The organism is Desulforegula conservatrix Mb1Pa (assembly GCF_000426225.1).
GTDB lineage: Bacteria > Desulfobacterota > Desulfobacteria > Desulfobacterales > Desulforegulaceae > Desulforegula > Desulforegula conservatrix.
On the sequence record NZ_AUEY01000024.1, the window covers coordinates 1 to 50838 of the forward strand.

General features: G+C 44.2%; 36 protein-coding genes. 10 read left to right on the forward strand and 26 right to left on the reverse strand.

The window, feature by feature from the left end; all coding sequences use genetic code 11:
• Positions 1-299 precede the first annotated feature (299 nt).
• The 3 genes from K245_RS0110390 to K245_RS27230 form a co-directional block, all read right to left on the reverse strand.
• The gene (locus K245_RS0110390; protein ID WP_027359239.1) at positions 300-1076 is read right to left on the reverse strand and encodes an HAD-IIA family hydrolase; all 777 of its coding nucleotides are present in this window, start codon (positions 1074-1076) and stop codon (positions 300-302) included.
• 295 nt (positions 1077-1371) lie between these two features.
• A complete protein-coding gene (locus tag K245_RS0110395; protein ID WP_027359240.1) occupies positions 1372-2172 on the reverse strand; it encodes an MYG1 family protein in 801 nt (266 codons plus the stop codon).
• Positions 2173-2337: 165 nt separating this feature from the next.
• Positions 2338-3669: a (Fe-S)-binding protein gene (locus tag K245_RS27230; RefSeq protein WP_084156211.1), complete on the reverse strand. Its 1332-nt coding sequence runs from the start codon at positions 3667-3669 to the stop codon at positions 2338-2340.
• 540 nt (positions 3670-4209) lie between these two features.
• Here K245_RS27230 and K245_RS0110410 point away from each other — a divergent pair.
• Both K245_RS0110410 and K245_RS0110415 read left to right on the forward strand, forming a co-directional pair.
• Entirely contained in the window at positions 4210-5436 is a 1227-nt protein-coding gene (locus K245_RS0110410) for an LL-diaminopimelate aminotransferase (RefSeq protein ID WP_027359243.1), read from the forward strand.
• Positions 5437-5777: 341 nt separating this feature from the next.
• Positions 5778-6239: a Crp/Fnr family transcriptional regulator gene (locus K245_RS0110415; protein ID WP_027359244.1), complete on the forward strand. Its 462-nt coding sequence runs from the start codon at positions 5778-5780 to the stop codon at positions 6237-6239.
• 99 nt (positions 6240-6338) lie between these two features.
• Here the strand turns inward: K245_RS0110415 and K245_RS0110420 are convergent, their stop codons facing one another.
• The 14 genes from K245_RS0110420 to K245_RS0110485 form a co-directional block, all read right to left on the reverse strand.
• The gene (locus tag K245_RS0110420; RefSeq protein ID WP_027359245.1) at positions 6339-9779 is read right to left on the reverse strand and encodes a flagellin N-terminal helical domain-containing protein; all 3441 of its coding nucleotides are present in this window, start codon (positions 9777-9779) and stop codon (positions 6339-6341) included.
• Between the two features lie 500 nt (positions 9780-10279).
• A complete protein-coding gene (locus K245_RS0110425; RefSeq protein WP_027359246.1) occupies positions 10280-13162 on the reverse strand; it encodes a 6-hydroxymethylpterin diphosphokinase MptE-like protein in 2883 nt (960 codons plus the stop codon).
• 29 nt (positions 13163-13191) lie between these two features.
• Positions 13192-13887 carry an acylneuraminate cytidylyltransferase family protein gene (locus K245_RS0110430; RefSeq protein ID WP_027359247.1) on the reverse strand — a complete coding sequence of 232 codons (696 nt, stop codon included), beginning with the start codon at positions 13885-13887 and terminating at the stop codon, positions 13192-13194.
• Between the two features lie 40 nt (positions 13888-13927).
• The gene (locus K245_RS0110435) at positions 13928-14980 is read right to left on the reverse strand and encodes a nucleotidyltransferase family protein (RefSeq protein WP_027359248.1); all 1053 of its coding nucleotides are present in this window, start codon (positions 14978-14980) and stop codon (positions 13928-13930) included.
• 54 nt (positions 14981-15034) lie between these two features.
• Positions 15035-16207 (reverse strand): UDP-N-acetylglucosamine 2-epimerase, encoded by a 1173-nt coding sequence (neuC, locus tag K245_RS0110440; RefSeq protein ID WP_027359249.1) that lies wholly within the window; start codon positions 16205-16207, stop codon positions 15035-15037.
• A 1-nt stretch (position 16208) separates the two neighbouring features.
• Complete coding sequence (gene neuB / locus K245_RS0110445) at positions 16209-17219, reverse strand: N-acetylneuraminate synthase (RefSeq protein ID WP_027359250.1); 1011 nt, start codon at positions 17217-17219, stop codon at positions 16209-16211.
• Between the two features lie 24 nt (positions 17220-17243).
• Positions 17244-17945 (reverse strand): SDR family NAD(P)-dependent oxidoreductase, encoded by a 702-nt coding sequence (locus tag K245_RS0110450; RefSeq protein ID WP_198013872.1) that lies wholly within the window; start codon positions 17943-17945, stop codon positions 17244-17246.
• Between the two features lie 110 nt (positions 17946-18055).
• Positions 18056-18685: an acetyltransferase gene (locus K245_RS0110455; protein ID WP_027359252.1), complete on the reverse strand. Its 630-nt coding sequence runs from the start codon at positions 18683-18685 to the stop codon at positions 18056-18058.
• Entirely contained in the window at positions 18682-19821 is a 1140-nt protein-coding gene (locus tag K245_RS0110460) for a LegC family aminotransferase (protein WP_027359253.1), read from the reverse strand. The genes K245_RS0110455 and K245_RS0110460 overlap by 4 nt, the downstream gene beginning before the upstream one ends.
• Positions 19814-20791, reverse strand: a complete 978-nt coding sequence (locus tag K245_RS0110465; protein ID WP_027359254.1) for an NAD-dependent 4,6-dehydratase LegB — start codon at positions 20789-20791, stop codon at positions 19814-19816. The genes K245_RS0110460 and K245_RS0110465 overlap by 8 nt, the downstream gene beginning before the upstream one ends.
• Before the next feature lie 32 nt (positions 20792-20823).
• Positions 20824-23460 carry a flagellar hook-associated protein FlgL gene (gene flgL / locus K245_RS0110470; RefSeq protein ID WP_027359255.1) on the reverse strand — a complete coding sequence of 879 codons (2637 nt, stop codon included), beginning with the start codon at positions 23458-23460 and terminating at the stop codon, positions 20824-20826.
• An 11-nt stretch (positions 23461-23471) separates the two neighbouring features.
• Positions 23472-26846: a flagellar hook-associated protein FlgK gene (gene flgK, locus K245_RS0110475; RefSeq protein ID WP_027359256.1), complete on the reverse strand. Its 3375-nt coding sequence runs from the start codon at positions 26844-26846 to the stop codon at positions 23472-23474.
• A 2-nt stretch (positions 26847-26848) separates the two neighbouring features.
• Positions 26849-27343, reverse strand: a complete 495-nt coding sequence (gene flgN / locus K245_RS0110480; protein WP_027359257.1) for a flagellar export chaperone FlgN — start codon at positions 27341-27343, stop codon at positions 26849-26851.
• Positions 27344-27831: 488 nt separating this feature from the next.
• Positions 27832-29406 carry a sigma-54 interaction domain-containing protein gene (locus tag K245_RS0110485; RefSeq protein ID WP_027359258.1) on the reverse strand — a complete coding sequence of 525 codons (1575 nt, stop codon included), beginning with the start codon at positions 29404-29406 and terminating at the stop codon, positions 27832-27834.
• 239 nt (positions 29407-29645) lie between these two features.
• Here K245_RS0110485 and K245_RS0110490 point away from each other — a divergent pair, with 239 nt between their 5' ends.
• From K245_RS0110490 to K245_RS0110520, 6 genes are all read left to right on the forward strand, one after another.
• Complete coding sequence (locus tag K245_RS0110490) at positions 29646-30404, forward strand: SDR family oxidoreductase (protein ID WP_027359259.1); 759 nt, start codon at positions 29646-29648, stop codon at positions 30402-30404.
• Between the two features lie 190 nt (positions 30405-30594).
• Entirely contained in the window at positions 30595-32400 is a 1806-nt protein-coding gene (locus tag K245_RS0110495; protein ID WP_027359260.1) for an acyl-CoA dehydrogenase, read from the forward strand.
• 270 nt (positions 32401-32670) lie between these two features.
• Positions 32671-33417, forward strand: coding sequence for an enoyl-CoA hydratase/isomerase family protein (locus K245_RS0110500; RefSeq protein WP_027359261.1), 747 nt, complete (start codon positions 32671-32673; stop codon positions 33415-33417).
• Positions 33418-33584: 167 nt separating this feature from the next.
• Positions 33585-34424, forward strand: a complete 840-nt coding sequence (locus tag K245_RS0110505; RefSeq protein ID WP_027359262.1) for a sulfide/dihydroorotate dehydrogenase-like FAD/NAD-binding protein — start codon at positions 33585-33587, stop codon at positions 34422-34424.
• Positions 34425-34540: 116 nt separating this feature from the next.
• A complete protein-coding gene (gene gltA, locus K245_RS0110510) occupies positions 34541-35950 on the forward strand; it encodes an NADPH-dependent glutamate synthase (RefSeq protein ID WP_027359263.1) in 1410 nt (469 codons plus the stop codon).
• Between the two features lie 291 nt (positions 35951-36241).
• A complete protein-coding gene (locus K245_RS0110520; protein ID WP_027359265.1) occupies positions 36242-37144 on the forward strand; it encodes a 3-hydroxyacyl-CoA dehydrogenase in 903 nt (300 codons plus the stop codon).
• 186 nt (positions 37145-37330) lie between these two features.
• Here the strand turns inward: K245_RS0110520 and K245_RS0110525 are convergent, their stop codons facing one another.
• The 4 genes from K245_RS0110525 to K245_RS0110540 form a co-directional block, all read right to left on the reverse strand.
• Positions 37331-38962: an aldehyde dehydrogenase family protein gene (locus K245_RS0110525; protein ID WP_084156213.1), complete on the reverse strand. Its 1632-nt coding sequence runs from the start codon at positions 38960-38962 to the stop codon at positions 37331-37333.
• A 245-nt stretch (positions 38963-39207) separates the two neighbouring features.
• Positions 39208-39873 carry an ATP-binding cassette domain-containing protein gene (locus K245_RS0110530; RefSeq protein WP_156906767.1) on the reverse strand — a complete coding sequence of 222 codons (666 nt, stop codon included), beginning with the start codon at positions 39871-39873 and terminating at the stop codon, positions 39208-39210.
• Positions 39870-40559, reverse strand: coding sequence for an ABC transporter permease (locus tag K245_RS0110535; RefSeq protein WP_027359268.1), 690 nt, complete (start codon positions 40557-40559; stop codon positions 39870-39872). The genes K245_RS0110530 and K245_RS0110535 overlap by 4 nt, the downstream gene beginning before the upstream one ends.
• Before the next feature lie 541 nt (positions 40560-41100).
• Positions 41101-41940, reverse strand: a complete 840-nt coding sequence (locus K245_RS0110540) for a substrate-binding domain-containing protein (protein ID WP_027359269.1) — start codon at positions 41938-41940, stop codon at positions 41101-41103.
• Between the two features lie 169 nt (positions 41941-42109).
• Between K245_RS0110540 and K245_RS0110545 the strand changes: the two genes are divergently transcribed.
• Both K245_RS0110545 and K245_RS0110555 read left to right on the forward strand, forming a co-directional pair.
• Positions 42110-43345, forward strand: coding sequence for a molybdopterin molybdotransferase MoeA (locus tag K245_RS0110545; protein ID WP_027359270.1), 1236 nt, complete (start codon positions 42110-42112; stop codon positions 43343-43345).
• Between the two features lie 198 nt (positions 43346-43543).
• Positions 43544-45460, forward strand: a complete 1917-nt coding sequence (locus K245_RS0110555; RefSeq protein WP_027359272.1) for a molybdopterin biosynthesis protein — start codon at positions 43544-43546, stop codon at positions 45458-45460.
• A 337-nt stretch (positions 45461-45797) separates the two neighbouring features.
• Here K245_RS0110555 and K245_RS0110560 read toward each other — a convergent pair whose 3' ends face one another.
• The 5 genes from K245_RS0110560 to K245_RS0110580 all read right to left on the reverse strand — a co-directional run.
• Positions 45798-47669 carry an aldehyde ferredoxin oxidoreductase family protein gene (locus tag K245_RS0110560; RefSeq protein ID WP_035276977.1) on the reverse strand — a complete coding sequence of 624 codons (1872 nt, stop codon included), beginning with the start codon at positions 47667-47669 and terminating at the stop codon, positions 45798-45800.
• Positions 47670-47679: 10 nt separating this feature from the next.
• Positions 47680-48864, reverse strand: coding sequence for an iron-containing alcohol dehydrogenase (locus K245_RS0110565; protein WP_027359274.1), 1185 nt, complete (start codon positions 48862-48864; stop codon positions 47680-47682).
• 24 nt (positions 48865-48888) lie between these two features.
• Positions 48889-49416, reverse strand: coding sequence for an SCP2 sterol-binding domain-containing protein (locus tag K245_RS0110570; RefSeq protein ID WP_198013873.1), 528 nt, complete (start codon positions 49414-49416; stop codon positions 48889-48891).
• Positions 49417-49503: 87 nt separating this feature from the next.
• Complete coding sequence (locus tag K245_RS0110575; protein ID WP_051284030.1) at positions 49504-50079, reverse strand: TetR/AcrR family transcriptional regulator; 576 nt, start codon at positions 50077-50079, stop codon at positions 49504-49506.
• A 550-nt stretch (positions 50080-50629) separates the two neighbouring features.
• Positions 50630-50838, reverse strand: a 209-nt coding sequence (locus K245_RS0110580) for a transposase (protein WP_027359277.1), incomplete at its 5' end; no start/stop codon positions are given.

Sequence of the window (50838 nt, forward strand, 5' to 3'; positions counted from 1 at the left end):
ACTTATCTTCGGTCCCATATTCGGACAGGAATTCGTGAATACTCTTTCCTTTTTGAAATTGGATCATATTTTTTGCCATGCTACACCTCCATCATATCTGGATAATCTTTCACATGCCTTAAGATAAGCATGGCGGAGTAAAAATGGTAATCAAATATACTAATCAGTGATAAAAAAAGCATATTACACTAAGAAATCTCGTCTGCATGGATAATATAAAACCGGGCCATGACTATAAAATACTCTGATGCAGGGATTTTGTGAAAAAATGAAAATGTCAAATTTGTTTGTTTTCGGTTCTACGAATTAACCACATCCCCTATTCCGTTAAGAATATAATTCGGCCTGTAAGCAAATTTAGGAAGATCAGCCATTGCAGTGACGCCGCTTAAAACAAGCACGGTCGTAAGCTCAGATTCGACTCCCGCAATTATATCCGTATCCATCCTGTCACCAATAATTGCGACAGCCTCTGCCCTTACGCCAAGCTTTTTCATTGCATTTCTCATAATTAGAGGATTAGGCTTTCCGACAAAATATGCTTTTGATCCTGTTGAAAGCTCTATGGGCGCGATTAGGGCTCCTGTTGCAGGAGCTATACCATTTTCAATCGGCCCAGTAAGATCCGAATTAGTTCCTATAAGCCGAGATCCATTCATGACAAGCTTAACTGCATGCTCTATCTGATGATAGCTGTACTTGCGCGTATCACCCACCACCACGTAGTCAGGGTTCATGTCGTTCATTGAATATCCGGCCTCGTAAAGGGCATTTATTATACCTGCTTCACCAATAACATAGGCGCTTCCAGCCGGAGTCTGGGTCGCAAGAAAATCAGCGGTTGCAAGTGCGCTTGTGTAAAAAGATTTTTCAGAAACCTCAACGCCAAGCCTGATAAGCTTTTCACGCAGCTCGCGCGGAGTTCTTTCGCTGCTGTTTGTAAGGAACAGGAATTTTTTGCCTGTTTCTTCTATCCAGTTAAGAAATTCGATGGCTCCAGGAAGAAGCTGATTACCATGATATATTACTCCGTCCATATCGCAGATGAACGCTTCCTTTTCTCTTAAAGATTCCATAAATCCCCTTAAGCTTAAAATGCTAATTTTTATCGGCCTCTGGCGGGTCGCTTTTTTGTAAAAAACCTCCGCAAAAAACTTTTTGAACTTCTGGTGTTCGAGTTTTGTTTTTTAATTCAAAACTGATGGTATCGCAAAAAGTCAAAAATGGGCGGTATCGTCATGCCAGACTTGATCAGGCATCCAGTAATTTAAAATACTTCTGAATTCCGGCCTGCGCAGGAATGACGGTAATCGGACTTTTTGCGACCCTGTCAAAACTATTTAGAGGCCATAAACTCGTTTTGCAATTATCCTAAAACGATAATTCAACAAGCGCAAGTATCTGATCAACCGGAAGTTTTTCATATGTTTTGGCCACAAACCCGCCTTTGTGCGCAAATTTAACGGAGGGATGCTTTTCTATCTTTGAAAAATTGACTCCAGGGAAGTCGCCAAAGCGATACAGTTTCCAGCCGTTCCCCCTGCTGTCCCACGAAATGCATGCAGCGGCCTTTTGGCCGTCAATCGTCTTCCAGTAGGCATCCATGCCTGTGCTGTCATCTGTGAGGCCGATTATAACTTCTTTGCCCTTTATGACTTTTCTTTCGCATGACGCCCAAAAATCAAAACTTGCTTTGAGTTCCTTGGCTTCATTAATAATTTCGATTCCAAATTTTCTCATGATAGGAGTAACAGAGTTCGGATCATCCTCAAACCATTTAACAATCCATGATTCGAGTGGGCTGTATGCAGGCTCAAGATCCTCTACGCCCATAAGTCTTGAAACCCTTATCGGGCCAAGGCGATCCATCTTTTCCTTGAAATCCCACCAGGGTTTTATCTTCATGGTTTCGGACAAACCAAGATAATCACCCACAATACAAAAACTGGCCAGAATTGTCAGATCCTGATGATGATCAAAATTTTTCATTTCAGGTTCATGGCGTCCGCCAACATCCACAACCCATATTTCAGGATCATCAAGCTCGGCCTCTTCAGGTTCTTTTCTGAAAACATCAAACTCGGTTTCAGGATAAGAAGCAAGAATAAGTGACAAAGCAAGAAACTCGTCGAAATGGGCCTTTCCAGGATGTGTGATTATTGTTTTTTTCATATGATCTGTCCCATAAGGATATTTATATAATTATAGTGAGCTGGGTATGAAGATAATGTCAATTTTAGATTCTTTAAATAGCAGACTTTTTAATGTGCGCAAAAAATAAAAAACCCGGAGGCAAAGCCTCCGGGTTTAAAATTCAATAATAATAATTGAATCTATTTATTCTTCAGCATCTTCCGCTTTTGGTGGAAGATTTACTTCCTGGAGTTCTTCTCCGAGATACTGTCTTTCGCTTTCTCCAAGAATACCAAGGGCAAGACCAAGAACTGTCCAGATATGAACAACATGGTAATGACTTCCATAATGTTCTGAAAGCTCATGAATCTGGGCATGGCAGTTATGGCAGCCAGCAACTACATAGGTAGCCTTGGTAGCCTTTATCTGCTCGTCCTTGATTTTTCCGTAAAGAAGTCTTTCTTCTTTAAGACCGGACTGGAGATATCCGCCGCCGCCGCCGCAGCAGAAGTTATTGCTCTTGTTTGGATAAGTATCCACAAAATTCTCTTCGCCCACGCATGACTTAATGACGTAACGGATGTCATCAGCTGCTGCGTCGCCAAAGGTCTTACGGATAATATTGCATGGGTCCTGAATGGTGAATTTAATCTGGAGATCCTTGTTCCACTCGGAACTAGGCTTGAGTCTGCCTTCGCGGATCCACTGTGCGTAGTACTGATAGATGGTGCCGACTTCGAAGTTGTGCGGAATGTTGTACTTTTTCAGTCCTGCCAGGACTGAGAATGTTATATGCCCTCACTCGGTATTGAGAAAGACCTTGCACCCGAGTTCATTCGCCTCCTCGGCAGCAGTACGGGTAACATAATCCCATCCTTCGTCATCAGCAAGGAACATACAGTAGTTTTCACCAGCCCAGCCTTTACGGCCATAAGTCCAGTCAACACCTGCAAGATTAAGAATTTTCCACAGAGGAAGAAGTTCTTCAGGCTCTGTCATTGGCTCGCGAGAGTTCTGATTAAGAAAAAATTCAGCGCCGAATTTTCCGATAGGCGCCTGAAGATCCCTTTCTTCCCATTCAGGATACTCAGCTTTATGTTCTTCGAGAATATCACCAACAACGAATTCAAAGTCTTCCTGGGAACAACCCATGGCGCTGCATGTGTCCATTTTCATGGCCATGTCGCATGATCCAAGAATACCTTTTGGTCTTTCCTCACGAGGAATCATCTGTCTTGCGTTGAATACCAGCTGGGGAATGTTGATTTTCATCGGGCATGCATACACGCAACGCGTACACATACTGCACATCCACATCCAGTTGGATTTCATTATTTCTTCGTCCAGTCCCAACGCGGCCATACGCAGGAACTTCCTGGGGTCCATACCAGCAAAACCGCTGGCCGGGCACCCGGAAGAGCAAAGACCGCAGGTCAGACAGGAATTGAGATTCCCGCCTTCAGGAAGAATGGCCTTTACCTTGTCGATAAAGGCGCTCTTCTTCTTCCCGCCGATTTTGATTGCTTCTTGAGCCATTTTACAAACTCCTCCGTCTTGATTTGCAAAGCATCCGGGGCTCTTCCCGTCTGCCCAAAACCATCTGGATACCGCCGCAAAAACGGCAGAATCCCACACCTATCAGGTAAATCACCGAACCCTTAAAATAAGGGAAAACTAATCTGCCACACTGAGATGCAGTTCTCGCTTAAACCATAAAAGATGTCAATAGGAAACCACGGAACAGAAAAAAATCTCTTCCAAAAGCAGCGAAAAACCTGAAATAACAGAACAAATCCATCTAAATTCAATCATATTCGCTCTTAAAAAATTATTATTAGAGATTTCTAACCTCGTAAAAGAAAACAAACATCTTTAGCAAATCAAAAACTTTCAGAACCTCTATACATTCACAGAGCTCCATTGATTCTTAAAAAACAGCCCGAAAGATAAGGTTCTTTGATTCAATGAATTTGACTTAAGCCCGATATTTTTATAATGAAATCAAAAACAATGCCTAAAAAAATAACAACCCGAATTCCAAAGATTATATACTAAAGCTTATATAAGGATAAACCAATGATAAGAATAAATGAAAATTATCTTAAACTTAACGCCTCCTATCTTTTTTCTGAAATCGCCAAAAGAGTGTCAGCGTTCCAGGCCGCAAATCCTGACAGGGAAATTATAAGGCTTGGCATAGGAGACGTTACAAGGGCTCTTCCCCAGGCATGCGTAGACGCGTTCCATAAGGCAATAGATGAAATGGCTTCAGATTCCACTTTTAAAGGCTATGGCCCTGAGCAGGGCTATGCCTTTCTGAGGGAAGCGATTGCAGAGCATGATTTCAAGGCAAACGGAGCTGATATAAGCGCGGATGAAATATTTGTAAGTGACGGGGCAAAATGCGACACGGCAAATATACAGGAGCTTTTTAGCGAAGATATTATAATAGCAATCCCTGACCCTGTTTACCCTGTCTACCTTGATACAAACGTAATGGCTGGCCGCACAGGGAAATTTGCCGACGGCAGGTACGAAGGCATTGTATATCTTGAATGCACAAGGGAAAACGGATTTGTTCCGGCGCTTCCTGAAAAGCCGGTTGACCTTATTTATCTCTGCTTCCCCAATAACCCGACCGGAAGCACAATAACAAAAGACCAGCTGGCAAAATGGGTCGATTATGCGAAAAAGAACAAGGCCTTGATTCTTTTTGATGCTGCATATGAGGCATTTATAACTGATCCGGCACTTCCGAAATCAATATATGAGATTGAAGGAGCACGGGAGGTTGCCATAGAATTCCGGAGTCTTTCAAAAACCGCAGGATTCACAGGAACAAGATGCGCTTACACCGTCGTTCCTAAAAACTGCGTGGCCTATGATTCCGAAGGAAACGCCCACAACCTTTATGCAATGTGGAACAGACGCCAGACAACCAAGTTTAATGGAGTATCATACCCTGTCCAGAAATCCGCAGCAGCAATTTACAGCGAGCCTGGCAGAACCCAGGTTAAGGAGCTTGCTGCATATTATCTGAAGAATGCGGCGCTCATCAGGGAATCAATGATGGCCCTCGGCTATGAGTGCACAGGAGGAGTCGACTCTCCTTATATATGGATATACGGCAAGGGAACAGGCTCGTGGGATTTCTTCAACCTGTTGCTTGAAAAGGCTGGGGTTGTTTGTACTCCTGGTGCTGGTTTCGGAAGATGCGGTGAAGGATATATCCGTATAAGCGCTTTCAATAGTTATGAAAATGTTCAGAAGGCCATGGCCAAAATCAAAGAAGCCCTGAAATAATAAAAGGACAGCCTGCCTTGACCAAACAAGGCAGGCTTCTTTCCCTTACATATTATATTGGGGCCATTCAGGCATGACGCTGACGCCTTATTCCGACTTTTTGAGAGGCCGCCTTACCTAAACTCCCTGAAATTTCTTCTAAAAACTTGCATAAAACCTTTATTCAAAATAAATTGAACTGAACTTGAGTCTGGCATGTCTGAGATAGAGATATATTCAGTTATTGCAACTCTAAAAAACTGTTACAAGACCATTGAATCAACAGCCCGATTATCGCCTTGGGCAAAATGGCATTTTTAGATGCACCTCATCATAATAATAAAATCCTTCCAGGGGTGAAAATGCAGAAAGTTGAATATATCACCAAGGAAAAGGTCACAGAGATAATGAAGCGCCTTGATTTTTTCAAGGATTTCAACACTTCCGAAATCACCAAACTTTCAGAATTCCATACAAATTTTTTTGTGTATGAAAAAGACGAAAGAATCATTGAAGAAGGTCACCACAGCAATGCCTTTTACATAATTCTTTCAGGCGGAGTAATTGTTATAAAGGAGAATTCAAAAATCCCCCTGGCAAGACTTGAGCCCGGAGACTTTTTCGGTGAAATCGCCTTTATCACCGGAAATCCAAGAACCTCCAATATCGTGTCTGATGAAACCACCATAGCAATAAGAATAAACAGGTCAATGCTTGATAAGCTTACTTCTGAAATCCGTGAAAAAATAAAGGATCAGATACTGAACAAGCTTATTCAGCGAATAGGGAGAATGAACGACGTAATAGTAAGCCTGACAGAATAAAATCTATCCTTCCCCTCACAAAAAGCGAGGGGCGCATCCAGCATCCGTGCCGATATGCGCCCTACCTATGGACTTCGCCCATCCGCTTTTATTTATTTTTTACTGAAGAAGTCTCATTACATTCTGGGCAGATGCGTTTGCCTGGGACTGGGCATAGGTGCCAGCCTGCATCAGAACCTGCATCTTTGAGAACACCGAGCTTTCCTGAGCAAAATCCACGTCGCGGATGGTACTTTCCGTGGACTGAACGTTAATCTTGGTTACTGAAAGGTTTGCAACCGTGCTTGTAAGCTGATTCTGAACAGAACCCAAACCAGACCTAATTGAATCGAGACGTTTTATTGCAAAGTCGGCCGATCTGATTACCATTTCAGCTCCCTGCTGGGTTGTCACGTCTGCGGTTGATATTGCAGTATCATAATTGATACCGGCAATAAGGGTTCCGTCGCCCCTAAGGTCGCTGGTCGCCTCTGTTTTTGTTCCGCCGCCTGCAAGTCCCATTCTCATAAGACTGAGTTCCCTGCCTGAAGCGCTGCTGCCGGCCCCGTCAACCTGGAAAAGTGTATCTGCCACAAGTCTTATCTCGCCCATATAGACAGAATCCTGAGCTACGCCTTTTCCCGGGCCAAAATCTGCTTCAAATTTTATATATTTGTTTCCTGCTGCGGTTGATTCCACATGAATATTTCTTCCATCAAGAGCCGATAGTACAAGCTTACCATCATTGTCTATGCTTGCTATTACCTTTGTCTGATCTTTGTATTCGTTTATCGCGTTCATGAGAGCGTGATCAGCGTCTCCGGCAAGAACCTGCATACCCTTACCGCCTGTGTTGTCACGAACTATATCTATGCCGTTTATTTTGAAGTCGCCCTGGGTAAGAACGCCTTCAACAACAGAGCCTGCGCCGGTAACATTGGCCTTGATAATATCGGCTTCGACACCTGTCTCATCCTTGACAAGATTGATTGCTGCAGCCCACGCAGCTGCACTCTTGTCTCCGAGGGCATGGGAAATGCCGTCATCCACAGGCTGGCCTATCTTGTAGCCATTTATGCTTACATCACCGCTCTTATAGGAAAAGGTATCCACGCCAAAGAAGAGAAGGTCGTTTCCTGGGGTATTGTCTATTCCTGTTTCCTCTGATGCTCCGTAATGGATTCCACCAAGACCAAGCATTTCAAGATAATTGTCTGAAGTTGGAGAAGAGTCAACAAGGGCTCCTGAAAGTTTTATCTGGCTGGATCTTGTTCCTTCGGCAACACCGGGCAGCATTTTTGCCACCTTTGAAGGGTCATTCCCGCCAACTGTCAAAGGATCTCTTTCAGATATGATTCTAAGCCTGAAATCCGTATCTCCAGCTGACTTGTAAAGCTCGGCCCTTATTCCCATTTTCTGGAGATCACCATTGTTGTTGATTGCATTCACAAGGGTTCGATCTGCATCGCCTGCCTTTATTGAAAGACTGCCGCCCCGGGCTATGTCTATACCATTTATAATAAGCTCGCCTTCATTTATTGAACCTGCCTGGATACCCACTTCCCCGTTAACCATAGCCCTCGCGTTGGTCAATGAGAGAGCACCCCTTGCGACATAGGAAAGGCCTGCCATAGCCTGTCCATTAAGAGTAACACCAGTCGCTCCGGCGCCGGCCAAAGACAGATTGCGGCCATCATCCCCAACGATCCTAACCTCGCTGCCAATAAGCTCTGCCCTTATCCCCATTGCCTGGAGACTTGTGTTGGTATTTATATTGCTCACAACCATGGCTGCCGTTGCGCCAGCCGCAACGCCAATTGATATGCCATTGAGGTTAAGACCCGCTGCCACAGGCCCAACTCCAATCACAAGCTCTGTGGTTGCCTTGGCTGCGACACCGGTGAGATTGATTTTCTCGTTTATGGCCGCAGCCTTTGCCCATGCAGTATTTGCACTGCCAAAAACCGTGAATTGGGAAACGGTTGCCCCAAGCGCAATACCGTTAACAAAAAGATCTCCGGCGACTATGGCAGCCTTACTGACCTGGGTTCCGGTAAGATATGATTTGCTTACAACAGCGACATCATTCCCGCCTGAATTTGAAGCTCCATTAAGTTCCCTTGAACCAAATCTTGCTCCGTCAAAGCCTATCTTCTGGATAAAATTGTCAGTAGGAACCGAGTCCGTAGCCGCGCCTTCCATAACAACGCCAGTTGTTTTGACACCTTCACGTGTTCCACTGATGAGTTGAGCTACCTTATGCGGATCTGCCCCACTTATTGTGACAGGCTCCTTCTCGGAAATAATTCTGAGCCTGAAATTTACATCGCCGGTTTCCTTGTAAAGTTCGGCCCTTATTCCAAGCGCCTGTAAATCCCTGTTGTTATTTATCGAAGTTACGAGGGTTCTGTCACCGTCTCCGGCAAGTATGGCAAGAGCTCCGCCTGCAGCCACATCCACACCATTTATCAGAAGATCTCCGGTACTTACTGAACCAGCTGCTATTCCGGCCTCGCTGTTAACCATTGCCCTTGCATTTGAAAGAGTTAGGGATCCACGCTGTGTGATCGTGGTTATTGCCATTCCGTTCATGGAAGCGCCGCCTGCGGCACCAGCAAGAACAAGATTTCTGCCATCATTAGCAACTAACCTGACTTGGCCGTCAAAATGCTCGGCAGCAATGCCCATAGCCTTGAAACTTGCATTATTATTAATAACACTCACAAGTGCATTGTCAGTTACCGCGCCTGTAAGGGCAACTCCATTAAGGGTTGCAGCTCCAATGCCCGTGCCAACATTTATAATCAACTCTGTGGTGGCCTTTGCCTGGACACCGCTTTCATTGACTTTACCGTTAATAGCCGCTGCCTTGGCCCAAGCAGAATCTGTGCTACCATATGTTGCAAGCATGTTTACAGATGAGCCAATATTTATGCTGTTTGCCCTTATATCACCTTTAATGAGGGCCTCACTTGTTACAGTGCCGCCCTTGAGGAACGGGTCAGAAACAGCAGCCACAGAGTTACGATTTGTTTTGGCATATGCCATCGCACCTATTTTTGTAGCTCTTGCGTCATCGACATTTACGCTTACGGTTTCATCCTTGTATGCTCCGACATGAAAGACCTTGTTGATGAAAGTACCGTCAAGAAGGGCAAGGCCGTTATAGGCAGTTGTTTCCCCAATCATCTGGAGTTCTTCCAGAAGCTTGTTAACGTCTGCCTGAATGGCCTTTCTGGACGAAAGATTCTGGGCATCAGAAGCAGCCTGGATGGCTTTTGATCTGATTGTGGTTACGATGTTGAGGGATTCCTCAAGTGCTCCGTCAGCAATCTGAATAATATTAACCCCATCATTGGCATTCGATATTGCCTGGGCAATACCAGTATGCTGGGCACGAAGGTTATCAGCAATCGCAAGACCTGAAGCGTCGTCTGCCGCTTTGTTGATTCTTAATCCACTGGAGAGACGCTCCAGTGACTGACTTAAACCTGCGTCGGTCTTTGTCAGGTTCTTGTGCGCTGTAAGCGCCTGTAAGTTTGTATTAATTCGAAGTCCCATAGGTATATCCTCCTTAACATCCTTGTTTGCGGAATATTTATTTGCAAACAAGGATAGCAAGAAGGATGCCAAAATATAACACATTGAAATAACTATATTTAGCCCATAAAACAATAAAAATAGCGGAAAATTCATCCCATCTACAGATTGGAGCAACAACATAAAAAGCTGCAAAAGCAGGATGTTATATTGAGCAGCAGAAATGGCCACCAGGACATGATACGAATGAAATGCTGAATAAATGACGGAGATGGCGTCAAAATACCATCATAATTGATCAACGGCTTATTTCCACAGCAAGATTTTCCCATGGGAAGTAATTGCCATTATTAAAACATTGGTGGAGGTTGAGCAAAAAAAGGAGAATAATGCAGGGTCTTATCAGGTATCAAGTATTGTCTGTGGTATGTGACCCACGATCTTAATCTGGGGGAGATTTCGCCGGACTAATTGAAATCCGGCGTTCTTTAGCCTTTTCACAAAACACTGCGGCTATTTGTTCAAGAAGTTTTACCCGAAAGCTCCCAGGCACAGCTGGCAGCTTCATCCAGACCAAGCTCAGAATAACAGTTTCCTATTTTAGTAAGAATATCCTTTCTTTCCGGAAAAGATATGAAAAATTTTTCGTAATTGGACAGGGCCGAAGTGAAATTAGCTGCCTCAAACTGGAGATCCGCTATTGATTCAAGCAGAAAAACCGCTATGTTTTCGGGAGCTGAAACATAGGCCTGCTCAAGATGAATCAATGCTTCAGCATAATTCCCCTCCTGGGACAAGACGCCTGCCAGATGAATCTTTGGAGCATAAGCATCCGGGTCAAGGGAGCGGGCCTGGATAAAGCATCTTTTTGCCTTGGGAAGATCTTCTTCCCCAAGGTAGATAAGACCAAGATTTAACAGTATGCGGGGGTTTTCAGGATGGTGTTTGCGCAGAATCTCAAACACCTTTTTTGCAAGCTCTGGTTTTTCGGAAGAAATAATTTCAGCTTTTTCTATGGCGACCTCATAATGTTCCATCAAAAAAGGCAGCAGTTCCTCCTGTTTTCTTTTACCACTTGCGACTTTTTCCTGCGCTTCTTTTTTAATTAAAGCGGCGCGCTCATTTTCAGGATACAGGCCAAGAATTTCATCACAAAAACGAATAGCCCAATTTTCCCTGACGTTTCCCATTATTCCAGGATCACGGCCATTCATATATCTTTCGGCCTGATCAAGGATATTGTCAGGATATTTTTTTTCATCATCCAGATTTTTAACTGCTACCAAAGCCCCATGGCTTATTTTAACCGCAGCATTATGGCATTCCAAGGCCTCTTTATGCCTTTTCAAAGCACTCAGGGTTTTACCAAGGCCAGTCCAGGCAGAAGCATTTTGCCTGTCTTCGTCAATCGCCTGTCTGAAAGTTTTTTCTGCATCGACAAAATCCGTATACTCAAGAAATGACTCTCCGAGGGAAACAAGAATTTCAGATCTTTTCTTTCCTGAACTTTTTTTATCAAGCTCCACAAAAAGTTTCTTCTCAGCCGACAGCCTGCTATGAAGAGACTTAAAAATTTTGGAAAGCCTATCCAGGGCATCTTTTCTCGCCTTAAAAGCCTTATGAACAAAGTCCATCTCCGATGCGACTTTCATGACACCGGTCAACTCCTTATCGTCGAGCGCGAGCTGGCTTTCTTCAACTTTTAACCTCATGTCTGTTCCCTGGAAAAACATGACTGCATTATCATAAACTTCAGATCTTTTTATTGCTTCATCATAAAGATCAAGCGCCTTCTCAACAAGGGGGCTGTAAACAAGAAGCATGGCCTTTTCATTTTTCTCAAGCTCTTTCGAAGCCTTTCTGGAAACAACCATTCCTTTTTCACATTTCTTTTCTGAAGTTTTAATATCCTTGAGGTTTTTTTTCAGATAATCAAGAACCACATCAATGGTTGGCTTTGGGGCCTCCTCCCATGTTTTCCATAGAACATCAGAAAACCCTTCATCCAGATCAGGCTGAATATCAAGTAAGGCTTCCAAATCAACAGGTTCAGCGCCTTTGATTGCAACGCCTCTGCTGACGTTATAAAATTTCACCGAACTCTCCGTTATCTGTTTTTCCATGATCGTCCGCTGTCCGTACATCTGGATATCTGTCGGAACCGGGACTCCATTCTGGTCAGGTACCCATACCATGGTTTCCGCATTTATGTTAAGCGTGAGAGAAGTCCCGTCTGCGTATGAGCGAAGGCCAAGGTAAGCAAGGTCAAAACCGACAAAGATTATCGGATCAGCCCCTGAAATTCTTGCGGAAAGCAGCGCCAGATGAGACACAGCCTCGATATCACCAAAATTTACCCAGTATTTCCAATCCTTCATAAAGCTGCCTATAATACCAAAGGATTCGGCTATGAAAAATTTGGCCGGGCAGCGATAAGGCTTGAGAGTCATTGTCGCGCCCTTGGAGGCAAAGACAAGAGGTATATCTTCTGTTTTGTCTATTACATCCCTGTATTTTTCAAAAGAAATGTAATGAAAGTCAACGGTCGCTACAAGATCAGGCTTTATGCCATTTTTAAGAAGAACAGGCAGGGCCGTATCAACCACAATTATGGCAAACCTGTTTCTGTATTTTTTCAGTGTCTCAAGATTATCTGAAAGCGATGGGCCTGCACCGATAACTATTGCAGCCTTGCCTTTCCATCGATCCAGAACAGTTCCAAGATTTGCTGATTTGAGGGTAGTTGTAAAATTCCTCATCTGATTTTCAAAAAACATCGGGCCTATGTTTCTTGAGGTATTCAAGCCTACAAGGACATGGTGTACCTGGTTATGGATTTCTTTCCCTGCATAGGCAAAATATTCAGGAAAAATTTCACGTTCAGGCTCAAAATAAGTTACGCGGGATCCTTTGAACATAAGGCTGACATCTGCCTGGGCGGCATAAATTAAAGACCTGATATCGCCAATATCACTCATTATGAAATAGACGTCTTCGGCCTCAAAAAGAGCTGAAAGATCCAGATTATTAATTGCTTCCAAAAAAAGCTTAAAGCTCTTCTCAACGATGAAAAGCTTAAGAAGAGGAATCTCTCTTTTTACAATCTCAAGCGGCAGATAACCAAGCCCCATGCCCATCAGAAAAAGGACTTCGCCGGGATTTATTTCAATTGAATCAACAATTGCAGACGCTTCCGCATATGGATCATCTGCGTCATGGATGATGACAGATCTGCCATTGGCCCTGTTATGAAGCGAAGCAAATGGGAAACCAGCCTTGTTCCTGAATATTTGAATATCCAGAGATTCATCAGAATGATCCTTCTCAGTAAGAGCAGTATAAAGAGATGGGTATTTTTCCTGAATTACAGATATATTTTTTTCGTAAATAGCGTTGTTGTCCATTTGCTGTCCTTGTATTCTGTTCAGAAAATTTAATTTGGGGATCTGTTTTTGAGCAGGGCTTCAAGAATGATGAAATCCATCTCTGTATCAATATCAATGGATCTTTGCTCTGGCATGACATGGCAGGCCGTTTCTTTCCCGTAAAATGACCTTGACAGTCCGAGCCACTCGATAAAAGCTACATAGACGGCACCATTAGGAATAAAAACAGCAGGAAGATCCTGCCTTCTCTTATTCAGAAAGCCTTCATCCATGAGTGGAACAATAAAACCCCCTGCATCAAGAGTAAACATCCAGTAGGGACTTTTGCCGGGCTCTGTCATGGAAACGCATGATTTTGCCGAAGATTCCACCATTTTTTTAATGCAGGCATCTATATCAAATGCTTCGACAAGTGGAGATGTTGGCTGGAGCACAACAACAATATCATATCCGGGAACACTGCCGACAGCATGAAGAATGGCATCTATCGTACTGCTGCTATCTCCTGCAAGTTCGTAAGGTCTTTTGAAAGGAGCCTCACAGCCATATTCGAGTGCTTTTCGTATTATTTGTTCATCATCTGATGAAAGAATCAGCCTGTCTATATAGGAAGATTTTTTTGCGGCCTCAATTACCCAGGCTATCAGAGGCTTCCCTCCAACTTCTTTAATATTTTTAAAAGGAACACCTTTTGAGCCACCCCTTGCAGGAATAACAGCAAGTACCTTTTTGCCATCAATCAAAACAAAACCTCCGATATCTCAACACTAAGCAATATAAAAATCATGAAGAAAAGAACTTGCCGAACTCCACATTGGCCATTTCAAAATCCTTCATTCTTCCTATGTCGATCCAGTATTCTTTTATCTGATAAACGGATGTATGCCAGTTGAGTTCAATCATCTGATTAAAAAGCTCGGTCATGTCAAAATACTGATTTTCAGGAATGAGGCGCAGAGCCTCTGGAGAAAGCACATAAATACCTGCATTCACAAGTATTTTCTGAACAGGTTTTTCCTGAAGTTCTATGAGTCTTGCGGACTCGGCACGAACAACACCGTATGGAATACTTACTTCATGTTCTCTGACACACATTGTTGCAGATGCCCTGCTGTCCTTATGGAAATTAAGCAAGGCATTAAAACTTATTTTTGTAAGAAGATCACCATTCATAACTATCACAGGCTCATCAGGAAGCTCGGAAAAAAGAGAAAGCCCGCCGGCAGTGCCGAGTCTCTGATTTTCTTCAAGATACTCTATGGATACATCCCATCTTGAGCCATCTCCGAAATATTTCCTGATGGAATCTCCCATATAATTTATGGATATAAAGAAATTCTGAAAACCTTCATCAACAAATTTTTCAAGAATTATTTCAAGTATGGGCTTTCCGCCTACTTTAAGAAGAGGTTTTGGACAATCATCTGTAAGCGGCCTTAACCTGCTGCCAAGTCCTCCCGCCATAAGAACGACAGGGCTTTTTTTCGGGTCTTTCGAAAGAATATTCTTAAGGATCTCAAGGGATACTATTCTTCCGTCAGAATCGACCACAGGCAAGTGTTTGAGGTAATAACGCTTCATCCTTGAATGGATATGTTCCATGGGAGTATCGGCAGAAGCTGTCATGGGTTGACGGTGATATACCGTCTCAATCGAATCAGAAAGCTCACATCCCCTCAAAAGGCCTCTTCTTATGTCCCCATCTGTAACAGTGCCGAGTAAACGATCCTCAGAATCCACAACAAGGGCGATCTGAAGAGCTGTTCTGTCTATTACATCAATGGTTTTTTTTATTGTAATATCAGGACTTACCGCAACTTTTTTCCACTCTTTCATAACAGCCCCTCACTTTCTTCTTAAAGCAGCAGTTTATCATGAATCCAAAAGGGATCAGCCAATGTCATGGAATTTTTTTACTATCCTGACTGGCCACTTAATGTTTTCCAGTATGGAAATTATTTCCCTTGCTGTATCGCCCTTGTCAAAGGGATTGACCATAGATTCAAGCCCTGCCCTGAAATCTTTGGAAACAGCCATAGCAACCGCTTTTTTTATGTTATCGGCAGAATATCCTGTATCTATAATATTTTGCGCCTTGATTCTGCCTTCCTGCCTCTTTCCGATATTCACGCATGGAACTTTAAAAAATGGCGTTTCAATGATTCCGCTTGATGAGTTCCCTATAACAGCCTCAGCATACTTCATGCCAGAGAGATAAAAACGCCTGCCCATGCTTGAATACATCCGGGCTTTTTCTTTTTTTTCAGAAACCCAGTCCGAAATCATTTTTTTGATTACGCCTGATTCCGCGTCTGCCCCCGGACTTGTGAATATAAAATATCTGTCTTCAAAATGATTAAGGGATTCAAGCAGTGCTTTTGTCTGCATTTCAGCCATTCCCCTTGATCGGGTTTCAGGATGAAAAGTAATGAGAAAAAAAGGATTATCCGCCGAAAATCCGAGTCTCTGGCTGAGCTCTTCCTTTGGCATGAAATCGAGGGAACGCATGGAATCAACTCCAAGTGCTCCGGTATTAAAGACAGTTTCAGGAAATTCACCAAGCTGGATTACCCTTTTTCTGTATTCTTCAGCACAGGTAAAATGGATATGCGACATTTTGGTGATTGCGTGCCTGAAGGCGTCATCAACAGCGCCGAGAGTAATTTCACCGCCATGAATATGTGCTATCGGAATACCTTCCATTGTGGCTGCGCAAGCTGCTGCAAGAGCTTCGTATCTGTCTCCGAGAATCAGCAGAAGGTCAGGCCCAAGCCTTTCGAATGCCGAAGCAAAACCCATTAGTCCAAGCCCCATTGACTTTGATACGGCGGAAGGAGTGTCGGAGCTTAAAAGCATCTCGACTTTTTCATCTATCAAAAAGCCGTCTCCTTCTATTTCAGCGCAGGTGTATCCGAACTCCCTTGAAAGATGTGCGCCTGTAACAAGTAGCTGGAGGTTAAAAAACTGATGGCCTGCAATCCTTGACATCAATGGCTTAAGAAGTCCGTAGTCGGCACGGGTTCCAGTAAATACGCAGATTTTTTTTGAAGGAGTTGAAGTCATATCAGAACTCTATTTCTGAATCGGCTTTAAAATCCATTTTTGCGGTCTGCCCGATGATGCTGTCCCACATCATTGGTGAAAGCCCCTTTCCAGGTCTTTTAACAGCCAGATTTTCAGTAGAAAAAACCTCGCCTTTTTTTATGTCGATCTTTGCGACTATGCTTTTTCTGACTATTTCCCTGTTTGGAATTTCAGAACTGCATGGAACCTTTGTTCCATCGCCCAGAGCGACCTCTGTATGCCTTATGGAGCTAATCATGGCCTCAAGCTCATGTGGTTCAAGAGAAGCCTTATGATCCGGGCCATCCATATTTCTGTCCAAAGTAAAATGCTTTTCAATGACTTTTGCACCAAGCGCCACGGCTGCTATGGGGATTTCGATGCCAGGAGTATGATCAGAATAGCCTATCGTAACGCCATTAAAAGCCTCAAGCATGGTACGCATGGCTCTAAGATTCACTTCATGGAAAAGAGCAGGATATTCTGTACTGCAATGAAGAATGGATAATTTTTGGCGGGGCAGTCCGCATGCGTCAAAAACCGCCACAGCATCTGCAACTTCTTCAAGATATGCCATGCCTGTGGATAAAATCACAGGTTTTCCGAATGAGCCTATCTTTCTCAAATATGGAAGATTGGTTATTTCACCTGACGGAATTTTGAACATGGCCATGCCGATGGAATTCAAAAATTCTGCGCTTTCCTCGTCAAATGCGCTGGACAGGAACAATATGCCGGTTGAGTCACAATAAGCCTTTAGCTCAATAAAATCCTTTTCTGCGAGCTCAAGTTTTTTAAGCATCTCATATTGTGATTCAGAAGCACCTGAATTTATTTTCTGATAAGCGGCCTTTTCAGCGTCTTTTTTGACAAGCTTTTCAGCCTTGAAGGTCTGGAACTTGACAGCATCAGCGCCCGCCTTTTTTGCAGCATCAACAAGCTTTAAGGCAAGATCCATGCTGCCGTTATGATTTACGCCTGCTTCGGCTATTATAAAAGTTTTATCAAACATGATTCACCCTAAGCATCTTAAATTTTAGCGAGGAAACGCCCCATTATTTATATCAAGGCATACCCCGTTTATGTACTCAGGGCAGTCTGTTGCAAGCCAGACCATTGCCTTTGCGACTTCTTCGGGTTTAGCGAATCGTCCAAGATACACCGCCGCTTTTACAGCTTTTTTGCGGTCTTCGGGTATGACGTGGAGCATATCTGTTTCAACAGGTCCGGCAGCAACGGCATTTACAACGATGCCCTTTCCGCCAAGGATTTTTGCAAAACTTTTTGTAACATTAATGAGGCCAGCTTTTGTTATCCCGTACCATACATCAGGATGTCCAATCTCTCCGGCAATGGAAGCATTATTAACGATTCTTCCGAAGCCTTTTTCAATCATGGATTTTGAAACTTCCCTGATGAGCGCGACCGGAGCCTCGATATTAAGCTTCAGGATTGTTTCCACTTTTTCTGCAGGATAATTATCATAAGGGCAGGCAAACATTACTCCTGCGTTATTGATCAGAACATCCACATGACCGATTTCAGAAACCAGCTTCGGTATTTTTTCGATATCAGTCAGATCAAATGGCTTTTTTATGATGTTTTCAGAATCAGGAATAAGGGAGTAATCTGAAAAATCCCGGGCAACGATCACAACCTTATATCCCATCCCAAGAAAAATCTTTGTGGTTTCAAGGCCAATGCCTTTGTTGCCGCCTGTAATCAGTACTGTTTTCATAATAATCGACCCTATATTCACCAAGTTTTATCAAGAAGGCCATAAACATTGCCATAGGAGCAAATAAAGGCCGTTTTTTTAAACATCATCGGACTCAAAAATACATTAAGCTAAGTCTCTATTTTGCTACCTTTAAAAACTGAATCAGCCTCGATATCTTTAATAAAAAGACTCCCTGTCTGAACAACGCAGCCATTGCCCACCTTTATTTCCTGCCTCAGAACAGATCCACTGCCTATGAAGGTTCTGTCCCCGACTCTTGCGCCTCCGTTAATAATGGCTCCTGTTGAAATATGGCAATGTGAGCCGATTACAGCATCGTGTTCAATCAGCGCGTGGCTGTTTATTATGCAGTTTTCACCAATTTCGGCTCCTGCATTTACAGTCGCTCCGTGGAGAACCACAGTCCCTGGCCCAATGTGAGCATGTTTTGAGACATACGCTGTGGGAGATACTATGGAAGCCATTATGGCACCCATATTTTTCAGCATTTCATATATCCTGAGCCTCGGTGCATAGGTTTTAATCTGCCCCAGAGTCACAAGAAAAAAGGTGTATCTGCGTACAAGTTTTTCAAGATCACCGTCTGTGCCGATGACCGGATAACCAAGAACATCCTTGCCGACATTTTCCTTTACATCAACTATGCCTTCAATCCTAAATATATCAGCCTCTTCAATGGCATCGATGACTGAACGGCAATGCCCTCCTCCGCCTACAAGTATAAGTTCAGGTTTCATAAACGAACTCCGCTTGGAAGATTTATAAGCCTTGCTGCAATTTTTTCTGTTATCGGAAGATTTCCTCTGGGGCACTTTCCATACATTGGAAGTGTATGCATTGGCTCCCAGACAGGTCTCACCATGACTCCTGACTCGTGGGCAAAATCAAGAAAAGCATTTCTGATATTCTTATCTGATACAAGAACACTGCATAACCAGTAGTTTGACCTTGAATTCTCAGGCTCTCTTATAAAAGAAAATCCGGAGCCTTTGAAAAAATCCATATAGATTTCAGCAAGCTGTCTCTTGTTTAAAACAAAATCAGATAATTTTTCAAGCTGGGCGCAGCCAAGGGCCGCATTAAGATTTGGCATTCTGTAATTAAAGCCTGTCATGTCATGAAAAAATTCATATTTATGGGGCTTTTTGGCTGTTGTGGTCATGTGCTTGGCAAGAACCGCGATATTTTCATCGTCTGTGATGATTGCACCGCCTCCGCCACATGTGACTATTTTATTGCCGTTGAAACTTAAAACGCCCATAGAGCCGAATGTACCGGCAGATTTTTCCTTGTAAAAGCTTCCAAGCGCTTCTGCGGCATCCTCAATGACAGGAATGAAATATTCAGAGCAGATGTTTACGATTTCATCAATTCTGCATGGATGACCAAATGTATGCATGGGAACGCAGGCTGAAATTTTTCTGCCAGAATCATTATGAAAACACTGCCCATCTTTTGTGGTTGTATTTTCTTCAAGAAATATAAGCAGAGCAGAAGAAGAAAGTCCGAGGGCATCTTCGTCAATATCGATGAAAAGAGGCTCTGCTCCGCAATAGGCAATGGCGTTTGCTGTCGCCACAAAAGTAAGGGACTGGGTTATTACAAGATCACCGTTTTTTACCCCGGAAAGAAGTAGAGCTGAATGAAGGGCCGAAGTCCCATTGACTGTTGCGACAGCGTATTTTGCTCCGGTTGCTTCGCACAGCATGGATTCAAAACGGGTTACAAATTCGCCGACTGAAGAAACAAATGTGGAATCAATGGTTTCAGCCACATATGCCTTCTCGTTCCCTTTAAAAACCGGCTCATGCAGAGCTATGCTTTTTTTGTCCGGGAAAAGGGATTTTATGAAATTTATTTCTTTTTCAAACATTATAGATATCAGCCTTGTACTGGGACAGATTTTCAGGAATTTTCAGCCAGTCTATCGTTCTTTTAAGTCCGTCCTTCAGTGAAACAGACGGCGTAAAACCCGTAAGTTCGTTGATCCTGGAATTGTCGCACAAAAGCCTCATAACTTCTGATTTATCAGGTCTTATTCTTTCATCATCCGTGATTATTTCCACATCACTTGCCATGAGCTCCTTGATAAGATCAACAAGACCTCCTATGGAAATTTCCCGGCCTGAACCTATATTTACAGTTTCACCCGCTGCCTTATCGCATTCAGCCAGGTCAATGAATCCACGGCAGGTATCTTCCACATAATTAAGATCCCTTGTAGGAGAAAGATTGCCAAGCTTGATCTTTTTCATACCGCTCAGAATCTGTGTGATTATTGTCGGAATTATCGCCCTTGCAGACTGCCTTGGGCCATAAGTATTAAATGGCCTTGCAATCACTACAGGAAGACCAAATGACGCGAAGTAGCTAAACGCCAATGCGTCTGCGCCTATTTTGGATGCGCTGTAAGGAGACTGGGGCTGGATCGGATGAGCCTCGCTTATGGGAACAGTCCTGGCGGTTCCGTAAACTTCGCTTGTGGAAGTATGGATTAATTTTGAAACACCATATTCCCTGGCAGCTTCGAGCACGTTATACGCGCCCTCAACATTTGTTTTCACATAGGCAAGCGGAGACCTGTACGAATAAGGAATACCAATCAGGGAAGAAAGGTGGAAAACCATATCAGCACCCTTGACTGCTGACCTGACGCTGTCATAATCCCTTATGTCTCCGGTGACAAATTCGATGGATTCTGCAAACCGGCTCTTTTCAAGCCATCCTCTGTTTCCCCTTGAATTATAACGCAAAAAGGCCCTGACCTCGTATCCTTTTTCGGTCAGAGCCTCGCAAAGATGTGAGCCGATGAATCCACCGGCTCCTGTCACAAGTGCTTTCATGAAATCTCCAGATAAAGGCCACCTATAAAATTTTACATATAATCCACCAGACTCATCTTCATAACCTTGGCAGAAGAACTCAAGGACGCCTGATAAGCAAGTTCCTTGGCCTGAAGATCTGAAACGGCCTTTACAAAATCAGCCTCTTCAAGATTAACCCTTCTCTCGGTATATGACATGGTCAGGTCTGAAATTATGGATTCCCTTGTCATGAAACGGTTATCCCTGTTTCCTATGTCCGAAACAGTCTCGACCATATGTGCGTAATGGATGTCAAGCCTGCTTATTGTGCGCTCCACACCCTGGGTATCATTATTTTCAAGATAGGTTTTAAGTTCTGACAAGGTTCTGAAAATTCCCCATTCAGCCTCATCATCGCTTTTTATTTCTGTGATCACGTCATCGTCATTGTCAAAACCGAGCGCCGAGGCTGCTGAAGTGCCGGTTCCCAGGGAACCATCAGTGCCACTTTCCCACAGAAGCTGAAGTTCGTCAAGACTTGAGCCGTTTTCCTTGAAGGCGAACTTTCCTGTTTCAGCGTCGTAAGTTACCGAATAATCAATATCATACCTCGAAACCCTCTCCATTTCCTTTTCAATTACATCGGCCAGCTCATCGGAGGTGTAGTTTCCAGGAGGAATCTCGGCTGTCAGTTCCTGACTTATCTGGCCATCACGGGGTAGTTCCCTGAAATTGATCCTGTTGTTCTGCCCTACCCCGGCATTTGCAATGGTTATGTTCCTTACAGTATTTGCTGCGGTGTAATTTACGGTTCCGACACTGTCAGCGGCGGGGTTGAAACCGATCGCACCTGCAATTGTTCTTGTATTGTAATTACCCGTATTCCAGAGCATCTCGAGTCCCGTGTTTCCGGCAGGGGAATTGATGCTGTAAAAAGGAGTAAGGTCGAATGCCACAGAATCACCTGCGCCGGCAGGGTTTGCCGTCATGTCTAGTGTCATGTCAGGCGTAGCGTCTCCGTTGAAATCAATATTCAATGTTGTTGCCGTTCCTGTGAGTGTCAGCGGCAGATTGTATCCCGGATCATTTGCGACGGTCCAGTTACCGGCTCCATCATATGTAAAGCCAAGCTGGGAACTGACAGCTGGAACAGGAGTAGAAAAAGTAAGCGCGTCAGGATTTGTTATCGTAATAACAGGAGGCCCTCCAAGGGTTGAATTTAGTCCTGTGACCTGACGGGAGAACATAACATCGAACTGGGAATCATAGCCCACAGTATTTGACGCCTGTCGCATCGCAAATTCGATGGCATGGGCAAGACCCTCTTCGGAATAATCGCCCACAGGAATCTCGACATTTATCTGCGGGCTCCATCCTGTTCCGTCATTTTCCCTGAAATCGAGCCTGTTGTTTGCGTTTGTAATGGAAATATTCTTTACTGCCACATCGCTTGTGGCAGGAATCCGGACTTCGTCAACCGGGTCAAAACCAAGATCAGGAGCAATACTCCTGCTCGCGTTGTCTCCGGTTTTCCAGAGCATATTGAACTGTACAAAGCCAGGATAGCTGCCGTCTTCCTTGATGGAAAACTTCTTTGTATCCTCATCAAAGCTGACCTTGTATTTTACCTTGTATCCGCTCGCCTCCGAAGCCTTTGTCATGGCGTTTTCCATGGCAACGGCAAGCTCGGCCCCCTCGTATTTGCCGTCCGGAATCTCGGCCTTGAGCTCAATACTCTTGCGCACAAGATCGAACTCCACGTTGTCGCCATCCTTGGCTGCTTTTTTAAGCTGCATGGAAACATCATTCGTGCCGTCATCATTAAGATCAATATCAAGAGTGGAAGAAGTTCCTGATATTCTTTCGGGGAGTCCGTATCCGGGATCGTTTTCAACTTTCCAGGACTGGGAACTTTCTTCCCATGTAAAAGTCATGGGCAGTGGACCAGGAGGATACTCGGTTCCAAGCACTTCTTTTGCCTCTGCTTCGTTTGAAGGCCTTGGAGTTCCATAAATAAGAAGGCTTCTGTCATTAACAGCAAGGCTCACATCAGAGGCCGCATTTTCTCCTTCGGCATGGATGTTCATGATTTCATGGCCCTTGCCCGTATCTTCCGTAAAATCTATCATATTGTTTGTTGAATCGACTTTTACGAAATTTTCCCAGAAAATATTCTTTCCGACAGACCCCACCTCGACATCGGTCGCAAGATCCATTTTAACGAGAAAAGCCTCGTCGTCTCCGGCATAATCCACCTTGCCGTCCTTCATCACAAGTGCAGGACTGTCCGTTCTCTTTCCGGCAAAGACATGATGATTATTTACAGTAGTGTTTCCAAGGGATAAAAGCTGGCCTATGGCAGCCTCAACCTTGGCTATGGCATCTTTTCTCTGGGCTGGATTCACAGAAGCATCCGCCATTTTAAGACTTGTGGTCTTTATTGACAGAATTTCATTCTCCGCATTGGTTAGGGCTGTTTCTCCGGCATTCAACCACATCCTGCCACTGGAAATATTCAGATTATACTGGTCAAGTGTGGACGAAGAAGCCTTGAGATTCATTACCTGGGTAAGACCAACAGGATCGTCAGAAAGATTGTTTATCCTCTTCCCTGTGGCGATCACCTCGTTTGCCTTATACAGATCGTCGGTTCTCTGGCCCAACCTGTAGCTTGTCATTTCATATATGCTTCTGTTTGCTACGCGCATAGCTCCCCTCCCTACTTAATGGCAATCAGCGTTGTCAGCATTTCGTCGCATGTTGTCAGAAGCTTTGCGGCAACTGAATATGCATGCTGATATTTCATGAGATTGACCATTTCCTCATCAAGGGAAACCCCTGAAAGTGAATCCCTTGTCTCTGTAAGCTTTTGAACCATGGATATATTGAAATCCTTGCTCCTTGATATACTCGCGGACTGGGTTCCAAGGGAACCGATCATCCCCTGGTAGAATCCGTCAAGGGAGGCGTTTACTGATTCCGAATTAGCGACTTCGCCCCTGATATAAGTTCTTCTGGCCATGTCTATGGTCTTATTCTGAAGATCAGACAATGCCAGGGCATTCTGGTTGTCCGCAGATCCGTAAGCGCCTTCCGTAACTCCGGTCGGAGGAGTATAAACGTCGTCCTGGTCGTTAAACCCAAGCGCCTCTCTCGCACTGCTCTTGTTCCACTGGAGGGTGAAGCCGATCTCGTTGCTGCTTCTCTCCTCTGTGATCCTGAATTTCCTGCTTTCGGCATCAAATGAAACCTTGTAATCAAGACGGTTCAAAGAAACCGACTCTAGTGCTTTTTCAATATCTGCGGCAAGAACATCCATGTCAGCGTCTGTGGTGTAAGTGCCGCCAGCAAGAGAAGGTTTTATTGTGGCGGTTACTTCCGCGCCTGTAGCTTCATGAAATACTATCTGGTCATTTACTCCGGCTGCAATCGTAAAAGGAGCCGCAATCTTAACGTCGGACGTAATCCCTGTTCTGTCCATGGCATCTACGCGGCTTGCGCCGATATTGCTTACTGTGGCCATAAGCTTGTTGACCTCTATGGTCATGGAATCATCACCCTGAAAAAATGTATTCAGGCCGAGAGCCGCATATATCCCCGAATCCCCTGACTTGTCATCTGAAAAATTGAATGCGTACTCGCCCTTGTCAGCCTGGATATCAAAGGTATAGGTTCCGGCTGTTTCTATGGGCGTATCAAAACTAACCATCATATCCACACCGCCGTCGCCCGAGAGATCTATCCCGAATCCTTTGTCAAGTGGAGTGGACGCGAGGGTTGGAGCGCCAAGGGCATCGGTTTCGACTGTAAATACATCATCTTTATAAAGAGCTCCTGAATTGAAATTAAGGGTCATGCCATCAATAACTGGTGCCGCTCCAAGTGGGGCAGTAAGGTTTATAACGCCGCCTATGGTTCCATTTGTCCAGTTGATTGTAACAGGATCAGTACCTATCACTCCGCCGGTTGCCACAGTAAAGGTGTAAGTCGAGTTTATTGTGCCAGCAGGGCCGACAGGCGCAAGATCAAGCGGAGCCGGAACAATTTTAGCCCCAAGATATTTGTCAGATGTTATCCCGCCAAGACTCCAGACACCGCCAGCACTTCTTGAAAGCTGAATATTTGTATCAGCATCTTTAAAAGCTGAATAATCCTCATATTTAATATTCGTGTAATCCTTGTTTATGCCTCCTGTAGACCTTATATTATCGACTTCATATCCGTCAATCTCAGGCTCAAGCTTAAAACGCATGTCGCTCGTCACAACCGCTTCCACGCCCTTTACATCCCTGTTGAACTGATCCCTGAAAGAATTCATTGTCCAGTGCCAGTCTGTGGGAAGATTACCAGGTACAGGATTAATTTCGGGAACACCCTGTTCGTTTGTCGCAAGTGTAAAAACATCACCCTCAACCACAGATCCTCCGTTAAACTCCATCCTCATTCCGTCCACGTCGACATAAAGAGGAAGATAAGGAGGGTCCTGGGGCGTAATTGTAAATGTCCCGCTTGAAAAAGTGCTCTGCCATTCTATGGTAACAGGCTCGTATCCGATTCTGCCAGTGATGTCGGATTCATTTACACCCGCATTTTTTACTGTAAATTTATATGTATCATTAATGCTGCCCGCCCTGCCAGTTGCTGCAAATCCGAGGGGAACAGAATTTGCGTTAACATCGGTATTGACCGTCATTACATTGCCTTCAACCAGCTCCCCGGAACCTATGTCAAAGCTAATACCCGCGACGGGAGGAATCGCCAGAGGATCATCATCGACTGTGATTGTTCCTTTATTAATAGGAATAGTATCAGATTTTATGACAACACCCTGGGTATTGAGCTTTTCCCATGTGATCCTAGGATCATAAGGATTTGCCTCATCATTCACGACGCCACCTGTTGTGACTGTAAATCTGTACTGATATGGAGGGGCGTCCACTGCGTCTATGGTTCCGGTGCCAGTCCAGTTGGTTACCGAAGCATTTGAAATGCCCATATTGGTTTCATATGGAGAATAGGATGTTGAAGCGTTTCTTGTGTCACGCACCCATATTGTATTGTCCTGATTGTAGTCTATCCTGCTGCCAAATGAGAGGGTGCTTATCAGGCCATCAGAGCCGGCTTCATAAACGCCTTCCATGTCAGTTCCGTAATAGTCTGTGCCTGCTCCCCCACTCTGGGCATAATTGATCTGCCACATGAGTTCTTTGGAATAAATGTCTATCTCGTCCCTGTACTTGGGGATTATTTCTTCCCTCAAATTCAGAAGCCCGCCCATCTTCCCGCCTGTTATTTTGTCTGTAAGATCAACACTCCCGCCATATGATCCTTCCCATGTGACATTTCCTTCTTCCATCTTGAGACCGTATGTATAAGGGCCGTTAACAAGCTGAAAACCATTTGCTGTTGTTACAATAAGGCCGCCAGAAGGCTGTTCGAATGTATTTATGTCAACAATTTTTGAAAGGTCGCTGAGAAGCCCGTTTCTTTTATCCCTCAGGTCATTTGCTGTCCCGTCGTGTTCAAGAGCGACAAGCTGGCCGTTTATATTTGCTATTTCCTTTGTCAGCCTGTTAACTTCACCCACAGAAGACTCGATATCCTGACTGAGATCAGTCTCTATCTGGGAAAGCTGGGAATTGATGGAATTGAGGCCCTGGGCTATCCTGATTCCATTCTGATAAACACCGATTCTCTCGGACGAGCCTGGAGGGTTATCCGCAAGGTCATGCCAGGAATTCCAAAACTCTGAGCTCATATAACTGAGACTGCTCTCGGTTCCTTCGTTCAAAAGCCCTTCAAGCACCTTCATATATGACTCCGACTGTTCATACAGGGACATCTGGGATTTCTGATCCATGAGTCTGTTTTCCATGAGCTGGTCAGAATATTGTTTGACATTCTGGGTATCCACACCTGTACCGAAAATCAGGCCGCCATATTGTACGGTAATATTGTTCGTATGCGGCAAAACCTGCCTGGTGTAACTTGAGTTGTTTACATTGGCAATGTTGTTACCTGTTACGTTTATACCGTATTGCTGTGCTGCTATTGCGCCTTTGGCTATATTTAGTGTGGCACCTATTCCGCTCATGGCTATACCCTCGCTCTAAAAATGGCTCCACTTAAATTAGCTGAGTTGCTGCTTGGCCTGTAGCCCTGGGAACCTGATGCAGCATCTGCGAAAACAGCTACAAGCTGTTCGATTACCTGCAGATATTCTTCTGTGAATTTCACATTCGTAACAGAGAGATCAAAAACTGCTTTCTTCAGTTTTTCAATATCAAGACAAAGAGGAGCAATACGATCTGCGGCTTCTTTTGATACGAATTCAACGATCTTTCCGCTTGAAAATCTTCCAGGGATCATGCCATGTTCAGGAGCTATTGTGTCCAGATCGCCTAAAATTTCTTTCCTTAAAATCTCTATTTTCTTGGCAGCATCATGCTTGAGTGCTGACATGCGCCAAAGCTCACCAGGATCTGCTGATTTAAGTATTTCAGACTCTTTTTCAAGTATCTCAACAAGATTTTTGTAGACAGCGTGCTTCTTTCTGAGTCGGTCTTCGACTCTGTTCATAATATCTTCCATATAGGCACCTCCATTTTATATTATTTCGGAATCTGCTCCAGGTTTCTGAAGCCGGAAGCTGCTCAAAAAATACTGTTTATTAATTATTCCCTGAAGATTTCAGCTTCGCATTCCAAAACAGCGCAGATATTTTTGAAAGTAGAAATGCACGGAGTGTGCCATGCCCAGACCAGAGATATTAAACATATAACTTACTGAAAATATATGATATTCAAAACACAAACAAAACTAATGAATTCATATTCTCAAAGTCCGGGGAAAAATATTCCGGCAAGGTTCCCTTTGACCCAAAAAAATCAATAAGCGAAAGGTTTGATGGACTCGCAAAAAGTCCCCAAAAGGCATCGATATCATGCCGGACTTTATCCGGCATCTTTGTATTTTCAGAAAGTTATGGATTCCAGCCTGGGCTGGAATGACGGGAATTGGACTTTTTGCGACCTTGTCAGAGAGCTTTAGTAAAGACGTATAGTTCAAACAATTCGGTGTTATCTTTCAACCTTTTTTTCTATCTTAATCCCCAGTTTCCTCATCTTGCCCCTCAAGGTAGAGGAATTTACGCCAAGAAGAAGGGCAGCGCCATTTTCGCCTTCAATGCGTCCTTTTGTAAGCTCAAGAGTTCTTTCTATGTGGCTGCGGAGAAGAACATCAATGGTTTGAACAGAGCCGGGCACAGGAAGTTGCGCCACGCTTGAAGATTTTGTTTCCCCTGTTATTTCTCCCGAAAGCCCTGAAAACGATAGCGGCCTGCCTCTGCTGATTATGAGAGCCCTTTCTATTACATTCTGAAGCTCGCGAATATTTCCGGGCCAGTCGTATGCCATTAGCTGGAAAAAGGCGTCTGATGCGAATCCCGGATTTACGGGAAGATTCATTTCCCTTGCTTTTCTTAGAGCAAAATATTCAGCAAGCGCTGGAATATCATTTTTTCTGTCCCTTAACGGCGGAATTTTTATGGGAAAAACATTCAACCTGAACCACAAGTCTTCCCTGAAACCGTGCTTTCTGACCATTTCTCTAAGATCACGGTTTGTGGCCGCAATCACCCTTACATCAACCGAAATTGTTCTGCTGCCGCCGACCCGATGGAACTCCATTGTCTGGAGAACACGAAGAAGCTTTACCTGGGCAGCCAGGGGCAGTTCGCCTATTTCATCGAGAAAAATAGTTCCGCCATTAGCCTGTTCAAAATATCCGCGTTTTAAAGAGGTGGCACCTGTGAAAGCACCCTTTTCATGCCCAAAAAGCTCGCTGTCTATTAGGCTTTCAGGAATTGCTCCGCAGTTTATGCTTATCATGGGGCCGCTTTCACGACCTGAACTCTGGTGAATGGCGTTTGCTACAATTTCCTTACCTACCCCTGTCTCGCCTGTGATTAGCACAGGACTTCCAAGCGGAGCGACCTTTCTTACAAGATCAGCAACTTCCTTTAGTCCGGTTTCCGCGCCTATTATCCTTCCTGCTGAAATATGCCCTAATTTTTCTTCGAGGCCCCTTTTTTCACTGGCAAGACGTTCATTAAGGCATACGGATTCCCTGTGATGAAGAAGGTTCAAAACAGACCCTGCAAGAGGTCTCTGGATCATGGCGAGATATTTTTTGTGCTCGTCATTATAAACATCACCGCCTTTTGCCACGAGTCCGAATCCGCCGACAAGTGGCTGGCCAATATCAAAAAGAATGGCAAGGGCTGAGAGATCTTCTTCTTCGCTGAAAATCATGTATCTTGAAGTTGACTGAAAATGCTCGAAAATCTCCCGGATCACGGGACTTCCGGATTTTGTAAAAACAGTCACAGGGGTTATCACTGATGCCCTCACCTCCATAATGGACGCTTCAGAAATCTGGACACTCTCGTCTATCAAAACCCCTCTCTTGCCATAAGCCACAGCAAGATATCTCAGACTGCCCTTTGTGGTGTCGAAGATAAACATATGGGCAAGCTCAAGCGGAAAATATCTGCTGAGATATTTGAATGTCTCGTAAAGAGCCTCTTCAATATTGAGACTGCTGTAGAGGCAAAGGGTGACTTCGCTTATGAATTTTTCTTCTTCCGGAAGCATGAAATATCATTCCTAAACAGATTCAACTCAAACTGAGCAAAACAACTGTCAAATAAAACAGAATTATCAAATACAAAATATTATCTGCCATATTTAACAGAAAACAACAAGGCAATATCTTATATTATTGAATTTTATACAAATATCAAACTGGCACGAATATTGGATTAATAAAGCAGAATCAAAATGGAAATCAGACAAATAATTCTTAAAACAATCCTTCTTGGGGAGAAGATTAAATGAAAGAATTCGCACTCGAAAACAAAGTGGCCCTCATCACAGGCGCAAGCAGAGGCATAGGCGAAGCAATTGCAATGCTCCTTTCAAAATACGGAGCGCACTGCATTCTTGTGAGCAGAAAAACAGAAGGCCTTGAAGAAGTAGCAGGGAAAGTCAGGGCAAGCGGCGGCAAGGCGGATATCATTGCCTGCAACACCGGATATCCTGATCAGATCGAAGCTCTTTATAAGACAGTTGAAGAGAAATTCGGAAGACTCGACATACTCATCAACAACGCAGCCACAAATCCTCATTTCGGAGAGATGATAGACGCTGACATAGGAATCTGGGACAAAACCCTTGATGTGAACCTCAAGGGCCCTTTCCTCATGATTAAGTACGCAGTGCCCCTAATGGTCAAAGGCGGCGGCGGAGCCGTCGTAAATGTGGCGTCAGTGAACGGTATAAGACCAGGAGCTTTCCAGGGTGTTTATTCAGTAACCAAGGCAGCCATGATCTCCATGACCCATGTATTTGCAAAAGAACTTGCTGCCAAAAATATCCGGGTCAACGCCCTTCTCCCAGGCCTGACTGAAACTAAATTCGCATCAGCCATTACAGGCAATGCTGAAATATCAAAATATGTGACAAGCCAGATCCCTATGGGCAGAGCAGCCCAGCCAAGTGAAATGGCAGGAGCGGTTCTTTTCCTGGTTTCAGATGCTTCATCATATACGACAGGAAGCTGTCTTGTTTGCGATGGCGGTTTGTTAGTTTAGCAGGGTCTTTTTCAAAAGCACCACCTGGCAGTCTGCGCTGCGACAACCCTCCCCGCAGCCCGCGGAGAGAGCCTGATAAAAGAGGGTCTCTCTGCGGGCAATATTTTGCGGGCAGAAGGCAAACGAACAGGCTGTAATAAATAATTTCCCTGGAAATAATCCGGGAATCTATAAACGACTGGAGAAAACCATGGCTTCAAAATATGTCAGTATGCGCAATATAAAATTCATGCTGAATGAAGTATTCAATATATCAGAACTTGTTCAACATCAGTATTTCAACGGCCACACCCAAAAATCCTGCGACATGATTCTTGACGCTGCCCAGAAAATAGGCACCAAGCTATTAAACCCTGTTTTTACTGAAATGGACAGAAAGCCGCCGGAGCTTGACAACGGAGAGATAGTTGTTCACCCCCAGGTTAAGGCTATAATAAGGGAATTCGGTGAAAACGGCTGGATATCAGCAACCTTCAAGGCAGAACACGGAGGTGACCAGCTTCCTATACTTATTGCAAACTGCTGCAATATGATCTTCTGCGCCGCAAACTATTCAGGAAGCGTTTACATGGGCCTGAGCGCGGGAGCTGCAAAACTAATTCTAACATTCGGTGAAGAAACCCTCAAAAATAAATATGTACCAAATCTTCTGTCCGGCAAATGGCAGGGAACAATGGCGCTGACAGAATCCCAGGCAGGAAGCTCCCTTGCTGATATCGCAACCACTGCTTATCCAACGGCAGACGGCCACTATAAAATAAAGGGCCAGAAGATATTCATATCTGCCGGAGATCACAACTGCGTTGAGAATGTCGTGCATCTTCTTATCGGACGAATTGACGGAGCGCCTGCCGGAGTCAAGGGGATCTCCCTTTTTGTCGTTCCTAAAAAAAGACTGACTGAAAAGGGCGAACTCGAAGCCAATGACGTGGCTGTGTCCCAGGTTTTCCATAAACTTGGATATCGAGGCGCGCCGATCACAGAACTTGTATTTGGTGAAAAAGACGACTGCCAGGGCTATCTTATAGGAGAACCGGGCAAGGGCCTTGGCTATATGTTCCAGATGATGAACGGAGCGAGGCTTGAAGTTGGCCTGGGTGCAGCAGCAATAGCATCAGCCGCTTACTATTCTGCCCTCGATTACACAGAAAACAGGCTCCAGGGACGCGAGCTGACATCAAAAGATCCTGCATCTCCTCAGCTTCCAATAATTCGCCATGCAGATATTAAACGCATGCTTCTTTTCCAGAAATCAGTGGTTGAAGGATCACTTTCACTGATTCTTCAATGCAGCAGATACGAAGATATGTGCGAAATTACAAGCGCCGAGGAAAAGGAAAGATGGCATCTCCTCCTTGACCTTCTGACACCAGTAGCAAAAACCTATCCTGCTGAAATGGGCATTTTATCCACAAGCCAGAGCATCCAGTGTTTCGGAGGATATGGCTATTGCGAGGATTTCCCTGTAGAGCAGCATTTCAGGGATATGCGCATTCATACAATTCATGAAGGCACAACAGGAATCCAGGCAATGGATCTTCTTGGCAGGAAAGCCATCATGAAGAATGGCAAGGCCATGGCCATTTATCTTGAAGAAGTTAATAAAGCCATTTCAGCGGCAAAGGATTTCACCAAGCTCCAGCCTCTTGCAAAGCAGCTTGAAGATGCGATTAAAAATCTTCAGGATGTCACCATGCATCTTGTGGGAATAGCCATGGGCGGGAAACCCGATGTTTTTCTTGCGGATGCGACTCTTTATCTCGAGATGTTCGGCAGCATAGCAGTCGGATGGCAGTGGCTTTTAATGGCTACGGCTGCCGCAAAAGCCCTGGAAAAGAATCCTTCGAAATCCGAAACTTCCTTTTACGAAGGCAAGATATTCACTTGCAGATATTTTTTCGCATACGAACTGGTCAAGATATCAGGTCTCGCAACACGCCTGACAGACGGAAATCCGCTGACCATGGAGATGGAAACAAGGCATTTTAGCGATTGATTTTCATTCCACATTCAAGCGGCAACTACGTTGGCGTCTTGAATACAATAATTGAATAGAGAACGCGGGGAACTTTTTGTAAAAAGGTCCCCACACCCCTCAAAAACTTTATGAATGGGTATTTTAGAAAAACCCTTATGAGGTAAGATGAATGAAAGGACATCATTCACTCAACAGACTCAATCTTAAAGTTTTTTGCGGAGCTTTTTTACAAAAAAGCGACCCGCCTGAGGCATAACCAGATATCCAGGTAAAAAGGCGTATATATAAATGGAAAAATTCAAATTCAGAACTGAAGGCAGAATCGGCTATCTCACAATGAACAGGCCGGACAAATATAACTCTTTTGACCTACAGATGGTGGATGAGTTCGAAACATTTTTAAGGGAAAAAATGTATGACGAAAGCGTTGGCGTAATCATACTCGACGGAGGAGACGCAAAAGGTTTCTGCGCTGGCCTTGATGTTGAAACTTATGCTCCGGCAATAATGGCTATGAAGCCTGTGGACGCATATAATGCCCAGGCAAGAATGTCCCGACTGTTTCTCGCCATGAGAAGAATCCCCCAGCCCATCATTTCCTGCATACACGGATCTGCGGCTGGAATAGGATTTTCCCTCGCCATGGCATCTGATATCAGAATTCTGGCTGAGAATGCCCGCTTTTCGGCAGCTTACATAAATATAGGCCTTGGCGGAGCTGATATGTCTTCCAGCTATTTCCTCCCAAGAATTATTGGTTCAGGCAGGGCAAATGAATATCTTTTAACAGGAAACTGGATGACAGCCCAGGATGCCAAAGAACTTGGATTTGCAAGCAGGGTTGTTCAAAAGGAAAAGATGCTGGAAACTGCAGAAGAGATTGCCAAGGTCATGATGACGAAAAATCCTCTTGGAATAAGAATGACCAAGGAGGCTATAAACGCCAATCTTGATGCGGCAAGCCTTGAGGCATGTCTCCAGATGGAGGACAGGAATCAGATGATGATAGCATATACGTACAGGATGACCCCATAACGGCTTCGTAAAAAGCCCATCTGCGGCGTTGCTCCTCGTTCTCAGTCATTGCGGAGTATGAAAAGCTACTCCTCATTCCTTCGAACTCACGCGCCTTGCATATGGAGCTTTTTTCTTTGCCGTGTGTTCTGATTTTATACAGGATTATCAATTTTTAAGGCGGCATCATGTTTGAAATAGTTCACAAAGAAACAATGTCAGCAGGAAATGTATTTCTGCACGAGATCAAGGCCCCGAAAATTGCGGCCAAGGCAAAGCCGGGACAGTTTGTTATCTTAAAGGCAAACGAAACAGGCGAGCGAATCCCTTTGACAATGGCTGATGTTGATCCTGAAAAAGGAACAATAACAATAGTTTTTATGGCCATTGGCAAATCAACGGCTCTTTTCGGAACCCTTGAAAAAGGCCAGGGTTATCAGGACGTGATAGGCCCGCTTGGACAGGAAACTCACCTTGAAAACTTCGGAAAAGCTGTTTGCATAGGAGGAGGGACTGGAACAGCGGTTCTTCACCCCATAGCCCGGGCGCTGAAAAACGAAGGCAATCATGTGACGACTATTCTTGGGGCAAGATCTGAAAGCCATATGATTCTGAAAGACAGGATGGACAAAATCTCTGACAGCCTGATCATATGCACAGATGACGGATCTGCTGGCAGAAAGGGTTTTGTAACGGATGCTCTGAAGGAAATACTTGAGACAGAAAAACCTGACATAGTAGTTGCCATCGGCCCAGTTCCCATGATGAAGGCTGCATCAGATATGACAAGACAATACGGCATAAAAACCATAGTCAGCCTCAATCCCATCATGATCGACGGAACAGGAATGTGCGGAGGATGCAGGGTGACGGTCGGAGGAAAGACTAGGTTCGCCTGTGTCGAGGGCCCTGAATTTGACGGCCATGAGGTCGATTTCGACGATCTTGCAAAAAGACTGAGAGCTTACGGGAAAGAAGAAAAAGAAGCGCTCGAAAAGCATAAGTGCAATCTTGATGCTGCCGTATGAAGATAAAAAAACAGGGAACTTTTTGTAAAAAGCTCCCCACGCACCCTACAAAAAAATCATAAAGTTTTTTGCGGAGCTTTTTTACAAAAAAGCGACCTGCCGGAGGCCGGACTATTATGAAGAAAGAAGATTCGCCCAGGAAAGTACCCAGACAGAAAATGCCTGAACAGGCTCCTGAAAAACGCAGAAAAAATTTTGAGGAAGTGACCCTTGGCTTTTCGCCTGAAATGGCGGTCATGGAGGCCTCAAGATGCCTTGAGTGCAAAAAGCCTCTTTGTGTTGAAGGATGCCCAGTGGGAGTTCCGATTCCTGAATTCATAAACCTAATCAAAAACAAGGATTTCAGCGGAGCGGTCAGGAGAATAAGGGCAAAAAATGCTCTGCCTGCTATTTGCGGAAGGGTATGCCCCCAGGAAAACCAGTGTGAAGGCAAATGCATTCTTGGCAAAAAAGGCGAATCTGTCTCAATAGGCGGTCTTGAAAGATTTCTCGCTGATTTTGAAAGACAAAGCGGAAATATAGAGCTTCCAAAAAAAGATAAATCTACAGGCAGCAGAATTGCTGTTGTGGGATCAGGCCCTGCCGGGCTAACTGTGGCTGGAGATCTGTCTGTAAAAGGCCATGATGTGACCATGTTCGAGGCTTTCCATAAGACAGGCGGAGTTCTTGTATATGGAATCCCTGAATTCAGGCTTCCAAAGTCAATCGTTGAAGCAGAAGTCGGACTTATTGAAGATCTTGGAGTAAAAATAGAGTGCAATACGGTCATAGGCCTGACCTCCTCAATTGACGAGCTTTTTGAAGAAGGTTTTGACGCTGTTTTTGTGGCTGTGGGCGCAGGGCTTCCAAAATTCATGGAGATTCCGGGGGAAAACCTCGTTGGCGTGTGTTCAGCCAATGAATACCTCACAAGAACCAATCTCATGAAGGCTTACGATCCTAACTATGACACTCCTGCTCCTTCTGGGAAAAATGTGGTTGTTCTGGGCGCTGGTAATGTCGCCATGGATGCGGCAAGAACAGCCATGAGGCTTGGAGCCGAAAGCGTAAAAATAGTTTATCGCAGGTCAATGGCTGAAATGCCCGCAAGAAAAGAAGAAATCCACCATGCTGAACAGGAAGGCATTGAGTTTGTTCTTCTCACTGCTCCTTCAAAATTCGTTGGAAACAAGGACGGATTTCTCTCTGGCATGGAATGTATAAAAATGGAACTGAGCGAGCCTGATGAATCAGGAAGAAGAAAACCAGTACCTGTAAAAAACTCAGAATACATAATCGAATGCGATCTGGCCGTGATTGCTGTCGGGTCAGGAGCAAACCCGATTCTCGCCAAAAAAGAGCCTGGCATAGCATTAAGCAAATACGGATATATCATTGCTGATCAGGCCACTGGCAAGACATCGAAAAAGGCTGTGTGGGCAGGCGGAGACATTGTAACTGGTCAGGCAACGGTAATCGAAGCAATGGGCGCTGGAAGAAGAGCCGCTGATTCCATTGATGAGTATCTGAGCGGCGGCGATTTTTAAAAGGTGTGGAGACTTTTTGAAAAAACCACACCACCAAAAAGTTTAAGCTTATTACAACAAACAATGAAGTTTTTTGCGGAGCTTTTTTTCAAAAAAGCGACCCGCAGCATTTTGAACAATGTCGGATTACGAGCAAAGGACGCTCTAATCCGACCTACGAATTGGCCTTTTTTACAGCAATTTAACCATACAAGGCAATTTTTCAGAGAAGAAAAACATCAAGGTGAGCAAGCCTTCCGGCTTGAGCACCCTACAAAAATATTATTTCAAAAATTTATAAGGAAAACATAAATGGACATCAAAAACGTTTTGATTCTTGGCGGCGGCACAATGGGACAGAAAATTTCCATACAGTGCGCCATGTATGGTTTTAATGTGGTTATATATGACATAAACGACGAGATTCTTGCAAATACCAAGAAAATTGTGGAAAAGACAGCCTCAAGATATCAGAAAACAGGTGTCATAAAAGACGCCAGCATAGACTCCATCATTGCCAGAATCAGTTACACTTCAAATCTTGAAGAAGCCGCAAAAAATGCGGATCTTGTGAACGAGTCAGTTCCTGAAGATCCTGGCCTTAAGGCAAAAATTTTCAACCAGCTCCATACCCTTTGCCCTGCACACACAATTTTCACGACAAATACTTCGACCCTTCTTCCTTCAATGTTTGCGGACAAGACTGGAAGGCCTGAAAGATTCCTTGCTCTCCATTATCACAATCCAGGTTCTGACCGCATAGTAGATGTCATGCCTCACCCGGGAACAGCCCCTGAAATGGTGGAAATAGTCGAAAAATTCTCCAGAGATACGGGTATGATCCCGATCGTTCTTAAAAAGGAAAACATAGGCTATGTGTTCAACAGCATGTTTTCAGCGCTTCTTGCATCAGCGCTTACGCTTGCCGCCAACGAAGTTACGTCTGTGGAAGACATTGACAAAGCTTGGATGGACATGATGCATTCATTTATAGGGCCTTTTGGCATCATTGATTCAGTGGGTATTGAGACGGTTTACAAGATCACGGATTACTGGGCGCAAAAGACCAAGGACAAACAAAATCTTAAAAACGCGGCTTTCCTAAAAAAATATGTGGAAAGAAACGAGCTTGGAATAAAAACTGGCAAAGGATTCTATTCATATCCGAATCCTGCGTACGCGACCCCTGGGTTTGTGGAAAGCATCGGTAAATAGAATTTAATGCAGCATAATTTGCCTCCAGCGGGTCGCTTTTTGAAAAAAGCTCCGCAAAAACTTTCCGGGTTTAAAAACGCTGAGGGGATATTATTGAGCCGCCTAACCATGTCATTAACAAAAACATAAAGTTTTTGAGGGGTCTGGGGAACTTTTACAAAAAGTTCCCCATTTTTTTTTGTTCAGTTAATCTCTCTTGAATGTTCTCATATAGAGCATCAACATTTTCACAGATCCTGTCAGTCTGGTCATGAGACTCTGACTGTAAAGCATTTCAAGAAGCCCTTTCAGACCGTTGTAAACCTTTTTATCATGCGGATGCCACCACATATTGCGTTTTACGAATGGCATGATGTCTTCGACAATAACCTGGGGTTCCGTCATTTCCTGAAAGCCTATTTCTCCGTGGGTTCTTCCTATGCCCGATTCCTTTAAGCCGCCCCAGGGTGTTTCTGATAGTCCGTGGCTCATCAAATGATCATTTATAGTAACAGCCCCTGCCCTGATTCTTCTGGCAAGACTGATTGCTTTTTTACGATCAGTTGACCATACAGAGCCTGTCAAGCCGAGACTCGAATCATTGGCGAGCGCTATCGCGTCATCCATACTGTCGACCCTCATGACGCCAAGGACAGGACCAAAGGTTTCTTCCTTCATCACAAGCATATCGTGATTTACTTCCGTGAGAACCACAGGTGCAATGAGATTGCACCATTTGCCCTCTTGAGCAAAGTGGGCTTTTGCGTGGATAACTGCGCCTTTTTCAAGGGCGTCATTTATATGGGTTTCAACTGTCTTCATTTGTCGCTCTGTTGTCATTACACCTATATCGACGTTAAAGTCAGTATCATAACCGACCCTGAGACTTTCCGTCTTTGTTTTCAGAATCTCGAGGAATCTGTAATATACATTGTAGTGGACATAAATTCGCTCGACTCCTCCGCATGACTGGCCAGCATTCTGAAAACCTGCCCATATGGCTCCGTCAGCAGCTCTTTCAAGATCAGCGTCGTCGCAGACAAGCATGGCATCGTTGCCGCCGAGTTCAAGGCTGACAGGCGTAAGGGTTTCTGCGGCCTTGCCCATGAGGTATTTTCCGACTCCAACAGAACCTGTAAAGAAAAGTTTGTCTACTCCTGCAGCAAGAAAAGCATCTCCTGCAATCTTACCGGGCATGTTCACATAACTGAAAACATCGGGAGGCAATCCTATTGATTCAAAAACCTCTTTCAAGGCTTTTCCGACCATCTGGGTTTCGGAAGCCGTCTTAAGAATGACCGCGTTTCCTGCAAGAAGCCCCATCACTACTTCTGAAAAAGGAATGGCAAATGGATAGTTCCAGGGAGAAATAATTCCTATGACTCCAAAGGGTAAACGGCTGATTCGGCTGATTTTGTTGGCAAGGAGAATATGTCCTGGCACAATAAAACGATCCTTAAGAAACTTCCTGGCCTTTCCAGAATAATAAGAAGCTGCCATGGCAGAAGGGATAAGCTCGGAAATTACCGCATCAATCCTTGTCTTGCCATTATCATCCGAAATTGTGCGCGCCAGTTCATCGCAATTTTTTGTTATGTACGCGCTTGCCTTTCTTATGATGGCAGCTCTTTCCCTGACAGGCTTTTTAGCCCATTCAATCTGGGCGGCCCTGGCCCTTTTCATTATTTCTTCAAGCTCTTCGACAGTATTAAGCGAAGAAAAGCCAAGAATCTCTCCTGTTGCTTTTTTTATCGACTCATGGCCGAGAAATTCTGGAGTTTTTTTAATATTTTCAGATAGTTCTGGATTTAGAGCCTGGGCATAAGCAGATGGTGCCATTTTATCCTCCTGTCTTTAAATCAATATTTGCTGATGTATGGAACTTGGCCGGAATTAATTATATAAAAGATGTGCTGCAAAACTTGAAAAGGCTTAATTTACCATAAAAACAATAGCAGACTATTCAGTGAAAAAGCAACGTCTTAAGACTTTACTTCATAATTATTATACAAATGCACAATTATAAGCCTTGAAGGTTAGCCGGAAAAAAGATGACAAGACTTCGCAACATAAAAACCATAATCTCAGGCACCCAAATCAGACAATTTTCCATTTTCGAGCGTCAACCTGATATCAGCCAGTTTTTCTGCGTGGCCTGAGTCATGGGTTGTGATTATGATCATGGTGCCTTTCTTTGATTTCAGCTCAAGCAGTATGCTTTCGATGATTTCAATATTGTCCTGATCGACAGATGCTGTGGGCTCATCAAGAAAAAGAACCTCCGGATTTACAGCGAGCGCCCTTGCGATCCCGAGCCTTTTTTTTTCTCCTGTTGAAAGCGAAAGAGCGGCCTGGCCGCGTATTTCACCAAGACCAACAAAATCGAGGGCATTTCTGACCGCAATTTCAGTATTTCTTCTGGAAATCCCCCTGACTTTCAATCCATAGGCGACATTATCAAATACCGAAGAATTAAACACTCCGGTTTCAGGCAGAACCATTGTTATTCTTCTTTTAAGATGAATATTTTGAGGGACAGGAGAATCGCCTTGCATATAGATTATCTCTCCTGAGTCAGGAGCCTCAAGCAAGGAACACATTCTAAGAAGAGTCGATTTACCTGCGCCATTGTTCCCCATGATCACGTAAACTGCATTACCGTCAAACGAATATGAACAGTTATTAATTATATTCCTTGTGCCGTAGGATTTTGTTATTGAACTTGCCATGAGACGCATTCCCATATTCATGAACGCGCCCCTTTTTTCTGGATGTGATGCATGAAAAAATTGATAATCAGGGTAATTGCCATAAGAACAAGCCCAAGAGCCACTGCAAGATCAAAATTACCTTTGTCGGTCTCCATAGCTATTGCAGAGGTCATAACCCTTGTCAGTCCTGCGATATTTCCACCGACAATAAGAATTGCCCCGACTTCCGCAGTCAGCCTGCCAAAAGCTGCAACAATCGCTGACATGATTCCGTATCTTGCTTCAGCAATAACTGTAAAAAAAAGCTGTGTTTTGTCTGCTCCAAGCGAAATGGCAGCCATCCTGACATTCTTGTCGACTCCAGTTATAGCCGAATGGCCAAGACCCGTTATGATGGGAAGGGCGATCAATGTCTGGGCGATTATCATTGCTGAAGGAGTGTACAAAAGCTCCAAAAAACCCAAGATTCCTCTTCTTGAAAGGAGAATGTAAAGAACAAGTCCAACAACAACCGGAGGCAGCCCCATCAGAGCGTTGATTATTGATATTGAGATATTTCTTACCGGGAATCGCTTCATGGAAAGAACCGCAGCAATAGGAAGGCCAATTGCCGAGGCTATTATGAGTGCCGAAAATGAAACCTTCAAGGACAAAAAGATTATTGATATAAGCTTGCTGTCCATTACTGAAAGCAGAGTTAAGGCCCTTACTAGTGAATTATCCATAATATACTTAAATAACTATGTGGTTATGCTCAATTCTCAGTAACATTTGAAAGTTCGTGGGCTTAACATTTTTAAAACTCTAAAAATATCAGTTTTTTGCCTACTAACAAAACCATAAAGTTTTTGCGGAGCTTTTTACAAAAAGCGACCCGCCCGAGGCACTCGCCCTATCAACTTCAAAACAGCCGAACGAATACGCTTCATCTGATTTTGGTCTATTGGGTTATAAAGCCTCGCCGGAGGCACTCGGCTTAACGTCGGATTACGGACAAAGGGCGTCCTAATCCAACCTACGCATCACCCTTTTTTGATGGCAAATTAACCATAAAAGGCACTTCTTAACTGAAAATCAGGCAGAGCCACAAATAACTATTCTGATATAAAAGCTAAAAAATTCCGGAAAAGCCGGAAAATTGCTGTGGCATCATGAAGGACTCGATCCGGAATCAAATTTTTTTTTAAGGTACTTCAGGATACCGGCTCCCGGTTTTCACCATGAGCCGGTATTATGGAAACAGGTCTTTATGCGAGACCAGCAATCCTACTTGTCCGAAACTGTCCCTGCGTTCGGCTTAAAAAGAACGACGCCGTTTTTATCCTTAAAACCAGCAATGGCTTCCTGGCCTTCCTTTGATATGATCCAGTTTATGAATTTCATAGACTGATCATATTTTACCGAAGGATTTTTGGCTTTGCTTACGGCCATTACTCCATACTGGTTGAAAAGGGACGGATCGTTTTCATAAAGAGCCACAAGCTCAAGTTTGTCCTTATCCTTTACAGCAAGCCATGTTCCTCTGTCTGTAAGCGTATATGCTTTTTTCTCGCTTGCTATTCTCTGGACCTTTTCCATGCCCTGGCCTGCCTCAAGATAAAATTTCATTCCCTTTGGATCTATACCGGCTTTTTTCCAGAGCTTGAGCTCTTTTTTATGAGTTCCGGAATCATCGCCTCTTGAGACAAAAAGGCAGGCATCTTTGCATTCAGCTATTTTTTTCAAAGCTTCAGAGGCTGACGCGGATTTTTTGATTCCGGCAGGATCTGCAGCTGGCCCCACGACTATGAAATCATTATACATGACATCATGTCTGTCTGTGAAAAAACCTTCTTCAACAGCCTTCAATTCGTCTTCTTTTGCGTGAACAAAAACAAGATCCACATCACCCCGTTTCCCCTGTTCGATGGCCGCGCCGGTTCCTGCGGCTATCACATCGACTTTAATACCTGACTTTGCCTCGAATATGGGCAGTAGGTAATCAAAAAACCCTGAATTTTGGGTGCTTGTTGTTGAAGAACATTTTATCCTCTCCTCTGCCAAGGCAGAATTGAAAAACATAAAAACCAGCAGAACAGCCAGGGCATATCTTTTCATCAATTTCATAATTCCTCCTGATTTAAAAAAATAGTCAGCGCCTATAAAAATGTTTTCTTTCTTATTACAGGATGATAAACATTAGTTCAACAACTAAACAAAAACATTTACCTGCAAAACAAAGCAACTAAGCATTCATATCTAATGACGTAGCGTCTCAGATAGCCGGAATAATAAAATGCATAAAGAATTTCTAACCCTCTCAAATATCAAAGATGTTCTTGGGCTTTCAAGTCTTTTCAAGCCAGGAGAAACAGAAAAAGCAAGTCTTGAAAACTGCCTTGGAAGGGTTACTGCAAGCGACATATTTTCCAATGAAAATATCCCGCCATTTGACAAATCCACAGTAGACGGATTTGCGGTTACAAGTTCATCAACATTCGGATCGTCCGAAGGCAACCCTTCAAGTCTCGCTTATATCAAGGACTCAGTTCGGACAGGCAGTGTTCCCGAATTCTCCATAAAACACGGAGAAGCCGCCAAAATACAGACAGGAGGCATGATCCCAAAAGGAAGCGACGCAGTTGTAATGCTGGAACACGCTGAAATAATCGGCTCCGATATGCTTGAAGTATTCAGGCCCGCTGCTCCCGGAAGCAACATCATATACAAGGGCGACGACATAAAGGCAGGAGATCTGGCTATACCCGGAGGAACCAGATTAAGGGCGCAGGAGGCCGGAATACTGGCCGCAATCGGCCATACAGAAATAGAAGTAGTTAAAAAACCTGTGGTTGGAATAATTTCAACAGGCGATGAAGTAGTACCTGCATCGTGCATGCCTGAATCCGGAAAAATCAGGGATGTGAACACCCATACTCTTTGGAACATGACAATCAGAAACGGGGGAATCCCGGTTTTCGTAGGGCTTGTCAGGGATGATTATGATGAAATCCTTAAAGCTTGTGAAAATGGCCTCACCCAATGTGACATGCTCCTTATTTCCGGAGGAAGCTCGATCGGAGCCAGGGATTATACCCTTGACATAATAAAGAAACTCACCATGGACAACATACTGGTACAGGGGGTTTCAATGAGTCCGGGCAAGCCTGTCATACTTGGAAAAGCCGGAAACAGGCAGATATGGGGACTTCCGGGGCATGTCGCATCGGCAATGATTGTATTCCACACACTCGTAAGGCCATTTTTGAACAGGCTCGAAGGACTCGCAAACGATGAATCAGTAAAAATCCCTGCGATCCTGACTAAAAATGTGGCTTCTGCCAACGGAAGAACAGATTTTATCAGAGTCAGGCTCAAATATGAAAAAGACCGCGTTCTTGCAGAACCTGTCATTGGAAAATCCGGGATATTGCTCACAATTGTCAAATCAGACGGAATAATCGAAATAGACAGAAACTGCGAAGGACTGAAACAGGGCAGTCAGGTTTTTGTGACACTGCTTGGGCATTGATGAAGTCATAATTAAGTCCATTTGCCAAGGCCGCAAAAAGTACGATTTCCGTCATTATGGATGGGTCTGTCCCGGTGAAAACCTATGCCTTAATCCGCAAGCATCTGAAAATACACATATGCTGATCAAGTCAGGCATGATACTGAAACCCTTTTTGAATTTTTGCTGGACCATCATTTTTTTAAAGAAAGGATACTTATGGAAAGAAAAATTTATCTGAACATGCTGAGCATAGATGAAGCAAAGACAAAAATCCTTGAATCCTTTCCATATACGATTAAAGAATCAGAAACCGTTCCTGTTCTTGAAAGCGTAGGAAGAATACTTGCAAGCCCGGTAAGGGCTAAATATTCTCATCCGTCCTGCCATAGCGCCGCAATGGACGGGATCGCAGTCAGCGCTGAAAAAGCATACTCTGCTTCAGATCATTCCCCTGTCATTCTTACTCCGGGAGTGGACGCTTTTTTTATAAACACGGGCCATAAACTTCCCGAAGAAACCAATGCTGTTATAATGATGGAGAATCTGAACAATACGGACGAAGGGGGAATAGAGATCATAGCCCCTGCTTTTCCGTGGCAGCACGTTAGAAAAATGGGAGAGGACATTGTTGCAGGCGAACTCATTTTCCCAACAAATCATGAGATAACCCCTTATTGCCTCGCAGCCTTGATTACAGGCGGCATAACAGATATCAAGGTCAGGAAACAGCCAAAAATACTTGTGATTCCAACAGGGAACGAACTCATAGACTTTGAGTTACAACCCCAGGACATGCCTTTGAATGGAAACGCACTTGAATGCAATTCCCATGTTCTTGTCAGACTCGCTGAAAAAGCAGGTGCCAAGGCAGAAAGACACAGCATAGTCAAAGACAAACTAGAATCAATCAGCGCAACTGTCACAGAAGCTTACAAAAATGGCTTTGATATCGTTCTAACCATAGGAGGATCATCGGCAGGTTCAGAGGATTATGCCCACCACGCGGCATCAGAGCTTGGCGAGACTCTTGTTCACGGAGTCACTATGATGCCAGGAAAACCCCTTCTTGCAGCCTCCATAAACGGCAAGCCCTTCTTCGGAATTCCAGGTTACCCGGTTTCAGCGATACTTTCCTTTGAGACTTTTGTCGTTCCCCTTATCTACTCACTTCAGGGAAAAACATATCCTGAAAGACCTACGATTAGAGTAAAGCCAACAAGAAAGCTAAGCTCAAAACTTGGGGTCGAGGAATTCGTGAGGGTCAAGCTGGGCAGGGTTGGGGAAAACATAATTGCTACACCACTACCAAGGGGAGCTGGACAGATAACATCAATAGCCCAGGCGAGCGGAATCATAAGAATTCCCTCAAACTGCGAAGGTTTCCCTGAAAACGCGGAAATAATGGCTGAACGCCTGAAACCTGAATCAGAAATAAACAGCACAGTGGTTGTAATCGGAAGCCACGACAACACGCTGGATCTTCTGTCAGATATGCTCAGGGCAAAATCAGGGTTCACTCTGTCTTCAAGCAATGTCGGAAGCATGGGTGGACTTACGGCAATAAGAAAAGATTCATGCCATATTGCAGGAAGCCATCTCCTTAACACAGAAACAGGCGAGTACAACATCAGCTGTATAAAAAAATATCTGCCTGACACGGAAGTCAAGGTTATAAATCTGGTCATAAGACAGCAGGGGCTGATAATAAAGAAAGGAAATCCCAAGAATATTTCCGGCATAGCTGATCTTGCGAGAAATGACATAACTTTCATAAACAGACAGGCAGGCGCAGGAACAAGGGTGCTGCTTGACTACGAAATCAAAAGAGCTTCGATTGCTCCGAACAGCATAAAAGGCTACGAAAACGAGGAATACACCCATATGGCGGTTGCTGCCGCTGTTATGAGCGGACGCGCTGATGCCGGAATGGGAATAAGAGCGGCTGCAAATGCCCTTGATCTTGATTTCATCCCTGTTACAAACGAACAGTACGATCTTGTCATTCCTGAGAAATATTTTAATTCGAATATGATTCAGAGTGTGCTGGAAATAATAAACTCCGATGAATTCAAGTCCGAAGTCATGAAACTTGGAGGGTATGACACTGACATGACAGGAAGAACAATTATATAAAGACTGAAGGTCTATTACAAATCTAAATCAATATTGCATTGATTCGAATGGTCTCGGGCGAGGGGCAGGTACGCATAATAGACTGTTATTAAAACAATAAACTTTTTTAGTAATTTGGGGGAACTTTTTTACAACAAGTTCCCCCAAAAAATGTAACTCAAAAATGATTTGTTTTTAGGTTTCAATATTTGGCAAGGTCGCAAAAAGTCCGATTTCCGTCATTCAGGCGCAGGCCGGAATCCAGAACTATCTGAAATAACTGGATACCTGATCAAGTCCGGCATGACCTCGAATCCCTTTTTTGACTTTTTGTGAGTCCATCAATCCTGATCACATACTATATTATACCGAAGTTCCTGAGGGTCTCGTCCTTTGGAATGCCGTTTGAATCATATCCCCTGAGCCTGTAATACCGGTCAAGAAGTTTTTCCAGAGGAACAACAAGTTTGTCAGGGTCACATGGTCTGCCTTCCTTCAGCATTCTCGGAGGCAGGGTGTCATCTTTCCGTGTAACGCCTTCCCTTGTATTCATATATCTTTCAAGAACCTGAATCCTGTCACCAGCTTTCAGAAACTCGGCACTGGACATTTTAATGCCTGTGACCGAGCTCCAAAGCTGTGGATAAAGGCTGAAGTCCATGAGAGCTATGGCAAGCTGGGGAATATTCTGCATGAGTATTCCGAGCGTGGTATCAGGCGTGAACCTTGATAGCGGAGGCTCAAGCGTATAGGAATACATCGTGAACTGGCATGTCTGCAATGAATTGATACCATTTGTAAGGCTTTCAAAGAATTTCACGAACTCGGCTTTTGCCCTGATACTCTTCGGGCTCAGAAGACCGAAAAAAACCTCGAGTGCGACAAGATAAGCCGAAAGATGGCAGGCGCCCCTGTTTGCAACGGCATAGGCAAGTCCCTGGCCAAAGCTTCCGCGAGGATCATAGGCTGCCATCTCAAGTCCCTTGACATGAATTGCAAAATCCTTTCCGCCGTATTTTTCGGAAAGAGCCCTTGAGCCAAGGCCAAGTTCCTGCCCCTTGTCCCTTGCATACCCAATATCATGGAGCATTTCCGCAATGCCTGCCTTTTCTCCAAATCTCAGGCCTGCGTCAAATATGCCCTTTTCGGCAGCCTCCATTGCCCAGGCCATTGTTCCACCTGCGGAAATGGTGTCCATACCCATTTTACCGCAGATGTCGTTCCATTCAGCAATAATTTCGGGGTCAAATATTCCGATATTGGAACCCATCAGGGCTGTTGTTTCAAATTCAGGAACAGCCCTCTTTTTGCCGCCGAAATCGCCTTTATGGCCGCACAGAATAGTGCATGGTTTGCAAGTATGATATTGGGTGTTATGAGCCTCGCTTATCACTTCGCCGGACAGTTTATATGCCCTGTCATCACGACCATTTGAAAAATTGTTTACAGGCAGAATCCCCGCCGAATTGTTCAGATTGACGTTGGCGTTAGTTCCGTATTTCCTCAGAAAGAATGAAGACATCTCGTTCTGGTTGATATATTTTGTCCCGCGCTTTTTAGCCTTTTCAAATTTTTTGGAGTTAACAGGCTGAATCTGGAATTTACCGCCATTTGCAACAACAGCCTTGACATTTTTGGAACCCATGACAGCGCCAAGACCGCCGCGCCCAAGAAATCTGTGACCTGAAGCGATATTGGCGTATTTTACAAGGTTCTCTCCGGCAGGGCCTATTGCCATTACTCCGGCTTTTTTTGCGGAAAGTTTTTTCTGGGTTTCCTCTGTATCAAGTCCCCATAATTCAGAGGCATCATGAAAGGTTATTCCGTCGCTGTCAATTTCAAGCCAGACAGGAGTTTCGGATTTACCTTTCAGAATCAGTCCGTCCCATCCGGCTGTCTTTAGCTGCATTCCAAATGGTCCGCCGCATGAGGAAGATGAAAAAAGTCCGGTTAAGGGAGATTTTGAGACGGCATGAAAACGGCCGGAGCAAGGACCTCCCGTCCCAAGAAGAACCCCGGGCATAACTGCAAGCATGTTATCTGAACCCAGGGGATCAGCTCCGGGCTGCATCCTGTCAAAAAGAAGCTTAAGGCCTAACCCCTTTGCGCCCAGGTAGAGCCTTCTTTCATCTTCCTTGACATTGTAAACCGAATATTTTCTCGATGTAAGATCCACTTCAAGGACTCTGTTAGAAGTCCCGAGTATCACATCCTTTTTAGTTTCTTCCATATGTGCCCCTTTATTCATAAGCTTTTTTCAAAATGCCGAGCGCATCATCGAAATCCATCTCAACAGGATTCATGGTAACAGACCCATCATTTATCGCGGTTCGCGCAATCTGGCCAAGTTTGTCCTTTGGAACTCCGGCATCCTTCAGGGTCATTGGGAGTTTGCAGATCTCGTTAAGTTCGCGCTGGAGCTTTCTTATTGCTTCTACTGTTTTAGCGGCACGGTCAGCGGACGCTGTTTTAACATATTCCTCAGGCCCAGCTACTGCCAGAAGAAGTTCTCCGATATTTTCGGAACACTTGGACATATTATATTCAAGGCAGTGGGGAAGAAAAATTGACATGGCAAGCCCGTGAGGGACATGGCAGACAGCGCCTGTCGCATGGCCCAGGGAATGAACTATACCAACCATGGAGTTTGAAAAAGCGGCTCCTGCCATACATGCGGCATTTGCCATGGCGAGTCTTGCTTCGGAATCTTTTCCGTTTTTAACGGCATTTATAAGATTTTTTCTGACAAGATTTATGGCAGCTATTGCATGGACATCACTCAAAGGATTTTTCTGAAGGCATATATAAGCTTCCACCGAGTGTGTAAGAGCGTCCATTCCTGTTGCAGCCGTTATGTGCGGCGGCATGGTAAGGGTCATGCGCGGATCAAGAATTGCGGCCTTTGGAAGCAGATGCTTGGACGCAAAAGCCATTTTAACATTTTTTTCAGGATTAGAGATTACAGCGACAAGAGTCACCTCGCTTCCTGTTCCTGAGGTTGTGGGTATTACTATAAGAGGCTTCATCGGCTTCTTGAGCATTTCAGCGCCCATGAATTTCATCAGATCATCCGCTTCTTCTGTAATAACTATATTGACGCCCTTGGCCGTATCAATTGGAGACCCGCCGCCAACAGCCACAATCGAGTCACATTTGTTCTGACGGTAAATCTTTACAATATCATTAACAACGCCCACTGAAGAGTCAGGAGGAACATCATCATATATGGCTCCGATTGTCATATCCGAACTTCCGAAAGCGCTAACTACAAGATCAACAAGACCAGCGCCCACGACACCCTTATCGGTAATGATAATTGGCCTTTTTGCTCCGGCCTGTTCCAGTTCGTAAGGGAGATTATCGAGAGCCTTATGGCCTGAAACAATTTTTACAGGATTATAGAATTCATAAAATGAAGGCAGCATCTTTGTTCCTTATTAATTTTAGGATTATAGGCCAAACGGGATTCCAAGACAGTAAATATAGATAATTCGCCCGAACTTAAGGAAATCCATGGGCGGAATTCTTTTCAAAAGCCTTTTTGTGATGAAGCTTAAAGGATAAAGATAGGTAAGAAGAACATTTAGGCACCTTGTGAACGCCATCGCGTACATCAAATCGCCTGCGACACTCAGCCTGTTTTCAGCGAATGCCTGGGCAGCGCCCATCTGGGGAGTAAGAACAAGAAAGGCACATTCAATGTTTTTAAAATTGATGGTAACATCGGCAGAATCAGGAAGTTTGCTTCCCTTGTGCCTGATAAGCCCCCCTGACTTTTCCATAACCATTACAGGCCCTGACGGAAGCACCCTCATTACAAGCACAAATCCTTCTCTCCATTCAGCGACTTCCCGCCTTATCAGGGGATCAAACTTTGCGGCAGACTGAAATGCCCTTCCAAGCACAAGAAAAACAATTTTTGAAACAAGTTCCTTAAACCATTTTCTCCCTGCATTAACTGGTTCATAACTTTTCATTTTTTCTCCATTATTTTTATATAATGTTGATGCCATTCTGAGCCTGTAGCAGAGGCCGCAGACTTCGCATTATCAATCAACCGGCTACTACTGGTTATTTTTAGTCAAAAGCTCGGCTGTCTCTGCAAGCGGAACGTCCGTGTTCCCAAGCATGGATTGTATTATATATCCGTCAATGCTTGCTATTATGAGCTGGGCCTTCATTTTTACGTTGGTTATTCCAGGTATGAGCTTCTGGATACTGTCTTCGAGCATTGACTGCCATTGCTGATACTTCCTTAGAAATCTTTTCCTCAGAATCTCATTGCCAGTCAGCGCTTCCCTGACAAGATAAAGATGCAGCCGGCTTCTTGTTTCTGCATTCACAAGGGTTTCATAAACAATTGTAAGGGTCGATGTGGCGTCAACACCTTCTGTTCCGTTTGCAATGAGATTTAGAAGATCACTTGTGATCCTGCTCATATGCCTCTCCGTAAGATCAAATATCAGATCATCTTTTGAAGCATAATAATAATAAAGGGTGCCCTTGCTGATGTCCGTTTCCCTTGCGATATCAGCAAGACTCGTATTTTCGATCCCTTTTTCAACAATAAGTCTGCTTGCGGCATCAATTATCTTCTGTCTGCTTTTTGCCTGTTTGGCGGTTAGCTTTCGGTCATTCAAAACCATCTCCTTTTTTAAGCCGGTTGGCCGATTTATTTTTATTTACTTTAGGACATTTTTTTTGTCAACCATATAAACCAATAAAAACAGCAACATTCCTTTTTAAGATAAACCATTCCTGAAATCCCTGCCAATTCATCTGACATCCTGTGACCATATTAATAACAAACTGAAATAATAAATTAAAAGCTTCAGGCATAATTCTGACACAGGCGAAAGAAAGAAGGTTTTTGCGGCGTTGCCGTTCAAGAAAAAAGTCAGGAAACTAAATATAGAACATTATAACTGTATTTAAACAATGTTAACAAGACCCATTTTCCATCAATATTGTTGAAATAAGGCAAAAGCAGGGTGGATGGCACTTTCCCGCGCACAGTCTGAATCAAGCAAGTGGTACGTGCAAGGACGTACGTATACTACAGAAAATCGTTAATTTTGCCCCCTTTCATGACTATACAAAGAATTCTGAGTCACCGACCACCGGCAAAGCCGGTGGCATGGAATTCTGAACCGCTCAAAGCGGTAAAAAATGGGGATCACCTAAAGGTGATTAATCAAACAGTCTTAACTGTTCAATTCTGCGGTCCTCATATTCTTGTTTTCTAATATACTCTCGAACCGCCAGCTCATCTTTGCCAACTGTCGAGACATAATAGCCTCTTGCCCAAAAATTCTGACCAGTAAAATTCTTTTTCCGGCCACCATAATTCCTTGCAATGCTTATTGCACTCTTCCCCTTTATAAAGCCTACTACTTGAG

Bases quoted from the DNA above. Each gene is read 5' to 3' on its own strand.
- K245_RS0110390 (WP_027359239.1), bottom strand. From the start codon at position 1,076: ATGGAATCTTTAAGAGAAAAGGAAGCGTTCATCTGCGATATGGACGGA.
- K245_RS0110455 (WP_027359252.1), bottom strand. From the start codon at position 18,685: ATGAAACCTGAACTTATACTTGTAGGCGGAGGAGGGCATTGCCGTTCA.
- K245_RS0110555 (WP_027359272.1), top strand. From the start codon at position 43,544: ATGGAAAGAAAAATTTATCTGAACATGCTGAGCATAGATGAAGCAAAG.
- flgN (WP_027359257.1), bottom strand. From the start codon at position 27,343: ATGGAAGATATTATGAACAGAGTCGAAGACCGACTCAGAAAGAAGCAC.
- K245_RS0110435 (WP_027359248.1), bottom strand. From the start codon at position 14,980: ATGAAAGAGTGGAAAAAAGTTGCGGTAAGTCCTGATATTACAATAAAA.
- K245_RS0110395 (WP_027359240.1), bottom strand. From the start codon at position 2,172: ATGAAAAAAACAATAATCACACATCCTGGAAAGGCCCATTTCGACGAG.
- neuC (WP_027359249.1), bottom strand. From the start codon at position 16,207: ATGACTTCAACTCCTTCAAAAAAAATCTGCGTATTTACTGGAACCCGT.
- flgL (WP_027359255.1), bottom strand. From the start codon at position 23,460: ATGCGCGTAGCAAACAGAAGCATATATGAAATGACAAGCTACAGGTTG.
- K245_RS0110520 (WP_027359265.1), top strand. From the start codon at position 36,242: ATGGACATCAAAAACGTTTTGATTCTTGGCGGCGGCACAATGGGACAG.
- gltA (WP_027359263.1), top strand. From the start codon at position 34,541: ATGAAGAAAGAAGATTCGCCCAGGAAAGTACCCAGACAGAAAATGCCT.
- K245_RS0110415 (WP_027359244.1), top strand. From the start codon at position 5,778: ATGCAGAAAGTTGAATATATCACCAAGGAAAAGGTCACAGAGATAATG.
- K245_RS0110570 (WP_198013873.1), bottom strand. From the start codon at position 49,416: ATGAAAAGTTATGAACCAGTTAATGCAGGGAGAAAATGGTTTAAGGAA.
- K245_RS0110410 (WP_027359243.1), top strand. From the start codon at position 4,210: ATGATAAGAATAAATGAAAATTATCTTAAACTTAACGCCTCCTATCTT.
- K245_RS0110545 (WP_027359270.1), top strand. From the start codon at position 42,110: ATGCATAAAGAATTTCTAACCCTCTCAAATATCAAAGATGTTCTTGGG.
- K245_RS0110420 (WP_027359245.1), bottom strand. From the start codon at position 9,779: ATGGGACTTCGAATTAATACAAACTTACAGGCGCTTACAGCGCACAAG.
- K245_RS0110500 (WP_027359261.1), top strand. From the start codon at position 32,671: ATGGAAAAATTCAAATTCAGAACTGAAGGCAGAATCGGCTATCTCACA.
- K245_RS0110560 (WP_035276977.1), bottom strand. From the start codon at position 47,669: ATGGAAGAAACTAAAAAGGATGTGATACTCGGGACTTCTAACAGAGTC.
- K245_RS0110535 (WP_027359268.1), bottom strand. From the start codon at position 40,559: ATGGATAATTCACTAGTAAGGGCCTTAACTCTGCTTTCAGTAATGGAC.
- neuB (WP_027359250.1), bottom strand. From the start codon at position 17,219: ATGTTTGATAAAACTTTTATAATAGCCGAAGCAGGCGTAAATCATAAC.
- K245_RS0110530 (WP_156906767.1), bottom strand. From the start codon at position 39,873: ATGAATATGGGAATGCGTCTCATGGCAAGTTCAATAACAAAATCCTAC.
- K245_RS0110525 (WP_084156213.1), bottom strand. From the start codon at position 38,962: ATGGCACCATCTGCTTATGCCCAGGCTCTAAATCCAGAACTATCTGAA.
- K245_RS0110460 (WP_027359253.1), bottom strand. From the start codon at position 19,821: ATGTTTGAAAAAGAAATAAATTTCATAAAATCCCTTTTCCCGGACAAA.
- K245_RS0110495 (WP_027359260.1), top strand. From the start codon at position 30,595: ATGGCTTCAAAATATGTCAGTATGCGCAATATAAAATTCATGCTGAAT.
- K245_RS0110425 (WP_027359246.1), bottom strand. From the start codon at position 13,162: ATGGACAACAACGCTATTTACGAAAAAAATATATCTGTAATTCAGGAA.
- K245_RS0110465 (WP_027359254.1), bottom strand. From the start codon at position 20,791: ATGAAAGCACTTGTGACAGGAGCCGGTGGATTCATCGGCTCACATCTT.
- K245_RS0110505 (WP_027359262.1), top strand. From the start codon at position 33,585: ATGTTTGAAATAGTTCACAAAGAAACAATGTCAGCAGGAAATGTATTT.
- K245_RS0110540 (WP_027359269.1), bottom strand. From the start codon at position 41,940: ATGAAATTGATGAAAAGATATGCCCTGGCTGTTCTGCTGGTTTTTATG.
- flgK (WP_027359256.1), bottom strand. From the start codon at position 26,846: ATGAGCGGAATAGGTGCCACACTAAATATAGCCAAAGGCGCAATAGCA.
- K245_RS0110485 (WP_027359258.1), bottom strand. From the start codon at position 29,406: ATGCTTCCGGAAGAAGAAAAATTCATAAGCGAAGTCACCCTTTGCCTC.
- K245_RS0110565 (WP_027359274.1), bottom strand. From the start codon at position 48,864: ATGCTGCCTTCATTTTATGAATTCTATAATCCTGTAAAAATTGTTTCA.
- K245_RS0110490 (WP_027359259.1), top strand. From the start codon at position 29,646: ATGAAAGAATTCGCACTCGAAAACAAAGTGGCCCTCATCACAGGCGCA.
- K245_RS0110450 (WP_198013872.1), bottom strand. From the start codon at position 17,945: ATGAAAACAGTACTGATTACAGGCGGCAACAAAGGCATTGGCCTTGAA.